This is a genomic window from Mesorhizobium sp. LNJC394B00 (genome assembly GCF_000502555.1).
Lineage (GTDB): Bacteria > Pseudomonadota > Alphaproteobacteria > Rhizobiales > Rhizobiaceae > Mesorhizobium.
On record NZ_AYWH01000004.1, the window covers coordinates 54254 to 110596 of the forward strand.

General features: G+C 62.3%; 57 protein-coding genes, 1 tRNA gene and 1 pseudogene (2 of these 59 only partly in view). 41 read left to right on the forward strand and 18 right to left on the reverse strand.

Translation table 11 applies throughout. The annotated features are described in order from the left end of the window. The 3 genes from kdsA to X751_RS147765 all read left to right on the forward strand — a co-directional run. Positions 1-748: the 3' portion of a 3-deoxy-8-phosphooctulonate synthase gene (gene kdsA, locus X751_RS147775; protein WP_027050832.1), read on the forward strand. Its footprint begins 131 nt before the window's first position; 748 of the gene's 879 nt are visible here — the last part of the coding sequence; the start codon falls outside the window, past its left edge; its stop codon occupies positions 746-748. A gap of 97 nt (positions 749-845) precedes the next feature. After that, the gene (locus tag X751_RS147770; protein WP_023668908.1) at positions 846-1049 is read left to right on the forward strand and encodes a dodecin family protein; all 204 of its coding nucleotides are present in this window, start codon (positions 846-848) and stop codon (positions 1047-1049) included. Between the two features lie 84 nt (positions 1050-1133). Further along, the gene (locus tag X751_RS147765) at positions 1134-1499 is read left to right on the forward strand and encodes a PRC-barrel domain-containing protein (protein WP_023668909.1); all 366 of its coding nucleotides are present in this window, start codon (positions 1134-1136) and stop codon (positions 1497-1499) included. 82 nt (positions 1500-1581) lie between these two features. Here the strand turns inward: X751_RS147765 and X751_RS1000000168485 are convergent, their stop codons facing one another. After that, positions 1582-1704 (reverse strand): hypothetical protein, encoded by a 123-nt coding sequence (locus X751_RS1000000168485; RefSeq protein WP_023696089.1) that lies wholly within the window; start codon positions 1702-1704, stop codon positions 1582-1584. 109 nt (positions 1705-1813) lie between these two features. Continuing rightward, a complete protein-coding gene (locus X751_RS1000000167515) occupies positions 1814-3304 on the reverse strand; it encodes a hypothetical protein (protein ID WP_196813626.1) in 1491 nt (496 codons plus the stop codon). 186 nt (positions 3305-3490) lie between these two features. On the opposite strand from X751_RS1000000167515, the gene eno reads away from it, so the two are divergent. The 11 genes from eno to X751_RS147710 all read left to right on the forward strand — a co-directional run bounded on the left by eno (position 3491) and on the right by X751_RS147710 (position 13813). After that, positions 3491-4765, forward strand: a complete 1275-nt coding sequence (gene eno, locus X751_RS147760) for a phosphopyruvate hydratase (protein ID WP_023701745.1) — start codon at positions 3491-3493, stop codon at positions 4763-4765. A 137-nt stretch (positions 4766-4902) separates the two neighbouring features. Continuing rightward, complete coding sequence (locus tag X751_RS147755; RefSeq protein WP_023682560.1) at positions 4903-5226, forward strand: septum formation initiator family protein; 324 nt, start codon at positions 4903-4905, stop codon at positions 5224-5226. A 195-nt stretch (positions 5227-5421) separates the two neighbouring features. Beyond that, the gene (gene pdhA / locus X751_RS147750) at positions 5422-6468 is read left to right on the forward strand and encodes a pyruvate dehydrogenase (acetyl-transferring) E1 component subunit alpha (protein WP_023668914.1); all 1047 of its coding nucleotides are present in this window, start codon (positions 5422-5424) and stop codon (positions 6466-6468) included. Between the two features lie 15 nt (positions 6469-6483). Continuing rightward, positions 6484-7905 carry a pyruvate dehydrogenase complex E1 component subunit beta gene (locus X751_RS147745; protein ID WP_023668915.1) on the forward strand — a complete coding sequence of 474 codons (1422 nt, stop codon included), beginning with the start codon at positions 6484-6486 and terminating at the stop codon, positions 7903-7905. A gap of 18 nt (positions 7906-7923) precedes the next feature. Then, complete coding sequence (locus X751_RS147740; protein ID WP_023668916.1) at positions 7924-9345, forward strand: pyruvate dehydrogenase complex dihydrolipoamide acetyltransferase; 1422 nt, start codon at positions 7924-7926, stop codon at positions 9343-9345. A gap of 14 nt (positions 9346-9359) precedes the next feature. After that, the gene (locus X751_RS147735; RefSeq protein ID WP_023745033.1) at positions 9360-9779 is read left to right on the forward strand and encodes a hypothetical protein; all 420 of its coding nucleotides are present in this window, start codon (positions 9360-9362) and stop codon (positions 9777-9779) included. Next, on the forward strand, positions 9776-10417 hold the full coding sequence (locus X751_RS147730) for an SGNH/GDSL hydrolase family protein (RefSeq protein ID WP_023682555.1): 642 nt from the start codon (positions 9776-9778) through the stop codon (positions 10415-10417). The genes X751_RS147735 and X751_RS147730 overlap by 4 nt, the downstream gene beginning before the upstream one ends. 21 nt (positions 10418-10438) lie before the next feature. Further along, positions 10439-11887: a dihydrolipoyl dehydrogenase gene (gene lpdA / locus X751_RS147725; RefSeq protein ID WP_023668919.1), complete on the forward strand. Its 1449-nt coding sequence runs from the start codon at positions 10439-10441 to the stop codon at positions 11885-11887. Between the two features lie 102 nt (positions 11888-11989). Continuing rightward, a complete protein-coding gene (locus X751_RS147720; RefSeq protein WP_023668920.1) occupies positions 11990-12247 on the forward strand; it encodes a GlsB/YeaQ/YmgE family stress response membrane protein in 258 nt (85 codons plus the stop codon). 127 nt (positions 12248-12374) lie between these two features. Beyond that, positions 12375-13340: a lipoyl synthase gene (lipA, locus tag X751_RS147715; protein WP_023745034.1), complete on the forward strand. Its 966-nt coding sequence runs from the start codon at positions 12375-12377 to the stop codon at positions 13338-13340. An 11-nt stretch (positions 13341-13351) separates the two neighbouring features. Then, on the forward strand, positions 13352-13813 hold the full coding sequence (locus X751_RS147710; protein WP_023682552.1) for a type II toxin-antitoxin system RatA family toxin: 462 nt from the start codon (positions 13352-13354) through the stop codon (positions 13811-13813). Here X751_RS147710 and X751_RS147705 read toward each other — a convergent pair. Both X751_RS147705 and X751_RS147700 read right to left on the reverse strand, forming a co-directional pair. Beyond that, the gene (locus X751_RS147705; RefSeq protein WP_023682551.1) at positions 13789-14298 is read right to left on the reverse strand and encodes a CinA family protein; all 510 of its coding nucleotides are present in this window, start codon (positions 14296-14298) and stop codon (positions 13789-13791) included. The genes X751_RS147710 and X751_RS147705 overlap by 25 nt on opposite strands. Continuing rightward, positions 14295-15518: a bifunctional 2-C-methyl-D-erythritol 4-phosphate cytidylyltransferase/2-C-methyl-D-erythritol 2,4-cyclodiphosphate synthase gene (locus X751_RS147700; RefSeq protein WP_023682550.1), complete on the reverse strand. Its 1224-nt coding sequence runs from the start codon at positions 15516-15518 to the stop codon at positions 14295-14297. The genes X751_RS147705 and X751_RS147700 overlap by 4 nt, the downstream gene beginning before the upstream one ends. 139 nt (positions 15519-15657) lie before the next feature. Between X751_RS147700 and dusB the strand changes: the two genes are divergently transcribed. The 5 genes from dusB (at position 15658) to X751_RS147675 (ending at position 23066) form a co-directional block, all read left to right on the forward strand. Beyond that, positions 15658-16686, forward strand: a complete 1029-nt coding sequence (dusB, locus tag X751_RS147695) for a tRNA dihydrouridine synthase DusB (RefSeq protein ID WP_023682549.1) — start codon at positions 15658-15660, stop codon at positions 16684-16686. Beyond that, positions 16683-17828: a nitrogen regulation protein NR(II) gene (locus X751_RS147690; RefSeq protein WP_023688458.1), complete on the forward strand. Its 1146-nt coding sequence runs from the start codon at positions 16683-16685 to the stop codon at positions 17826-17828. The genes dusB and X751_RS147690 overlap by 4 nt, the downstream gene beginning before the upstream one ends. Beyond that, positions 17825-19282: a nitrogen regulation protein NR(I) gene (gene ntrC / locus X751_RS147685; RefSeq protein ID WP_023745035.1), complete on the forward strand. Its 1458-nt coding sequence runs from the start codon at positions 17825-17827 to the stop codon at positions 19280-19282. The genes X751_RS147690 and ntrC overlap by 4 nt, the downstream gene beginning before the upstream one ends. 144 nt (positions 19283-19426) lie before the next feature. Then, positions 19427-21715, forward strand: a complete 2289-nt coding sequence (locus X751_RS147680) for a PAS domain-containing sensor histidine kinase (protein WP_023706551.1) — start codon at positions 19427-19429, stop codon at positions 21713-21715. Then, complete coding sequence (locus X751_RS147675; RefSeq protein WP_023668929.1) at positions 21705-23066, forward strand: sigma-54 dependent transcriptional regulator; 1362 nt, start codon at positions 21705-21707, stop codon at positions 23064-23066. Before X751_RS147680 ends, X751_RS147675 begins: the two co-directional genes overlap by 11 nt. Here the strand turns inward: X751_RS147675 and X751_RS147670 are convergent. Next, positions 23063-24916, reverse strand: a complete 1854-nt coding sequence (locus X751_RS147670) for an ABC transporter ATP-binding protein (protein ID WP_023745036.1) — start codon at positions 24914-24916, stop codon at positions 23063-23065. The two genes, X751_RS147675 and X751_RS147670, sit on opposite strands and share 4 nt — an antisense overlap. A gap of 240 nt (positions 24917-25156) precedes the next feature. On the opposite strand from X751_RS147670, the gene X751_RS147665 reads away from it, so the two are divergent. The 3 genes from X751_RS147665 to hflX all read left to right on the forward strand — a co-directional run bounded on the left by X751_RS147665 (position 25157) and on the right by hflX (position 27800). After that, positions 25157-26017, forward strand: a complete 861-nt coding sequence (locus X751_RS147665) for a D-amino-acid transaminase (RefSeq protein WP_023668930.1) — start codon at positions 25157-25159, stop codon at positions 26015-26017. A 145-nt stretch (positions 26018-26162) separates the two neighbouring features. Continuing rightward, complete coding sequence (gene hfq, locus X751_RS147660; RefSeq protein WP_006202172.1) at positions 26163-26408, forward strand: RNA chaperone Hfq; 246 nt, start codon at positions 26163-26165, stop codon at positions 26406-26408. Continuing rightward, positions 26409-27800: a GTPase HflX gene (hflX, locus tag X751_RS147655; RefSeq protein WP_023745037.1), complete on the forward strand. Its 1392-nt coding sequence runs from the start codon at positions 26409-26411 to the stop codon at positions 27798-27800. It abuts the gene before it with no gap. A 6-nt stretch (positions 27801-27806) separates the two neighbouring features. Here hflX and mazG read toward each other — a convergent pair whose 3' ends face one another. The 3 genes from mazG to X751_RS147640 form a co-directional block, all read right to left on the reverse strand. Continuing rightward, positions 27807-28631 carry a nucleoside triphosphate pyrophosphohydrolase gene (mazG, locus tag X751_RS147650; RefSeq protein WP_023688462.1) on the reverse strand — a complete coding sequence of 275 codons (825 nt, stop codon included), beginning with the start codon at positions 28629-28631 and terminating at the stop codon, positions 27807-27809. An 80-nt stretch (positions 28632-28711) separates the two neighbouring features. Further along, entirely contained in the window at positions 28712-29896 is a 1185-nt protein-coding gene (locus X751_RS147645; protein ID WP_023734026.1) for an amino acid aminotransferase, read from the reverse strand. 129 nt (positions 29897-30025) lie between these two features. Then, complete coding sequence (locus X751_RS147640; RefSeq protein WP_198022452.1) at positions 30026-30463, reverse strand: DUF3592 domain-containing protein; 438 nt, start codon at positions 30461-30463, stop codon at positions 30026-30028. A gap of 185 nt (positions 30464-30648) precedes the next feature. Between X751_RS147640 and X751_RS147635 the strand changes: the two genes are divergently transcribed. From X751_RS147635 to X751_RS147595, 10 genes and pseudogenes are all read left to right on the forward strand, one after another. Beyond that, positions 30649-31170 (forward strand): sigma-70 family RNA polymerase sigma factor, encoded by a 522-nt coding sequence (locus tag X751_RS147635; protein ID WP_198022453.1) that lies wholly within the window; start codon positions 30649-30651, stop codon positions 31168-31170. Further along, complete coding sequence (locus tag X751_RS147630) at positions 31167-31943, forward strand: anti-sigma factor (RefSeq protein WP_023696103.1); 777 nt, start codon at positions 31167-31169, stop codon at positions 31941-31943. Before X751_RS147635 ends, X751_RS147630 begins: the two co-directional genes overlap by 4 nt. Positions 31944-31982: 39 nt before the next feature. Continuing rightward, entirely contained in the window at positions 31983-32699 is a 717-nt protein-coding gene (locus X751_RS147625; protein ID WP_023745040.1) for a Bax inhibitor-1/YccA family protein, read from the forward strand. A 174-nt stretch (positions 32700-32873) separates the two neighbouring features. Next, positions 32874-33755 carry an aldose 1-epimerase family protein gene (locus X751_RS147620; RefSeq protein ID WP_023745041.1) on the forward strand — a complete coding sequence of 294 codons (882 nt, stop codon included), beginning with the start codon at positions 32874-32876 and terminating at the stop codon, positions 33753-33755. 23 nt (positions 33756-33778) lie between these two features. Continuing rightward, positions 33779-34555, forward strand: coding sequence for a pyrroline-5-carboxylate reductase (locus X751_RS147615; RefSeq protein WP_023745042.1), 777 nt, complete (start codon positions 33779-33781; stop codon positions 34553-34555). Positions 34556-34662: 107 nt separating this feature from the next. Further along, a complete protein-coding gene (locus X751_RS147610) occupies positions 34663-35442 on the forward strand; it encodes a DUF2066 domain-containing protein (RefSeq protein WP_245265789.1) in 780 nt (259 codons plus the stop codon). A 52-nt stretch (positions 35443-35494) separates the two neighbouring features. Then, entirely contained in the window at positions 35495-36415 is a 921-nt protein-coding gene (locus tag X751_RS147605; protein WP_245265790.1) for an alpha/beta hydrolase, read from the forward strand. Between the two features lie 23 nt (positions 36416-36438). Then, positions 36439-37355 (forward strand): annotated as a pseudogene (gene fusA, locus X751_RS1000000165715) (elongation factor G); the annotation flags it as partial. After that, the gene (locus tag X751_RS147600; RefSeq protein WP_023668943.1) at positions 37352-37681 is read left to right on the forward strand and encodes a hypothetical protein; all 330 of its coding nucleotides are present in this window, start codon (positions 37352-37354) and stop codon (positions 37679-37681) included. The pseudogene fusA and the gene X751_RS147600, both read left to right, overlap by 4 nt. A 340-nt stretch (positions 37682-38021) precedes the next feature. Next, positions 38022-38783 carry a GNAT family N-acetyltransferase gene (locus tag X751_RS147595; RefSeq protein WP_023745046.1) on the forward strand — a complete coding sequence of 254 codons (762 nt, stop codon included), beginning with the start codon at positions 38022-38024 and terminating at the stop codon, positions 38781-38783. A 22-nt stretch (positions 38784-38805) separates the two neighbouring features. On the opposite strand, the gene X751_RS147590 is transcribed toward X751_RS147595, so the two are convergent. From X751_RS147590 to X751_RS147560, 7 genes are all read right to left on the reverse strand, one after another. Further along, complete coding sequence (locus tag X751_RS147590; protein WP_023745047.1) at positions 38806-39615, reverse strand: MBL fold metallo-hydrolase; 810 nt, start codon at positions 39613-39615, stop codon at positions 38806-38808. Between the two features lie 3 nt (positions 39616-39618). Next, positions 39619-40407: a TatD family hydrolase gene (locus X751_RS147585; protein ID WP_023696113.1), complete on the reverse strand. Its 789-nt coding sequence runs from the start codon at positions 40405-40407 to the stop codon at positions 39619-39621. Then, positions 40407-41957 carry a methionine--tRNA ligase gene (gene metG / locus X751_RS147580; protein ID WP_023745048.1) on the reverse strand — a complete coding sequence of 517 codons (1551 nt, stop codon included), beginning with the start codon at positions 41955-41957 and terminating at the stop codon, positions 40407-40409. Before metG ends, X751_RS147585 begins: the two co-directional genes overlap by 1 nt. A 90-nt stretch (positions 41958-42047) precedes the next feature. After that, positions 42048-43103 carry a DNA polymerase III subunit delta' gene (locus tag X751_RS147575; RefSeq protein ID WP_023745049.1) on the reverse strand — a complete coding sequence of 352 codons (1056 nt, stop codon included), beginning with the start codon at positions 43101-43103 and terminating at the stop codon, positions 42048-42050. Then, on the reverse strand, positions 43100-43774 hold the full coding sequence (gene tmk, locus X751_RS147570; protein WP_023701723.1) for a dTMP kinase: 675 nt from the start codon (positions 43772-43774) through the stop codon (positions 43100-43102). Before tmk ends, X751_RS147575 begins: the two co-directional genes overlap by 4 nt. Positions 43775-43846: 72 nt before the next feature. Continuing rightward, entirely contained in the window at positions 43847-45013 is a 1167-nt protein-coding gene (locus X751_RS147565; protein ID WP_023688475.1) for a D-alanyl-D-alanine carboxypeptidase family protein, read from the reverse strand. A 102-nt stretch (positions 45014-45115) separates the two neighbouring features. Then, a complete protein-coding gene (locus X751_RS147560) occupies positions 45116-46321 on the reverse strand; it encodes a septal ring lytic transglycosylase RlpA family protein (RefSeq protein WP_023745050.1) in 1206 nt (401 codons plus the stop codon). Positions 46322-46614: 293 nt separating this feature from the next. On the opposite strand from X751_RS147560, the gene X751_RS0133515 reads away from it, so the two are divergent. Continuing rightward, entirely contained in the window at positions 46615-47094 is a 480-nt protein-coding gene (locus tag X751_RS0133515) for an MgtC/SapB family protein (protein WP_027050850.1), read from the forward strand. A gap of 210 nt (positions 47095-47304) precedes the next feature. Beyond that, a tRNA-Ser gene (locus tag X751_RS147555) sits at positions 47305-47394 on the forward strand. A 136-nt stretch (positions 47395-47530) separates the two neighbouring features. On the opposite strand, the gene X751_RS1000000167520 is transcribed toward X751_RS147555, so the two are convergent. After that, on the reverse strand, positions 47531-47692 hold the full coding sequence (locus X751_RS1000000167520) for a hypothetical protein (RefSeq protein ID WP_023691300.1): 162 nt from the start codon (positions 47690-47692) through the stop codon (positions 47531-47533). A 186-nt stretch (positions 47693-47878) separates the two neighbouring features. On the opposite strand from X751_RS1000000167520, the gene X751_RS147550 reads away from it, so the two are divergent. Next, positions 47879-48070, forward strand: a complete 192-nt coding sequence (locus X751_RS147550) for a DUF3606 domain-containing protein (protein ID WP_023668952.1) — start codon at positions 47879-47881, stop codon at positions 48068-48070. A 347-nt stretch (positions 48071-48417) separates the two neighbouring features. Here the strand turns inward: X751_RS147550 and X751_RS147545 are convergent, their stop codons facing one another. Further along, positions 48418-49143, reverse strand: coding sequence for a hypothetical protein (locus tag X751_RS147545; RefSeq protein WP_023745051.1), 726 nt, complete (start codon positions 49141-49143; stop codon positions 48418-48420). A gap of 429 nt (positions 49144-49572) precedes the next feature. On the opposite strand from X751_RS147545, the gene X751_RS1000000164785 reads away from it, so the two are divergent. The 6 genes from X751_RS1000000164785 (at position 49573) to rimO (ending at position 55143) form a co-directional block, all read left to right on the forward strand. Beyond that, positions 49573-49962, forward strand: a complete 390-nt coding sequence (locus tag X751_RS1000000164785) for an FdtA/QdtA family cupin domain-containing protein (RefSeq protein ID WP_023741231.1) — start codon at positions 49573-49575, stop codon at positions 49960-49962. A 64-nt stretch (positions 49963-50026) separates the two neighbouring features. Then, entirely contained in the window at positions 50027-51226 is a 1200-nt protein-coding gene (locus tag X751_RS147540; protein ID WP_023745052.1) for an FAD-dependent oxidoreductase, read from the forward strand. Beyond that, positions 51227-52102, forward strand: coding sequence for a glycosyltransferase family 2 protein (locus X751_RS147535; protein WP_023745053.1), 876 nt, complete (start codon positions 51227-51229; stop codon positions 52100-52102). Positions 52103-52259: 157 nt separating this feature from the next. Beyond that, on the forward strand, positions 52260-52667 hold the full coding sequence (locus tag X751_RS147530; RefSeq protein WP_032887044.1) for a DUF930 domain-containing protein: 408 nt from the start codon (positions 52260-52262) through the stop codon (positions 52665-52667). A gap of 360 nt (positions 52668-53027) precedes the next feature. Then, on the forward strand, positions 53028-53687 hold the full coding sequence (locus X751_RS147525; RefSeq protein WP_023745054.1) for a TerC family protein: 660 nt from the start codon (positions 53028-53030) through the stop codon (positions 53685-53687). 142 nt (positions 53688-53829) lie between these two features. Further along, positions 53830-55143: a 30S ribosomal protein S12 methylthiotransferase RimO gene (rimO, locus tag X751_RS147520; RefSeq protein ID WP_023745055.1), complete on the forward strand. Its 1314-nt coding sequence runs from the start codon at positions 53830-53832 to the stop codon at positions 55141-55143. 138 nt (positions 55144-55281) lie between these two features. Here rimO and X751_RS147515 read toward each other — a convergent pair whose 3' ends face one another. Beyond that, positions 55282-56343 carry the 3' portion of a BMP family ABC transporter substrate-binding protein gene (locus X751_RS147515; protein WP_023668961.1) on the reverse strand. The gene runs 6 nt beyond the window's last position, so the window shows 1062 of its 1068 coding nt (coding positions 7-1068); its start codon lies off the right edge, out of view; its stop codon occupies positions 55282-55284.

The window sequence follows — 56343 nt, forward strand, 5'->3', positions numbered from 1 at the left end:
TTTCGACATGGCCGGCGCGCTGAAGGAACTGACCGGCAAGCTCGGCATCGGCCTCGTCTACAAGACCAGCTACGACAAGGCCAACCGCACCTCGCTGTCGGCAACGCGCGGCGCCGGCATGGACGCGGCGCTTCCGGTGTTCGACGAGTTGCGCAAGGAATTTTCGGTTCCCATTCTGACCGATGTCCACACCGAGGAGCAGTGCGCGATCGTCGCACACCATGTCGATGTGCTGCAGATTCCGGCCTTCCTGTCGCGCCAGACCGACATGCTGGTCGCCGCCGCCAAGACCGGCAAGGTGATCAACGTCAAGAAGGGGCAGTTCCTGGCGCCCTGGGACATGAAGAACGTGGTGGCCAAGATCACCGGCTCCGGCAACCCCAATGTGCTGACCACCGAGCGCGGCGCTTCCTTCGGCTACAACACGCTGGTGTCGGACATGCGGGCTTTGCCCGTGATGGCCGAGATCGGCGCGCCGGTGATTTTCGACGCCACCCATTCGGTGCAGCAGCCGGGCGGGCAGGGCGGTTCCTCCGGTGGCGAGCGCCGCTTTGTCGAGACGCTGGCGCGGGCTGCCGTTGCCGTCGGCGTCGCCGGCGTGTTCATAGAGACCCACCAGGATCCCGACAATTCGACCTCCTCCGACGGGCCCAACATGCTGCCGCTGAAGGACATGCCGGCGCTGCTCGAAAGACTGATGGCATTCGACCGCATCGCCAAGAATGCTGCTGACCTGAACCGAGGCTGATGGTTTCGGCTATGGCGCGCGCGCTGCCCTGCTTGTGGAAGGCATAAGCCGGCTGTAGGCTCGCTGCTGCAAATGAGCGTCTTGGCAGGAGGAAGCCATGTCCGTCGCCCGCGTCACCGAAATCACGTCGTCGTCGAAAAAGAGCTTTCAGGACGCCATCGAGAAGGGGATTGAGCGCGCCTCAAAGACCCTGAAGAACGTCGAAGGCGCCTGGATCCAGGACCAGAAGATCGTCGTCGAGGACGGCAGGATCGCGGCCTATCGCGTCAACATGAAGGTGACGTTCATCCTCGCGGAGTAACCGCCCGCCGCTCGAAAAAACGGGAACTTTCGCCCGCGCCCCTCATTGTCAAAGTATCGATCAACGACATGAGGAGCAGCAGCCATGACCACCCAGACAGGCCACACCGAAGCCATCGCCGCTTCGCGCGTCATCGGCACGTCGGTCTACAACACCGAAGGCACGAGCATCGGCAGCATCGAGGACATCATGCTCGACAAGACGTCGAACGGCATCATGTTCGCGGTGATCGGGTTCGGTGGATTTCTCGGCATTGGCGAGAAGTATCACGCCATTCCGTGGGCGAGCCTCGACTATGACGAGGACAAGGGCGGCTATGTCGTGCCGTTCTCGAAGGAGCAGCTGAAGGCAGCACCCGCCTATTCGATCAATGAACTGGCCGGCGCCGATGGCGAGGCCGCGCGTGATGCTTCCTATGATTACTACAAGGTCACGCCGTATTGGCATTGATCAGCTGCGCTGACGCCTGACGTGAAAAGGCCCCCGAATTCCGAAACGGGGGCCTTTTCAGTGCAACCCGACAGTTTCTAAATTATTCTGCCGCATGAAACGTGGACAGCTGCGTCACCGCCCTTGGCGGCTGCTGCGTATCGCAGGACGTCAGGAACGCCGCCGCGATCAGGAACAAACTCACGATACCGCTCAACTCGGACATGGCGAAACTCCTCCTGTTTCGCCCCGCGCATCACCATCCTAGTCGACACAGAGATTGTTATCTCTGAATTATGATGACGTGGTGTTGTCGAACGTGATCCGAGGCATGCTCAGCCGAGGAGTCCGGCATTCTTCACCGCCTTGAAAACCTTTTCGTGCCAGGCGATCCGATCCGCTTCGCCATTGGCCTGCGTGGCGGAATTGGCGTTGCCGACGTTGATCGCGCGCGAGATCTTTTTGATCAGGCCGGCATCGGCAAAGGCATTGCAGCCTGACCCTTTCCATTCGGCGCAAGCTGCGAGCAGCGAAGTCTGCGGATCCTCGATCAGTTCAGGATGATTGGCGAGGTCAACCTTGGCGAGCTTGCCCTTGGCCGTGTACGCGTCGCGCCCGGTGGTCTGGAACGTGCCGCCGCCGCGGAAATTGAAGCCGTCCAACGTTCCTTTCACATTGCCCATGCGGCCGCCATAGGCCCAGTCGCCCAGGGCTTGCGGCTTGCGCAGCAGGTTGTCCCCGATCCACTGATCGGTCTTGCCCGCGGCTCGCGACCTCCATGCGTTCCGGATTGCCGCCACGGTCGTGTAGGTCAGGGATTCGCGAATGAGGGTGAAGCCACCGGTTTCCATCGCCGCTTGAGCGAAGAAATGCATCAGCCGATCATAATTGTTGCACACGCCATGATCGCCAAGTGTCTTGAGGCCCTTGTCGGAGGTAAAGGCGCCGATGTAACCGTCATAGATTGTTCGCTTGGAACCGCTTGCCGGTCTCGGCGCGAATTTCTGGAAGACCGCTGCCGGCAAACCCTTGTTCGGATCGCCCGCAACCGCTTCGAGCACGCTCTCGACACTCTCGGTCGACAGCACCGGTTCGCCTTCGACGACCACCGAAGCATTGGGAATTCGCTTGCCGTTGCTTTTCGGGAAGCCACCGCCGGCAAAGGTTTTCAGATCGTCGATGAGGGCGATTACGCGTGTCCGGCTCTCCGTGAAATCCATGTCGGAAAGCGGACCGCTCACCTTCTTCGTCGGGTTGATGCATCCGACGCTGGACAGGAAATTGACGCCCGGATGGATCAGGATTTCGGTGCGCTTGTTGGTCTTCAGCAGTTCGAGTCCAGGTTTGGGTGGCGTCTTGGCGCCAGTGTAGCCGATCGTCACATATTTGCCTCCGGCCTGTGTCGCCAGCGGATAGGTGCCGGGCTCGATGCGCCTGCCATTGTCTTCTTTGGAATTGTCGCCTGGGCCGCGAGATTCACACACGAACCCCGATAGACCCGTTACTGCCGTGCCGTTGTGAAAGACTTTATAGGTACCAACTGTCCTGCGTCTGGTGCCCCTCATATGCTCGACTTTGCGGCTAATAAGAAGTTCCCAGCCAGTACCTGAAATCGCTGCCATTGCCGCCTCCCCAAAGAGTTCAAGTTTGTTGATTTCACTGTGGTCGCCAAATAGTTCGCGTTGTAGATGTGACCCTAACATCTTCGAATTCTCTGCATTGTGAAGTTTGTCACGTTGGCGGTAGCCTCTTTTGAAGCATCGGGTGGAGTTTGTGTGCCGCCTGGTTTCGTGACAAAGGCATTGCCGCAGGGGCGGGGCACCCACCCCATGCCGCGCCAGACATATGACGTCAGGGCGGGCTGTTTGCGTTCAGATGGCGTCGCCCATGCCCCACGGCCTGAGCGCATGGGGCGACTGTCACCATTATTTCATGCCATTCCTGATTGCCTTTTGCGGCACTTTGGCTAAGAGGGGCGCGACGCTTTCAATCGATCAATCGGGGACATCGCAATGACCGCCATCATCGACATTGTCGGGCGTGAAATCCTGGACAGCCGTGGAAATCCGACCGTCGAGGTCGACGTCGTCCTCGAAGACGGCTCGATGGGCCGCGCCGCGGTGCCGTCGGGCGCGTCGACCGGCGCGCATGAGGCCGTCGAACTGCGCGACGGTGGCGCCCGCTATCTCGGCAAGGGCGTGCTCAAGGCGGTCGAGGCCGTCAATGGCGAGCTGTTCGAGGCGATCGGCGGCTTGGAAGCCGAAAACCAGATCCACATCGACCAGACCATGATCGAGCTCGACGGCACGCCCAACAAGAGCCGGCTCGGCGCCAACGCCATCCTCGGCGTCTCGCTGGCGGTCGCGAAGGCCGCGGCGGAAGCCGCCGGCCTGCCGCTCTACCGCTATGTCGGCGGCACCAAGGCGCATTTGCTGCCGGTGCCCATGATGAACATCATCAATGGCGGCGCGCATGCCGACAATCCGATCGATTTCCAGGAATTCATGATCCTGCCGGTCGGCGCGCCGACGCTGCGCGAAGGCGTGCGCTGGGGCTCGGAAATCTTCCACACGCTGCGCAAGAAGCTCAAGGATGCCGGCCACAACACCAATGTCGGCGACGAAGGCGGCTTCGCGCCCAATCTGAAGAGTGCGCCGGTGGCGCTCGATTTCATCATGGAATCGATCGAGAAGGCCGGCTTCAAGCCGGGCGAGGAGATCGCGCTTGGTCTCGACTGTGCGGCGACCGAATTCTTCAAGGACGGCAATTACGTCTATGAGGGCGAGAAGAGGACCCGCGATCCCAAGGCGCAGGCCAAGTACCTGGCCAAGCTTGCCGCCGACTATCCGATCATCTCGATCGAGGACGGCCTGGCCGAGGACGACTGGGAGGGCTGGAAGTACCTGACCGACCTGATCGGCAACAAGACGCAGCTGGTTGGCGACGACCTCTTCGTCACCAACACGGCGCGGCTGCGCGACGGCATCCGCATGGGTGTCGCCAATTCGATCCTGGTCAAGGTCAACCAGATCGGCTCGCTCACCGAAACGCTCGACGCTGTCGAGACCGCGCACAAGGCAGGCTACACAGCCGTCATGTCGCACCGTTCGGGCGAAACCGAGGATTCGACCATCGCCGACCTCGCCGTCGCCACCAATTGCGGGCAGATCAAGACCGGTTCGCTGTCGCGCTCGGATCGCATGGCCAAGTACAACCAGCTGATCCGCATCGAGGAAGAGCTCGGCAAGCAGGCGCGCTACGCCGGCAAGTCGGTGGTCAAAGCTTAAATTCTGCCGAACTGGCGAAAACGACGAAGGGCGGGATTTTCCCGCCCTTTTTCGTTGCGGCCGCTGGCTAATGCACCTGTCCGTAACCGTCCATTAAGCACAATCGAGCGACAAATGGCGGTCAAAGGATTGCGACCATGTGGACACGCCAGCACAAGCAGAGAAACACCGGCCGGCTGATCATCCCGTCGCTTTGCGTGGCGTTCCTGGCCTATTTCGGCTTCCATGCCTATCATGGCGAGTTCGGCATCAATTCCAAATATCAGCTCGAAGCGCAGACCATCGAATTGCAGGCCAAGTACGATGCCATCAAGGCGCGCCGGATCGATCTGGAGCGGCGCGTCCAGCTGATGCATGAGGGCACGCTTGAAAAGGATATGCTCGACGAGCAGGCACGCCGGGCGCTCAATCTGTCCCAGCCCGATGAAATCACCATCATGCTGCCGGCCAATTCGAAATAATCGAATTTCGGTTAATCGCTGTTATCTCTAACGATTCTGGGCGTTTAGGCGCATGCCAGCCATGCGTTTTTCTGCATGGCGAAACGCGGTCTCGCATGTTAGCTTCCTTCCAATCGGTGGGGAGGAGCTGATCCTCCCCGGAGCAGACATGGTCTGCTTTAGTGTCCGCGAAGAGACGCCAACAGGGAGTGATGCATGGCCACCGCCGCCAAAAAAGCGCCTGCCAAATCCGTTAAATCGACATCCGCCAAATCAACGGGGCTTTCCGCCCCCAAGCCGGCCGACTTCACCAAGGACGAGGAGCTTGCCGCCTACCGGCACATGCTGCTTATCCGTCGCTTCGAGGAAAAGGCCGGCCAGCTCTACGGCATGGGCTTTATCGGCGGCTTCTGCCACCTCTATATCGGCCAGGAAGCGGTCGTCACCGGCATGAAGATGTCGCTGATCAACGGCGACCAGATGATCACCGCCTATCGCGACCATGGCCACATGCTGGCGATGGAACTGTCACCGCGGGGCGTCATGGCAGAGCTGACCGGACGCCGTGGTGGCCTGTCGAGGGGCAAGGGCGGCTCCATGCACATGTTCTCCAAGGAGAAGCATTTTTACGGCGGCCACGGCATTGTCGGCGCGCAGGTCTCGCTCGGCACCGGTCTCGCCTTCGCCAACCGCTACCGCGACAACAACAATGTGTCGCTGACCTATTTCGGCGATGGCGCTGCCAATCAGGGTCAGGTCTATGAAAGCTTCAACATGGCCTCGCTGTGGAAGCTGCCGGTGATCTACATCATCGAGAACAACCGCTACGCCATGGGCACTTCGGTGTCGCGCTCGTCGGCCGAAACCAATTTTTCGCATCGCGGCGCCTCGTTCAAGATTCCCGGCATTCAGGTCGACGGCATGGATGTGCGTGCGGTCAAATCCGCCGGCGATCAGGCGACCGAATGGTGCCGTGCCGGCAACGGTCCGATCATCCTCGAGATGCAGACCTATCGCTATCGCGGTCACTCGATGTCGGATCCGGCAAAATACCGCTCCAAGGAAGAAGTGCAGAAGATGCGCTCGGATCATGATCCGATCGAGCAGGTCAAGGTGCGGCTGACGGCCAAGAAGTGGGCGACCGAGGACGAACTCAAGAACATCGACAAGGAAGTCCGCGACATCGTCGCCGACGCCGCCGAATTTGCCCAGCACGACGCAGAGCCGGATCCGTCCGAGCTCTGGACCGACATCGTATTGTAACGGGAGGGCAAGGACATGCCGATCGAAATTCTCATGCCCGCTCTCTCGCCGACCATGGAAGAGGGCAATCTTTCCAAGTGGTTGAAGAACGAGGGCGACAAGGTCGTCGCCGGTGATGTCATCGCCGAGATCGAAACCGACAAGGCGACCATGGAAGTCGAAGCCGTCGATGAAGGCACGATCGGCAAGATCGTGGTTCCCGCCGGCACCGAAGGCGTCAAGGTCAATGCGGTGATCGCCGTGTTGCTGCAGGACGGGGAAAGTGCAGGCGACGTCGAAAAGAGCGGCAAGCCTGCCTCCACCCAGGATGCCATTTCCGCTGGCGGTCAGCGGACCGATGCAGCCGAGGAAGGCTCAAAGGCGGCTCCCCAGGATGCCGGCGAGGCTCCGAAGGCAGTTCCCGCCGCTCCGGCAGCCAAACCTGCCGCCGATCCGGATATTCCCGCCGGCACCGAGATGATCTCGACTACGGTGCGCGAGGCCTTGCGCGATGCCATGGCCGAGGAAATGCGCCGCGACGGCGATGTCTTCGTCATGGGCGAGGAGGTCGCGGAATACCAGGGCGCCTACAAGATCACGCAAGGGCTGCTGCAGGAATTCGGGCCGCGCCGCGTCGTCGACACGCCGATCACCGAGCACGGCTTTGCCGGCGTCGGCGTCGGTGCGGCGATGGCCGGCCTGAAGCCGATCGTCGAGTTCATGACCTTCAACTTCGCCATGCAGGCGATCGACCAGATCATCAACTCCGCGGCCAAGACGCTCTATATGTCGGGCGGCCAGATGGGCGCACCGATCGTGTTCCGCGGACCGAACGGTGCGGCCGCCCGCGTCGGCGCCCAGCATTCGCAGTGCTATGCCGCCTGGTACAGCCATATTCCCGGGCTAAAGGTGGTGATGCCGTATACGGCGGCCGACGCCAAGGGCCTGCTCAAGGCGGCGATCCGCGATCCGAACCCGGTCATCTTCCTTGAAAACGAAATCCTCTACGGCCAGTCCTTCGACGTGCCGAAGCTCGATGATTTCGTGCTGCCGATCGGCAAGGCGCGCATTCACAAGCAGGGCAAGGACGTCACCATCGTCTCGTTCGGCATCGGCATGACCTACGCCATCAAGGCGGAAGCCGAACTGCGCGGCATGGGCATCGATGCCGAGATCATCGATCTCAGGACCATCCGTCCGCTCGACCTCGACACCGTCATTGCCTCGGTGAAGAAGACCAACCGCTTGATCGTGGTCGAAGAAGGTTTCCCGCAAAGTTCGGTCGGCGACCACATCGCCAACCAGGTTTCGCAGCGCGCCTTTGACTTCCTCGATGCGCCGGTCATCACCATCGCCGGCAAGGACGTGCCGATGCCTTATGCGGCGAACCTCGAAAAGCTGGCCTTGCCCAATGTCGGCGAGGTCATCGAGGCCGTCAAAGCCGTCACGTATCGCTGAGCCGGTCGGGAGGACATCATGCCAATCAACATCACCATGCCGGCGCTGTCGCCCACGATGGAAGAGGGCAATCTTTCCAAGTGGCTGGTCAAGGAAGGCGACAAGGTTTCGCCGGGCGACGTGATCGCCGAGATCGAGACCGACAAGGCGACGATGGAAGTCGAGGCCGTCGATGAGGGCACGGTCGCCAAGCTGGTCGTTCCGGCCGGCACCGAAGGCGTCAAGGTCAATGCGCTGATCGCCATTCTCGCCGGCGAAGGCGAGGATGCAGGGGCGGCGGCAAAGGGTGGTGGCGATGCCGCGCCCGCGAAAGCCGATGCCAAGCAGGATAAGGCGTCAATCTCCCCACCCGTGGGGGAGATGTCGACGAAGTCGACAGAGGGGGGCGCTGCCCCGCCGACCTCTCAGTCTGTCGCGCCCCCCTCTGGCCTGCCGGCCATCTCCCCCACAAGGGGGGAGATCAGCCAATCGTCAGGCGAGCGCACCTTCGCTTCGCCGCTGGCTCGTCGCATCGCCAAGGATGCCGGAGTCGACGTGTCCGCCGTAACCGGCACCGGCCCGCATGGCCGTGTCGTCAAGGCCGATGTCGAGGCGGCGATTGCCGGCGGTGGCGCCAAGGCTGCACCGGCCGCGAAAGCCGCACCTGCCGGCGCTCCGGCACCTGCGGCTCCGGCTGCGGCACCCAAGGCGATGTCGGACGAACAGGTGCTGAAGCTGTTTGCCGAAGGGTCCTATGAGCTCGTCCCGCACGACAATATGCGCAAGACCATTGCGCGCCGCCTGGTCGAGGCCAAGACAACCATCCCGCATTTCTACCTGACGCTCGACTGCGAGCTCGATGCGCTGCTGGCGCTGCGCACACAGATCAATGCGGCTGCTCCGACGAAGAAGACCGACAAGGGCGAGGCTCCCGTCTACAAACTCTCGGTCAACGACATGGTGATCAAGGCGATGGCGATGGCGCTGATGGCGGTGCCGGATGCCAATGCATCGTGGACCGAAAGCGCCATGGTCAAGCACAAGCACGCCGATGTCGGCGTTGCCGTGTCGATCCCCGGCGGCCTGATCACGCCGATCATCCGCCACGCCGACGAAAAGACGCTGTCCACTATCTCCAACGAGATGAAGGATCTGGCGAGCCGTGCCCGCAGCCGCAAGCTGAAGCCTGAGGAATATCAAGGCGGCACGACGGCTGTCTCCAATCTCGGCATGTTCGGCATCAAGGACTTTGCCGCCGTCATCAACCCGCCGCATGCGACGATCCTGGCGGTGGGTGCGGGCGAGCAGCGGCCGGTGGTCAAGAATGGCGAGATCAAAATCGCCAATATCATGTCGGTGACGCTGTCGACCGATCACCGCGCCGTCGACGGTGCGCTCGGCGCCGAACTTCTGGTCGCCTTCAAGCGCATGATCGAAAATCCGATGGGCATGCTGGTCTAGGAAGGAAAAAGGCTGTGCGGAAATTCGTCACCAGCCTTTTCGCCCTGATCCTTTCCGGCCTGGCCGGCGGGCTGGTGGCGCTGTGGCTGGCAATCGTCACCAATGCGAATTCCGAATACATCCTGGTCTTCATGGTTTCGGCGCTGGTCACCATCGTTGCGACGGTGGCGTTTTTCATCGCGCAGTTCGTGCCAAACCCGCAAAGGGCGATAAACCTGACGGGGCTTGTTGGGGTTTCGTTGTTCGTGCTGGCCGGGATCGGGCTGATTGCCTGGACCTTCTCTCAGCCGCCGGGCAAAGCCCAGTGGTCGGGCGATCTCCCCGTTGTCGCCGGTCTGATTTTGCCAAGCATCGCCACGGTCATCGTGCAGTGGCTGTTCGTGGGATGGCGCGTGCGGCGCGGGCTTAAGGCGGAGGCGGGTGCGGGTGCATGAAGACGATCCTCTGCTACGGCGATTCCCTGACCTGGGGCTATGACGCGGCGAGCCTCGGGCGTCATGCGCTGGAAGATCGCTGGCCGAGCGTGCTCAAGGCGGCGTTGGGCGACGATGATATCGAAGTCATTGCCGAAGGTCTGAACGGCCGCACCACGGCTTTCGACGATCACCTGGCTGGTGCCGACCGCAATGGCGCCAAGGTGCTGCCGACGATCCTGACCAGCCATGCGCCGCTCGACCTGATCATCATCATGCTCGGCGCCAACGACATGAAGCCCTGGATCCACGGCAATCCGGTCGCGGCCAAGCAGGGCGTGCAGCGGCTGATCGACATCGTGCGCGGCCACGATTATCCGTTCGACTGGGCCGCGCCGCAAATCCTGATCGTCGCGCCACCAGCGGTCAGCCGCACCGACAATGCCGAATTCAAGGAAATGTTTGCCGGCGGCGACGAGGCCTCGAAGCGGCTGGCGCCGCAATATTCCGCGCTCGCCGACGAGGCCGGCTGCGGCTTTTTCGATGCCGGCACGGTGGCCGAGACCACACCGATCGACGGGGTCCATCTCGATGCCGAAAACACGCGCAATATAGGTGACGCATTGGCGCCATTGGTGCGTGTGATGCTGGAACTCTAGAGAAAATCAGGGAGAAACCCCGTGGCTGAATCCTACGACGTCATAATCATCGGCTCAGGCCCCGGCGGCTATGTCACGGCGGTGCGCTCCGCCCAGCTCGGCTTCAAGACGGCGATCGTCGAGCGCGAGCATCTCGGCGGAATCTGCCTCAACTGGGGCTGCATCCCGACCAAGGCGCTGCTGCGCTCGGCCGAGATCATGCACTATTCCGATCATCTGAAGGACTACGGCCTGAAGCTCGAAGGCGGCAAGGTCAGCGCCGACACGGCCGCTGTCGTCGACCGCTCGCGCAAAGTGTCGTTGAGGCTCAATGGCGGCGTCGCCTTCCTGATGAAGAAGAACAAGGTCGACGTCATCTGGGGCGAGGCGAAGCTCTCCAAGCCCGGTGAGATCGTCGTTTCCAAGACGGCCAAGAAACCGATGGAGCCGCAGCCGCCGGTGCCCAAGGGCGTCAAGGGCGAGGGGACCTACACCGCCAAGCACATCATTCTCGCCACCGGCGCCCGGCCGCGCGCGCTGCCCGGCATCGAGCCGGACGGCAAGCTGATCTGGACCTATTTCGAGGCGATGGTGCCGAAGGAGATGCCGAAGTCGCTGCTGGTCATGGGTTCGGGCGCCATCGGCATCGAGTTCGCCTCCTTCTACCGCACCATGGGCGCCGAGGTGACGGTGGTCGAGCTGTTGCCGGCGGTGATGCCGGTCGAGGATGCCGAGGTCTCGAAATTCGCGCAGAAGCAGTTCGAGAAGCAGGGTATGAAAATCATCCTCGAGGCCAAGGTGACCAAGGTCGAGAAGGGTGCCAACTCGATCACCGCCCATGTCGAGATGAAGGACGGCAAGGTCGAGAAGATCACCGCCGACCGCATGATCTCGGCCGTCGGCGTGCAGGGCAACATCGATAATCTCGGCCTCGAGACGCTCGGCGTGAAGACCGATCGCGGCTGCGTCGTCATTGACGGCTATGGCAAGACCAACGTTCCCGGCATCTACGCTATCGGCGATGTCGCCGGACCGCCGATGCTCGCCCACAAGGCCGAGCATGAAGGCGTGGTCTGCATCGAGAAGATCGCCAATTTCCCCGGCGTGCATGCGACAGACAAGCTGAAGATCCCGGGCTGCACCTATTGCAACCCGCAGGTCGCCTCGGTCGGGCTCACCGAAGCCAAGGCGAAGGCCGAAGGCAAGGACATCCGCGTCGGCCGTTTCCAGTTCGGCGCCAACGGCAAGGCGATCGCGCTTGGCGAGGACCAGGGCTTCATCAAGACCATCTTCGACAAGAAGACCGGCCAGCTGCTCGGCGCGCATATGGTTGGCGCCGAGGTGACGGAGCTGATCCAGGGCTTTGTCGTGGCGATGAACCTGGAGACCACCGAGGAAGAACTGATGCACACCATCTTCCCGCATCCGACGCTGTCGGAGATGATGAAGGAAAGCGTGCTCGATGCCTATGGCCGTGCGCTCAACGCGTGATAAATTGCTGCCGCGAGACTCAGACGCATGCGCCGGAGGAACCTTACGGCAAGACAGTTCGTTTCCGGATGCATTTTCACCTGACACTGGAGGAGTTGGCATATGGACGTGAATGGCGTGGGCTGGATTGCGGCCATCATCATCGGCGGTTTGGCCGGGTGGCTGGCCGAGATGGTCATGAAGAGCAATACCGGCGTCTTGATGAACATCATTATGGGCATTGTCGGCGCGGTGGTGCTGAACGCAATTCTCAGGGCGCTCAACATCGAACCCTTCGGTGTCGGCTGGCTCGCCTACCTGATCACCGGCTTCATCGGAGCCTGCCTGCTGATCTTTGCCGGGCGGCTGATACGCCGCTAGACTACCGCTATGCGAAAAAGGCTGTGGCGGCATGCGCCGCCGCGGCCTTTTTCTTTGCACCGAAAAGTCCTAGATGACGTCAGGAGGGCGAATGCCGACGGGCAGACGCCAACAAGTCAGGTTTGAGATGGTCACCGTCCTCGACACGATCGCCAACGCGCCGCGCCTGCGGCATCCCGAAAAGGCGCACAAGCCCGACCAGGACGTGCTGCGCAAACCCGACTGGATCCGCGTCAAGGCGCCGATGTCCAAGGGCTATGCCGAAACCCGCGAGATCGTGAAGTCGCACAAGCTGGTCACGGTGTGCGAAGAGGCCGGCTGCCCCAATATCGGCGAGTGCTGGGAAAAGAAGCACGCCACCTTCATGATCATGGGCGAGATCTGCACGCGCGCCTGCGCCTTCTGCAATGTCGCCACCGGCATTCCGACCGCGCTCGATGCCGATGAGCCGGCGCGTGTCGCGCATGCCGTCAAGCAGATGGGGCTGACCCATGTCGTCATCACCTCGGTCGACCGCGACGATCTCGCCGATGGCGGCGCGCAGCATTTCGCCGAGGTTATCCGGGCGATCCGAGCAGCGACGCCCTTGACCACGATCGAAATCCTGACGCCCGATTTCCTGCGCAAGGAGGGCGCGCTGGAGATCGTCGTGGCGGCCAAGCCCGATGTCTTCAACCACAATCTCGAAACCGTGCCGTCGAACTACCTGACGGTGCGGCCGGGTGCTCGCTATTTCCACTCGATCCGGCTGTTGCAGCGGGTCAAGGAGCTCGATCCGTCGATCTTCACCAAGTCCGGCATCATGGTCGGCCTCGGCGAAGAGCGCAACGAGATCCTGCAGCTGATGGATGACCTGCGCTCGGCCAATGTCGACTTCATGACCATTGGCCAGTATCTGCAGCCGTCGAAGAAGCACCACCCGGTGATCCGCTTCGTCACGCCGGAGGAATTCAGCTCCTTCGCGACGATCGGCAAGACCAAGGGTTTCCTGCTGGTGGCGTCGAACCCGCTGACGCGCTCCTCGCACCACGCCGGCGACGATTTCGCCAGGCTGCGGGCCGCGCGTGAGGCGCAGCTCAAAAAAGCCAGTTAAATCCTGCTTCAATGCCGAAATTCGAAGCCACACGCCGCGTTGCCCACACGCCGGAGCAGATGTTTGCTCTGGTCGCCGATATCGAGACCTATCCGCAATTTCTGCCGCTTTGCGAGGCGCTGACGGTGCGCTCGCGCAAGGAGCGTGACGGCCGCACCATTCTCCTCGCCGATATGAGCATCGGCTACAAGGCGATCCGCGAGACCTTTACGACGCAGGTGCTTTTGAAGCCGGACGAGAACACAATCGATGTCAAATACATCGATGGACCGTTCAAATATCTCAGCAATATCTGGCGCTTCGAGCCGGCCGACGGCGGCGGCTGCAACGTCCGCTTCTTCATCGACTACGAGTTCAAGAGCCGCATCCTCGGCGTGGTGATGGGCACCATGTTCGATCGCGCCTTCCGCATGTTTTCCGAAGCCTTCGAAAAACGTGCGGACGTCATCTACGGAACGACGCCCATCTCATGAGTGTCGCCGAGCGCGCGCAGCCCGATCTCCAGCGCATGCTTGACCGTCTCGCGGCGGATGAAGTCGCGGCCATTGTCGGCAAACATATTGAGCTCGGCAGCCACCGGCCCACGTCTTAGGGCAACTCCGAACCAGACGAGGCCGACCGGTTTTTCCGGCGAACCGCCGCCTGGGCCGGCAATGCCGGTGACGGCAAGCGCCAGCCCGGCGCGCGAGCGCGCCAGAGCGCCCGCCGCCATCTCCAGAACCGTTTCGCGCGAGACGGCGCCATGCGCCTCGAGTGTGGCGGGCGAGACGCCGAGCATCTCCATCTTTGCTTCATCGGAATAGGTGATGAGGCCGCGATCGACGACAGCGGACGAGCCGGCAATGTCGGTCAGTGCCGAGATGATCATGCCGCCGGTGCAGCTCTCGGCCGTCGCCAGCATGATGCCGCGCTGCTGGCAGACCTGGAGCAGGGCGTTGGCAAGATCGCTGTTGTTCATGCGGGAACCTCCCCGGGGAAGACGACACTGGCTGTGGCGATGGCGGCGATGCCTTCCTCGCGGCCGACAAAGCCGAGTTTCTCGTTCGTCGTCGCCTTGATGGAGATGCGATCGCTGGAAATGCCCAGCATCGCCGACAACGCGTTGGTCATGGCCTCGCGATGCGGGCCGACGCGCGGAGCCTCGCAGATCAGCGTGATGTCGGCATTGGCGATGCGGCCGCCGCGTTCGCGCACCAACCTGGCCGCATGCTCGACGAAGATCTTCGACGCCGCGCCCTTCCATTGCGGATCGGAAGGCGGGAAATGCGTGCCGATGTCGCCGGCGCCGCAAGTGGCGAGCAGCGCATCGGTCAGCGCGTGCAGGCCGACATCGGCATCCGAATGTCCCGAAAGCTTCTTGCCGTGCGGAATGGCGACGCCGCACAGAGTGACATGGTCGCCTGCCTCGAAGGCGTGCACGTCATAGCCATTGCCGGTGCGAATGTCTGGAAAACGCTCGCCAGTAAGCCGCTGATCCGCCATCGCAATATCCCTTGCCCAGGTCAGTTTGACATTGTCCGGCGACCCCTGAACGATTTTCACCGGAATATGCGCCCATTCGGCGATCGCGGCATCGTCGGTGAAATCCGTCTTGCCGAGATGATGGGCTTTTTCGTGCGCGGCGAGCAACGGCCAGAACGGAAAGCCTTGCGGCGTCTGCGCGGCATGAAGGCCGGCCCTTGGCACCGTCTCCTCGATCATGCCGGTGGCCGACTCGCGCTTCAGCGTATCGGCGACGGGCAAAGCGGGCAGCGCGCCCTGGCGCTCGCCAATGGCGGCGATGATACGGTCGATCAGGGCCGTGTCGACAAACGGCCGCACCGCGTCATGGACAAGGACACGGCCGGGCGTACGTTCCCTCAGCGCCAGCAGGCCGAGCCGGACCGAGGCCTGGCGCGACTCGCCACCGACCACGGCGGTAACCCGCTCGGCATATACGCCGGCTGCCTTGTCGAAAAGCGCGTGGTCATCGGCATGGATCGCGACGACGACGGGACCAATTTCGGGATGCGCCAGGAAAGTCTCCAGCGTGCGCGCGATAACGGCACGGCCGCCGATGCGCTGATATTGCTTCGGCCCGTCGGCCTGTCCGGCACGCGCGCCGCGGCCGGCTGCAACGATGACCACGCCGACCTTGTCGGTCGTCGCCTCGGCCGGTTTTTCGCTTGCGTCTGTCATGCCGAGAGGCTTAGTCGCGGCTTATGGCGAAGGCCAGCATTTTCCCAAATGCGCCGCAATGTGACGTCATTGCGCGTTGCACAATGCCTTTCTTATGGCTAGAGAATGTGCAGCAATCCGATATGCTTGGTTTTTGTGCATGCCTGAAGTGACAAAATTGGCTTCGCCGCTCGACATTGGCGGCGTGACGATCCGCAACCGCGTCTTCCTCGCGCCCATGTCGGGAATAACGGACGAGCCGTTCCGGCAGCGCACCTACGCGCATGGCGCGGGCCTGGTCGTGTCGGAAATGGTGGCGAGCGGCGAGCTTGCCAAGGGCAGGGCCGGCTGCGACCTGCGCATCCGTCATTCCGGGCTGCCCGTCCATATGGTCCAGCTTGCCGGCCGCGAGGCCGAGCACATGGCCGAGGGCGCGCGCATCGCTGCCGGCGAGGGCGCCGACATCATCGACATCAATATGGGCTGCCCGGCCAAGAAGGTGACCGGCGGCTATGCCGGCTCGGCGCTGATGCGCGATCTCGACCACGCGCTGTCGCTGATCGAAGCGGTGATCGGCGCGGTCCAGGTGCCGGTCACGGTCAAGATGCGGCTCGGCTGGGACGACAATGCGCTCAATGCACCCGTCTTGGCGCGCCGCGCCGAAGAGGCCGGTGTTAAAATGGTGACCGTGCATGGGCGCACGCGCTGCCAGTTTTATCAAGGCAAGGCCGATTGGGGCGCCATCGCCCGCATCAAGGACGTCGTCTCGATCCCGGTCGTCGCCAATGGCGATGTGGGCTCGCCCGCGGAGGCCGCCGAAATCCTTGAACAGTCGGGCGCCGACGCGGTGATGATCGGCCGCGCGCATTATGGCGCGCCATGGACGGCGGGCCACATCGCGGCAACGGCTGCGGGCAACGCGCCCTCCGGCGTGCCGGAAAGCCCGCAAGCCATGGCGGACTACATCGTTTCCCACTACGAAGACATGCTGACGCTTTACGGCGTCGAAAGTGGCTTGCGCCAGGCGCGCAAGCATCTCGGCTGGTATCTCGATCGCCACGCTGTGGGCGTCACCAATGAAGGGCGCAAAGCCATCCTCACCTCGTTCGAGCCCGCCCGCGTCATGGCCGTGCTGCGTGAGGTGTTTTCCGGCGGGGGCGAGGCCGCATCCATGCGGAGCGCTGCATGAACGCGCCTGCTGCACCGGGCACCGAGATGGCAAATGCTGCCCATATCGTGCTCAACACCATCCGCCGTCCGGTGATCATGGTCGATCCCGATGGGTTCATCACCTACGCCAATGCCGACGCGGAAGACTTCTTCCGCTCCAGCGCCAACATGCTGGCACGCAACACACTGTCCAAGCTGATCCCGTTCGGCAGCCCGCTGTTGCAACTGGTCGACCAGGTGCGCGAGCGCCGTGCGCCGGTCAACGAATACCGTGTCGACGTGTCGTCGCCGCGTCTCGGCATCGAGAAGGTCGTCGATCTCTATGTCGCGCCGGTGCCGGAATTCCCAGGCTCGATCGTGGTGATGTTCCAGGAACGCTCGATGGCCGACAAGATCGACCGGCAGATGACACACAGGGGTGCCGCGCGTTCGGTCACCGGCCTTGCCGCCATGCTGGCACATGAGATCAAGAACCCGCTGTCCGGCATACGTGGCGCCGCACAGCTGCTCGAACTCTCGGCGTCCGACGAGGATCGCGCGCTGACCCGCCTCATCACCGACGAGACTGATCGCATAGTCTCCCTCGTCGACCGCATGGAAGTGTTTTCCGACGAGCGGCCGATTGACCGCTATCCTGTCAACATCCATGTCGTGCTGGATCATGTGAAGGCAATCGCGAAGAACGGTTTTGCCAAGAGAATCAGGATATTGGAGGACTATGATCCATCATTGCCTCCGGTTTTCGCCAACCGCGACCAACTGATCCAGGTGTTTCTCAACCTGGTCAAGAACGCTGCCGAGGCGATCGGCGGCGACCCGCAGGGCGAGATCGTGCTGTCGACCGCGTTCAGGCCGGGCATCCGCGTTTCCGTTCCCGGAACCCAGGACCGCGTGTCGCTACCGCTTGAATTCTGCGTGCGCGACAATGGGTCCGGCGTTTCGGAAGACATTCTGCCGATCCTGTTCGATCCGTTCATCACCACCAAGCCGAACGGCTCGGGGCTCGGCCTGGCGCTGGTGGCGAAAATCGTCGGCGAGCATGGCGGCATCATCGAATGCGATTCGACGCCGCGCGGCACCACCTTCCGAATCCTGATGCCGGCCTGGAAAGAAACACCCATCGACACTGCCGATGATGAAGGCGAAGGAGACCGCAAATGACGGTTCGCGGCAATATTCTCGTCGCCGACGACGATGCGGCCATCCGCACCGTGCTCAATCAGGCGCTGTCGCGCGTCGGCCATGAGGTGCGCGTGACCTCCAACGCCTCGACGCTGTGGCGCTGGGTGGTGGCGGGCGAGGGCGATCTGGTGATCACCGACGTTGTCATGCCGGACGAGAACGCCTTCGACATGCTGCCCCGCATCAAGAAGGCCCGGCCGGAGCTGCCGGTCATCGTGATGAGCGCGCAAAACACTTTCATGACGGCGATTCGTGCTTCCGAAACAGGTGCTTATGAATATCTGCCGAAGCCGTTCGACCTGACCGAGCTGCTCAACATCGTCAATCGTGCGCTGTCAGAGCCGCGCCGACCGAAGATCGATACGCGACGGGAAGAACAGCCTGACGCCATGCCGCTGGTCGGCCGCTCGGCCGCCATGCAGGACATCTACCGCATGCTGGCGCGCATGATGCAGACCGATCTGACGGTGATGATCTCGGGCGAGTCCGGCACCGGCAAGGAATTGGTGGCGCGCGCGCTGCACGAATATGGCCGCCGCCGAGGCGGTCCGTTCGTCGCCATCAACATGGCGGCAATCCCGCGCGACCTCATCGAATCGGAACTGTTCGGTCATGAGAAGGGTGCCTTCACCGGCGCACAGAACCGCTCGACAGGCCGCTTCGAGCAGGCCGAGGGCGGCACGCTGTTCCTCGACGAGATCGGCGACATGCCGATGGAGGCGCAGACGCGGCTGCTGCGCGTGCTGCAGCAGGGCGAATACACCACGGTCGGCGGGCGCACGCCGATCAAGACCGATGTGCGCATCGTCGCCGCCACCAACAAGGATCTGCGCACGCTGATCAACCAGGGGCTTTTCCGCGAGGATCTGTTCTATCGCCTGAACGTCGTGCCGCTTCGGCTGCCGGGTTTGCGTGAGAGGTCGGAAGACATTCCCGATCTGGTGCGGCATTTCTTCAAGATCGGCGCCAGCGAAGGCTTGCAGACCAAGCGCATTTCGACCGGCGGCATCGAATTGATGAAGCGCTATCCGTGGCCGGGAAACGTGCGCGAGCTGGAAAACCTGGTGCGCCGGCTTGCGGCGCTCTATTCGCAGGACGAAATATCAGCCGAAATCATCGAAGCCGAACTGAAGACAGGCGAAAGGCCGGTCGTTCCCGGCGGCGGCAATTTGATCCCGGACGATCTGTCCATCGGCCAGGCGGTGGAGCACTTCCTGCAGCGCTATTTCGCCTCTTTCGCCGGTGATTTGCCGCCGGCAGGTCTCTATCAACGCATCTTGTCGGAGGTCGAATATCCGCTGGTGCTCGCTTCCATGACGGCAACGCGCGGCAACCAGATCAAGGCGGCCGAATTGCTCGGCTTGAATCGCAACACGTTGCGCAAGAAGATTCGCGAGCTGGGCGTCAACGTCTACAAATCGTCGAGACCATGAGCGCCTGCTGCCCGAAGTGACGCGAGGTCATCCCCTTTTCAGGGGATCGGCGGCCGAAAGATTTCCGTCACGGCCACACTTGTTGCATAATCGCCACAATGCGTTGCATACATCCAACGCAATCACTGGCTCTTAGACGGCGACATGGCTTCGCAAGCTCTGACATCAAACGAACCGCTTTTCAGCAGATCCGGCCAGAGGGATGGACGGCGGCTGCTTGCGTTGCCTGGCGTTGTGGCAATTGCCGGCGCGCTGGTTACGGCGGCAATCTCGTTTGCGATTCTTGTCGGCGCCACGCCGATCACGCCAGACGCAAACACAACGCTGACGCTGATTGCGGCCAATGCCTTATTTGTGCTGGCGCTGATTGCCCTCGTCGGCCGCGAGGTGCATCGCATCACCATGGCGCGCCGGCACGGCAAGGCGGCGTCGCGGCTGCATGTGCGCATCGTGACGATGTTTGCGCTGGTCGCGGCCATCCCAGCCATCATGGTGGCCATCATCGCCTCGATCACGCTCGATATCGGCCTCGACCGCTGGTTCGAGATCCGCACCAAGGCGATCGTCAACTCGTCGCTGTCGATCGCCGACGCCTATGTGCAGGAAAACGCTCGCAATCTTCAGGGCACGACGCTGTCGATGGCCTACGATCTCGATGCGTCGCGCACGCTTTACGGCCTCGATCGAACCGGCTTTCTCGACCTGATGAACAAGGAAGCCGTCGGCAGAAGCCTGGTGCATGCGGCGCTGGTCAGGGAAGACGGCTCCTTTGTCGTGAGTGCCCAGACCGATGCGGACTTCGCCATGCCGGCACCGCCTGAGGGCGCGGTGGCAAGTGCGGCCGACGGCAAGCCGGTGCTGATCGAGCCGAAGACGCGCAACATCATGGGCGCCATCATCAAGCTGCGGGAGATCGAAGGCCTCTACCTCTACACCAATCGCCTGGTCGACCCCGAAGTGATCAAGGCGAGGGCGATCGTCCAGTCCAACACCGCCGAATATCGCGGCCTGGAAGACAACAGGCGGACGTCGCAGGTGGCGTTCGCGCTGCCCTATCTGTCGCTGACGCTGATCATCATCCTGTCGGCCATCTGGACCGGCATAGCGGTGGCCGACCGTCTGGTGCGGCCCATCCGTCAGCTCATCGGCGCGGCTGACGAGGTTGCGACCGGCAATCTCGATGTCGCCGTGCCGGTACGGCCTTCCGACGGCGATGTCGCCTCGCTTGGCGATACGTTCAACAAGATGCTGCTGGAGCTTAAATCGCAGCGCAACGAGATCCTGTCGGCCAAGGATTTGATCGACGAACGGCGTCGTTTCTCGGAAGCGGTGCTGGCCGGCGTCACCGCCGGCGTCATCGGCGTCGATCCCTACGGCATCGTCTCCATCGTCAACAAATCGGCCGAAACGATGCTGGCCATATCGGCCACGGCGGCGCTGGGGCAGAACCTGTCCGCCGTGCTACCGCATGTCGGCCGTGTCTTCGAGATCGGCCGCAAATCCGGCAAGCCGGTCTATCGCGAGCAGGTCACCTTCTATCGCACCGGCGCCGAGCGTACCTTCAACGTGCAGATCACCATCGAGGCCGGCGACGACGGCGAGGAGGAGAAATCCTACGTCGTGACTGTCGACGACATCACCGATCTGGTCCAGGCACAGCGCTCGTCGGCCTGGGCGGATGTGGCGCGGCGTATCGCACATGAAATCAAGAACCCGCTGACGCCGATCCAGCTCTCGGCCGAGCGCATCAAGCGACGCTTCGGCAAGGTCATCACCGAGGACCGCGAGATTTTCGACCAGTGCACCGACACGATCATCCGGCAGGTCGAGGATATCGGCCGCATGGTCGACGAGTTCTCGGCTTTCGCCCGCATGCCCAAGCCCGAGATGAAAGCCATCGATCTGCGTGAATCGCTGCGCGAGGCGTCGTTCCTGGTCGAAGTCAGCCGCGCCGACATTGCTTTCGAACGCGTGTTCGGCAACGAGCCGCTCAAGGGCACGTTCGATAGCCGATTGATGGCGCAGGCTTTCGGCAACGTCATCAAGAACGCGGCCGAGGCGATTGACGGGCTGGAACAAAAGGACGGTTCGCACGGCATAATCCGGATTCAAGCTGCCCGGCAGAATGGCGCGATCAGAATCGACGTCATCGACAATGGCAAAGGCTTGCCGCGCGAGAACCGCCAAAGGCTGCTCGAGCCCTACATGACGACGCGCGAGAAGGGCACCGGGCTCGGTCTCGCCATCGTCAAGAAGATCGTGGAGGACCATGGCGGGCGGCTCGAATTGCACGATGCGCCCGCGGATTTCCACGGTGGACGCGGCGCGATGATCTCGATCATCCTGCCGCCAGCTGCCGCAACCGCGCCGCCACGCGGTCAAGGCGAAACGGAACACGAACGAGAAACTGAAAAGGTCGGTAATGGCGTCTGATATTCTCATCGTCGATGACGAGGAAGACATCCGTGAACTCGTCGCGGGCATATTGAGCGACGAAGGGCATGAAACCCGCACGGCATTCGATGCCGACAGCGCGCTCGCGGCAATCGCCGACCGGGCGCCGCGGCTGATTTTCCTCGACATCTGGTTGCAGGGCTCGCGCCTCGACGGGCTGGCGCTGCTCGACGAGATCAAGACGATGCATCCGAGCCTGCCGGTGGTGATGATCTCCGGCCACGGCAATATCGAGACAGCGGTGTCGGCCATCCGCCGCGGCGCCTATGATTTCATCGAGAAGCCGTTCAAGGCCGACAGGCTGATCCTGATCGCCGAGCGGGCGCTCGAAACCTCGAAATTACGGCGCGAGGTCTCCGACCTCAAGCAGCGCAGCGGCGAAACTTTCGACTTGATCGGCATGTCGTCGGCGATGAGCCAGCTGCGCCAGACCATCGAGCGCGTTGCGCCGACCAACAGCCGCGTCATGATCATCGGTCCGTCCGGTTCGGGCAAGGAGCTCGCCGCGCGCGCCATCCACACGCTGTCGACGCGCAAGGGCGCGCCGTTCGTGACGCTGAGTGCGGCCAACATCACGCCCGAGCGCATGGAGATCGAGCTGTTCGGCACCGAATCGAACGGCACCGAGCGCAAGGTCGGCGCGCTTGAAGAGGCGCACCGCGGCATTCTCTACATCGACGAAGTGGCCGACATGCCGCGCGAGACGCAGAACAAGATTTTGCGCGTGCTGGTCGAACAGCAGTTCGAGCGGGTCGGCGGCACCAAGCGGGTCAAGGTCGACGTCCGCATCATCTCCTCGACCTCGCAGAACCTGGAGGCGATGATCGCCGACGGCCGTTTTCGCGAAGACCTCTATCACCGCCTGGCGGTGGTTCCGGTCATGGTGCCGGGACTGGCCGAGCGACGCGAGGACATTCCCTACCTCGTCGACAATTTCATGAAGCAGATCGCGCGCCAGGCCGGTATCAAGCCGCGCCGCATCGGCGACGATGCGCTTGCCGTGCTGCAGGCGCACAACTGGCCGGGCAATGTCCGCCAGCTGCGCAACAATGTCGAACGGCTGATGATCCTGGCGCGTGGCGACGATATCGATGCGCCGATCACCGCCGACCTGTTGCCGTCGGAGATCGGCGATGTCATGCCGCGCACGCCGAACCAGTCCGACCAGCACATCATGGCGCTGCCGCTGCGCGAGGCGCGCGAACAGTTCGAGAAGGACTATCTGATCGCCCAGATCAACCGTTTCGGCGGCAACATCTCGAAGACGGCGGAATTCATCGGCATGGAGCGCTCGGCGCTGCACCGGAAACTGAAGTCGCTGGGGGTCTAGCTGATCTCTTCAGGAAGAAAGCCCCCCGTCTGGCGTTTACACAGCCGTGCGAACAAGCCGTCCTGCTTGACCAGCTCGTCCGGCTTGCCTTCTTCGACGATACGGCCCTGATCGAGCACGACTATCCGGTCCATCATCCCAATTGTTGAGAGGCGATGGGCGATGGCGATCACCGTCTTTGCCTCCATCACGAGATTAAGTTTCTCTTGGATAGCAGCTTCGGACTCGCTGTCGAGGGCGGAGGTTGCCTCGTCCAGCACCAGGATCGGGGCGTTCTTCAACAGGACGCGGGCGATAGCGACACGCTGGCGCTGGCCGCCGGACAGCTTGATGCCGCGGTCACCGACGAAAGCATCATAGCCCTTGCGGCCTTCGGAGTCCGAGAGATCGGCGATGAAGGCATCGGCGGCTGCCATTTTCGCCACCTCTTCGATGTCCTGCTCTGCCGCCTCCGGCCGGCCATAGCGAATATTGTCGCCGACCGAGCGATGCAGCAGCGCGACATCCTGGGCGATGACACCGATGGCGCGCCGAAGGCTTGCCTGGCTGACGGTGCGGATGTCCTGCCCGTCGATGAGTATCGCGCCTTCCCTGATGTCGTAGAAGCGCAAGAGCAGGTTTGCGAGCGTGGTCTTGCCCGCACCCGAAAGGCCTACGAGGCCGACCTTCTCGCAGGGGCGGACCGTCAGCGACAGATTTTCGATGACAGGCTTGCCGGCCTTGTAGGCGAAGTGAACATTTTCGAAACGGATCTCGCCGGTCTCAATCTTGAGATCAGCGGCATCCGGGCGGTCGGTGATGGTGGGCGGGGTTGTCATGACCGGCATGGCATCCTTGATCGTGCCGATCGCCTGGAAGATCTGTTGGCCCATCTGCAGAAAGGTGAAGATCTGTGTCGACAGCCGCTGGAGGATGTACACGGCGCCGACAAACTGGCCGACGGAGAGAAACCCTTTGACGAGACCAGAAAATCCGATCGAAAGCATCGTCAGCCACAGCACCGTATTGAGGACGACGACCGTCAGTTCCGAAGTGCGGTAGATGCGCTGTTCGCTGTGTTGCGTCTGCACGGCCTTCTGGATGGTGCGGCGGATAGCGCCTGCCTCACTGTCTTCTGCGGCGAACTGCTTGATCATCTGCATGTTGGTGTAGAGATCGGTGATGGCGCCGGCCACCAGGCTGCGCTGCTTGGCGGTACGGCGCGAGCGTTCGGCAAAGGTGGGAACTATCCTAACGGTGAATGCCACGTTGAGCGCGATCCAGACGACGACCGGCAAGGCAAGCTGCCAGGACAGTGTGCTGAGCAGGACGACGGAGCCGACCAACTGCAGTAGAAAGCGTGGAATGGACTGGAACGCGGCAATGATCTGCTGCTGCACGGCAGATGCCACCTGCTGCAGGCGCGAGGCGACCTGACCGGCATAGAGATCATGGAAAAAGGCGAGATCCTGCCGCTCCACCGCCTTGTGGCCCTGCCACTGAATGGCGGCCGGCATGCCGACGCCGAGCGTGTGTGAGGTCAGAGTGTTGAGCAGGAACGAGGCGACCGGCATGGCCGGAAAGATCAGCAGGCCGAGGAAGGTCAAAAGCTTCCATTCGTTCCGCAGGAATGCTGAAGCGCCCTGTTGCGTGACGCCGTCGACGATCACCGAAAGCCCCCAGACGATGGTCAGATTGATGGCTTCCCTCGCCGTTGAGGAAAGTGCCAGCGCAATCAGCACGCCGCGAAACATCGAAATGAAGTGCAGGAGGACGGCTACAGGCCCCTTGGAGGGTAACGGCTGGTAAGGAATATCCAGTGGCCGGATCAAATTTTCGAAGGGACGGTAGATCGCATCTGATATTGACATTGGTGCGCTTGAGCTCTGATTGGGACCGAGGGCGAGGACTCAACTGCCGGGATAGGATCGCCTACCGGCCGCAACCTCAATTAGAGCAATTCCAGGAAAAGTGTGAAACGGTTTCCGTCCAGAATAGCGTCAACGCTCTGACAGGCGACCTCGGCTCACTCGCGCTGGGCCAAGCATTTGCCGGTTACGGCGGCAACGGAATCACATAAGAAAAACAGGAATTCTCTTTAGGGGTAACCCATGCCGCGCATTGCCTATGTGAACGGGCGCTATGTCGCCCATGCCGACGCTGCCGTGCATATCGAGGATCGCGGCTATCAATTCGCCGACGGCGTCTACGAGGTCTGCGAGGTGGCGCAGGGCTTTATCGTCGACATGCCGCGCCATCTTGCCCGGCTGAGCCGCTCCCTTAGCGAATTGTCGATCGACTGGCCGGTCACCAAGGGTGTGCTGCCGCTTCTTCTGCGCGAAATCGTCCGGCGCAACCACGTCGTCAACGGCCTGGTCTATGTCCAGGTTACGCGCGGTGTTGCCAGCCGCGACTTCGTTTTCCCCGCCGATACACCGTCATCGCTGGTGATTACGGCCAGAAAGGCCGACCCGGCGGCGGCCGCCAAGCGAGCCGAGGCGGGCATCAAGGTCATCACCGTGCCGGAAAACCGTTGGGACCGGGTCGACATCAAGAGCACCGGCCTGCTGCCCAACGTACTGGCCAAGCAGAAGGCCAAGGAGGCCGGCGCCCAGGAGGCCTGGTTCGTCGACACCGATGGCAACGTCAAGGAGGGCGGCTCGTCCAACGCCTGGATCGTTACAAGGGACGGCGTTCTGGTCACCCGGCCGGCGGAGCATGGCATCCTGCGCGGCATCACCCGCACGACCATGTTCGAAGTGGCGGCAAAGCTCGGGTTGACGATCGAGGAGCGCGGTTTTTCAGTCACTGAAGCCAAGGCTGCGCGAGAAGCTTTCATCAGTTCGGCAACGACAATCGCCATGCCGGTCGTGGCAATCGACGGTGCCGCGGTCGCCAATGGGCACCCCGGTTCGATAACACTTTCATTGCGGCAAGCCTTTTTTGACGTTGCGGAAAAAAGTCCAGCCTGATAACCGCACAGACGGACTGCACATCAATATATCTCGTTCTGCTTGTCGTTACTGACGGCAAGGGGGTGTTTGCAAGCTTGACATGTGCCCGCTAATTTGGCGCATTAGCCTGCAAACCGAAGGGGATCGGCGAAAGACAAGAACAATGGCGGAACGATCGCAAAACCTTCAGGACCTGTTCCTGAATTCTGTTCGCAAGAGCAAAAATCCACTCACCATCTTTCTCATCAACGGCGTCAAGCTGACCGGCGTGGTCACTTCCTTCGACAATTTTTGTGTTCTGCTGCGCCGTGACGGCCACTCCCAGCTCGTCTACAAGCATGCCATTTCCACGATCATGCCGAGCCAGCCGGTTCAGATGTTCGATGGCGAGGAAAGCCAGGGCGCCTGATTGGCACGTGAAAAAGACGCGGACCGCGGCGTCCGCGGGAAACCAGCACATAATTCCGGGACGGAAGCCACAGGTCCGACCCGGGCGGTTGTCATTGTGCCGGTGCTTACCCGGCATCAGCGCAACGACGACGAAACGAACCGTCCACGGCTGACGCGTTCGGCGGATGCGCGCCACGACGAAGCGGTCGGCCTTGCCCGCGCCATCAACCTGGATCTGATCCACACGGCGGTGGTCACCGTCAACGATCCACGCCCGGCAACCTTGCTCGGCAGCGGCAAGGTCGCGGAATTCGCCGAGATCGTCAAAGAGGGTCACGCGGAGGTGGTCATCGTCGACCATCCGCTGACGCCGGTGCAGCAGCGCAATCTCGAAAAAGAAATGAATGCCAAGGTGCTCGACCGCACCGGATTGATCCTGGAGATTTTTGGCGAGCGCGCGCGGACCAAGGAGGGCACGCTGCAGGTCGAACTTGCCCATCTCAACTACCAGAAGGGCCGCCTGGTGCGGAGCTGGACCCACCTTGAACGCCAGCGCGGCGGAGCCGGCTTCCTCGGCGGCCCCGGCGAAACCCAGATCGAGTCGGACCGGCGGCAGCTGCAGGAAAAAATCATCAAGCTCAAGCATGAGCTGGAAACGGTGCGCCGCACCCGCGACCTGCACCGGGCCAAGCGCAAGAAGGTGCCGTTCCCGGTGGTGGCGATTGTCGGCTACACCAATGCCGGAAAGTCGACGCTGTTCAACCGGCTGACCGGGGCCGACGTGCTGGCCGAAGACATGCTGTTTGCAACGCTCGACCCGACGCTGCGCCGCGTGCGCCTGCCGCACGGCACGCCGATCATCCTGTCGGACACAGTCGGCTTCATTTCGGACCTGCCGACGCATCTGGTCGCCGCCTTCCGCGCCACGCTGGAAGAGGTCGTCGAGGCCGATCTGGTCATCCACTTGCGTGATATCTCAGATCCGGATACGGCCGCCCAGGCCGAGGACGTCGAGCGCATCCTTGCCGATCTCGGTGTCGACGCTGGCGATGCGAACCGGGTCATCGGGGTGTGGAACAAGGTCGACCTTCTCGACGACGGCAACCGGGAGCGCCTGCTCGCCGACGGCACTGACGCCAACAAGGCGCCGCCGATCGCCATCTCGGCGGTCACCGGCGAAGGCATCGATGCGCTGAAGGCGCTGATCGAGACCAGGATGTCGGGCGAACTCGAGGAATTGACGGTGACGATCGAACCGGCGCAGTTCGGCCTTGTCGACTGGCTATACCGCAATGGCGACGTCGTTTCGCGGGTAGACAATGAGGATGGCAGCGCGACCATCGCACTCAAGGCCACGCACACCGCCCGGCAAGAGATCGAAAGCCGATTGCACCGCAAAAACAGGCAGTAAGCCTGATTATTTCACGCCCTTGGCCTGCTGCCAGAGCACTTCCATCTCGTCCAGCGTGGCTTTTTCGAGCGTGCTTCCCGATGCATCGATCGCGCGCTCGACATAGTGGAAGCGCGAGCGGAACTTTTCGTTGGTGCCGCTAAGCGCCGCTTCCGAATCGAGCTTGAGGTGACGCCCCAGATTGACGACGGCAAACAGCATGTCGCCGAATTCGTCCTTGATCTCAGCCGTTTCGCCCTTAGCCAGTGCCTCGCGCAGCTCGCCGATCTCTTCCTCGATCTTGTCGAGGATGGGTGCTGCCTCGCTCCAGTCGAAACCGACACGCGCTGCCTTTTCCTGCAGCTTCAGCGCACGAGTCAAAGCGGGCAGGGCGACGGGCACGCTGTCCAGGAAACCCTTGCCATGGTCTTCGGGGTCGAGGCCGCGGGCGAGGCGCGCACTTCGCTTTTCGGCTTTTTCCTCAGCCTTGATCTTTTCCCACATGCCCTTTGCCATGCCGGCGCTGCGCGCCTTCTCGTCGCCGAAGACATGCGGATGGCGCCGGATCATCTTGGTGGTGATGGCCTCGACCACATCACCGAAGGCAAAATCGCCGGCTTCCTCAGCCATCTGCGCGTGGTAGACGACCTGCAGCAGGAGATCGCCGAGTTCGTCGCGCAGATCGTCGAGATCGCCGCGCGCAATGGCGTCCGCCACCTCATAGGCTTCCTCGATCGTATAGGGCGCGATGGTCGAGAAATCCTGCTCGATGTCCCAGGGACAGCCGGTCTTCGGCGCCCTGAGCGCCGCCATGATCTCGATCAGCCGGGAAATGTCGCGCGAAGGTTTCATGCGGCGAATGCTATCCCGCTGCCTGTCGTGCGGCCAACGCTGTCAGCTGGCGGCCTGACCTTGTCCACAGCTCAGCCGTATCAGCCGAGTACCGACACAACCGCCTTGGCGAGGTCATCCATGCCGTCCTCGGGCAGGCCGGCGACGTTGATGCGGCTGTCGCCGACCATGTAGACGCCATACTCGGCACGCAGCCGCTCGACTTGCGCCTCGGTCAGGCCAAGCCTGGAAAACATGCCGCGATGGCTGGCGATGAAGTCGAAGCGGTCGGAGTTGGACTGCCGGCGCAGCGCGTCGGCGAACTGGACCCGCAGCCTCAGCATGCGCAGCCGCATCTCCTCCAGCTCCGCCTCCCAGTCGGCGCGAAGGCCATCATCTTCCAGCACCATGCGCACGGCGGCGGCGCCGTGGTCCGGCGGCATCGAATACATGGCGCGCGCCGCCGCCAGCATCTGGCTCATCGCGACATCGGCTTGCGCGCTATCCTTCGCCAGGATCATCGCCGCGCCGACGCGGTCGCGGTAGACGGCAAAGTTCTTCGAGCAGCTCGAGGCAACGACCATTTCAGGCACCTTGCCCGCGAGAAGGCGCAAGCCGGCCGCATCGGCGTCCAGGCCTTCGCCAAAGCCCTGATAGGCAATGTCGACAAAGGGCAACAGCCCGCGCTCGACGACAAGATCGGTGACGCTGGCCCATTGCGCGATATCGAGATTGGCGCCGGTCGGGTTATGGCAGCAGCCATGCAGCAGCACGATATCGCCGGGCTCGGCTGCGCCAAGCGTTGCCAGCATCTCGTGGAAGCGCACCGCGCCGGAAACGGCATCGAAATAGGGATAATCGCGCACCTTGAGGCCGGCCCCGCGCATCACCGGCGGGTGGTTCGGCCATGTCGGGTCCGACAGCCAGACGGTTGCGTCGGGGCGGGTCCGCTTCAACAGCTCCGCCACCAGCCGCAGCGCGCCGGAACCGCCAGGCGCTTGCGCGGCGCGGATGCGCGTCATGTCGGCAGCGGGGCCGAAGGCCAGCTTGACCATCGCCGTGTTGAAGCCGGTGTCGCCGGCAAGGCCGAGATAGGTCTTGGTGTCCTGGTCCTGCAGCAACCGCTTCTCGGCCTCGCGCAGGGCGCGCATGACCGGCGTCCTGCCGTCGCGGTCCTTGTAGACGCCGACGCCGAGATCGATCTTGCCGGGGCGCGGATCGGCGCGATAGAGGCCGATCAAGGCGATGATCTTGTCGGCCGGGGCAGGTTGCAGGGTCTCGAACATCAATACGGCTCCAATGGCGGCGGAGTAATACGCAAAGCGGCCGCGTTTCGCCAGTGCTTCCATCTGCGCCAGTCCGCTAGCGTACTGGACCGTTACGCCAAGCTTTGTCTGTACGGCAGGGGTCGGCGGCTATGGCGACGGGTTCATTCCAATCCGCCGGATAAGCACCCGTCCAATCACGGCGAGACCGATGCCGGTCAGCAGGGAGAAACCGCCGAGCATGCCGGCCAGCCCGGCAAGGAACCAGCGTCCGGCGAAGCTGTCGACGGAGGCATTTTGCGGATTGGTTGGGTCGTAAGCGACAGGGACGCTGTCGCCATCACCCCAGAACGAGCAGTGGACGGCATTGTTGAAGCGGATGACGGTGCCGTCGGCGGTCGAGAACTCGATGCGGGGATTGTATTCGGCGGCGACAATCCTGCCTGTCGCCGAAGCGGTACGAGGGCCGTACATCTCGACGATGGCCAGCACGCCGGAAGCGATCAGTCCGACAATGCCAAAGATGATGAACACCCTGCCGACGATCGGCAACGCTGCAAAACCCGTTACACGACTACCATTGGCCATCTTTTGCTCCTGGGACAGACGGATAAGGCTAGACTTCATCCATAAAGCAAACATCTGCCGCACGGGAGATGGGTAAGTGCGCAGCGGACTTCTGATTGCATGATGCCTATTGTGGCGACGCAAAAAGTTTAGTCGCGATGGATTAAGATCCCCGCCTGTTCCGTAAACAGGGCATGAAACGGTCGATGCCACGCTTCGATATTGTCGGCCAGCTGGGTTCGCTCAGGCGCTACGCACGCTCGCTGACGCGCGACAGCACTGACGCCGAGGATCTGGTGCACGATGCGCTGGTGCGCGCCTACGAGCGGCGCGACACATTCCGCTCGGGCGGCAATCTGCGGGCATGGCTGCTGTCGATCGTCCACAACGCTTTCATCGACAAGATGCGCTCGCGCCGGTCGGAAGCGGTGCGCGTCGAGCAGGCCGGCTATCTCACCGATGCCAGCACGCCGGCGCCGCAGGAACATTCCGTGCGCCTGGCGCAGGTGCGCGAGGCCTTTTTCAGTCTGCCGGAGGAGCAGCGTTCGGCGCTGCATCTGGTCGCCATCGAGGGCCTTTCCTACCAGCAGGCCGCCGACGCCAGCGGGGTGCCGCTGGGCACGCTGATGTCGCGCATCGGCAGGGCGCGCGCAGCACTGCGCGAGATGGAAAACGCTGCACCTTCGCCGGCCAAAAGCCATCTGAGGATCGTGGGAGACCCGTCATGACCGACCTGTTGCGGGACCCGGTGACCGATACCGATCTCGATTCTTATGTCGACGACCAGCTGGATGTCGCGCGCCGCATCGAGGTCGAGGCGTTCCTCTCGGTTCGTCCGGAGGCTGCGGCGCGGGTGATGTCCGACTTGAGGACGCGCGACGAACTGCGCCTGGCGCTGGCTGCTTCCACAGGCATGGCGCGGCCGGCGACGACTGAAGTCGCGCGCCGGCTGGGCAGGGGACTGGCCAGTCGCCGCGTCTTCGCCGTGCTGCAGCGGGCGGCCGCGGTCGCCGTCTTTGTCGCTGCCGGCTGGCTGGCGAACGGCCTCTTCGGGCCGCTGCTGGTGACCAAGGTCGTGGCTTCGCCGCCGCCGCCCGCCTATGTCGAAGAAGCGATCCGGGCGCACAAGACGACGCTCATGCGCGAGGCGATGCCCTCGCAGCTGGAGGCGCCCAACTACAATGGCGACGAAATCCGCGCCGCCACCGCAATCGTCATGCCATCGCTGCCCAAGGACTGGAAGGTTCGCGACGTGCAGATCTATCCGTCGCGCTTCGGGCCGAGCGTCGAAGTGGCGCTGGAGACGAAGGATATGGGGCTGGTCTCGCTGTTTGCGATCCGGCCTGGAACCTTCGACGTCGTCAAGCCTGCCATCGCGCCATCGGGCGACATCTCCTCTGCCTATTTCCAGATCGGCGAGGTCGCGTACGCGGTCGTCGCGCGCAGCGATGTCCACGACCTCGACCGCGCCGCCGAGACGCTTGCCAAGACACTTTACTGATCAGGACACTTTACTGAGACCACATAAGGAGAACCCGCAATGAATACCCCTGACCTCGGATACCGCATGGGCACTGGCGCACGCGCCGGCGCCATCTATGACGAGGGCCTGCGCAGCCACATGCTGCGTGTCTATAACTACATGGGCATCGGCCTCGTCGTCACCGGCATCGTCGCCATGGTGGTCGCTTCGACGCCGGCCCTCTACGTGCCGATCTTTTCCAGCCCGCTGAAATGGGTGGTGATGCTGGCGCCGCTCGCCTTCGTGCTGCTGTTCTCGTTCAAGATGCAGACGATGTCGGCGGCGAGCGCCCAGTTGATGTTCTGGGCCTTCTGCGCGGTGATGGGGCTGTCGCTGGCTTCGGTGTTCCTGGTCTTCACCGGCACCAGCATCGCGCGCACCTTCTTCATCACCGCCACCATGTTCGGCGCCACCAGCCTCTACGGCTACACGACCAAGCGCGACCTGACCCAGTTCTCGTCCTTCCTGATCATGGGCCTGATCGGCGTGGTGATCGCCAGCGTCGTCAACATCTTCCTTGGCTCGACCGCGCTGCAGTTCGCCATCTCGGTGATCGGCATTGCCGTCTTTGTCGGCCTGACCGCCTGGGACACGCAGACGATCAAGGAACAGTATGCGGAGAATTTCGACGCGGAATCGCAGCAGAAGCTCGCCGTCTTCGGCGCGCTGTCGCTGTACCTGAACTTCGTCAACATCTTCCAGCTGTTGCTGAATTTCACCGGCGAGCGCGAATAGTCGAACCGTAGCAGGGCAACAATTTCGATCTCGCAGTGGCCGGAGGAGAATCTCCGGCCACTGTCGTTTTGCCGTGGAGACATCGCTCCTCTATCAGCGCGATGTCGCTGCGCCCTTGAGTCCATGCGGGCTTTTGCTAACCTGCCGCTCGCACGCAGCTTTCCGCGAGAACGCATGGAACAAGTGACGCTTCACGGCGACGGCATCTCGGCAACCATTGTCGGGCAGGGGGCCGAGCTCGTCTCCTTGCGCAATGCCGAGGGTCTGGAGTTTTTGTGGCAGGCCGGGCCGGAATGGCGGCGGCATTCGCCGGTGCTGTTTCCGATCGTCGGCCGGCTGAAGGGCGACCAGCTCCGCCATGGGGGCCAGGTCTATCCCCTGACGCAGCACGGATTTGCGCGCGACAAGCCATTTGTGTGGGCTGCTGAGACGAGTCCCCGATCTTGCACGCTGGTGTTGACCGACGATGCCGATACACGCACGCGCTATCCGTTCGCCTTTCGCCTTGCCATCACCTATACGCTCGAGCGTCGCGAACTTGGTGTGAGCTTCGAGATTGCCAACACCGGCGACGAGACGCTGCCAGCCTCCATCGGTGCACATCCGGCTTTCAATTGGCCATTGCAGCCGGGGCTCGCCAAGACCGACTACCACCTGACCTTTGCCCAGGACGAGCCGGCGCCGATCCGCCGGCTGAAGGATGGCCTGGTGCTGGCTGCACCGCGGCCGACGCCCATTGAAGGCAAAACGCTGGCGCTTTCCGAACAGCTGTTCGAGGCAGACGCCGTGATCCTCGACCGGCCGGCCAGCACCAGCGTGCGCTATGCCGCCGCGAACGGTGCGGCGATCGAGATGTCGTGGCAGGGTTTTAAGGAATTGGGCATCTGGTCGAAGCCGAGCGGCGCTCCGTTCCTGTGCATCGAACCCTGGCACGGGCTTGCCAGCCCCGTGGATTTCGATGGCGAGTTCGCGGACAAGCCGGGCGTGATGCTGATTGCGCCCGGTGAAAGGCGCGTGCTGAGCTATCAGGTACGGCTCTACCATGCGCCACTGTGACCGATGAACCAGAGATAGGCGCGATGAAACTTGGCTTCATCGGCACGGGTGCCCTTACAGCGGCCATCGTCAGCGGGCTCAAATCCGTCGCGGATAACTCCGTCTCCGTGCTGCTGTCGCCGCGCAATGAAGAGATCGCCGCAGAGCTGGCAGCCCGTTATCCGGATGTGCGTATTGCTGATGACAATCAGGCGGTTCTCGATCAATGCGACCTGGTCATGCTGGCTGTCCGGCCGCAAATTGCGCATGACGTCCTGCCGGGTTTGCGGTTTCGGCGCGAGCATCACCTCATCAGCTTGATCGCCACGCTGCCGCGCGAGGAGATTGCCCGCTTGACCGCACCCGCGCACCAGGTGACGAAAGCGCTGCCCATGCCGATGATCGCCCACCGGCTGGGGGCAACGATCATCTGCCCGCCGGATGCCACTGTCGCTGCCTTGTTCGGCAGTCTGGGGAAAGTGATCGAGGTCGAGAACCCAGCCGAATTCAATGCGCTGAGCGTGGCCACCGCAACCTATGCCAGCTACTTCAGATATCTCGATACGATTAACAGCTGGCTCAAGAGGAATGGCGTGGAGGAAGGGAAGGGGCGCGATTACATCGCCTCGCTTTTCAAAGCCTTGGGAAGCGCTCCTGATATGTCGCCGGATGCCGACTTCATGCATCTGGCGCAGGACTATGCGACGCGCGGCGGCATCAACGAACAGGTTCTTCGCGAACTCACGGCGCGAAACGTGTTCGAGGCGCTCACCGAGAGCCTGGACGGCGTACACCGGCGCATCGTCGGCGATACGCCTTGATGGGCGGCACCTTGAAATTCCCTGATGATCAGGAGTATGGCTCCAACGGATGTTCCGGACCGTTTCGGGAGGGTCGGCGGGTGCCTGGATGCTTGAAATTGGGCTTTGTGGCAGCGGCGCTGGCTGTGCTGATTGTCTTTCCGGTCGCTGCCGCCGACATCGACCGCGCCGCCAGCCTCTACCGCGCGCAATCGGTGACCAGCGGCACTGGCGAGGAGAACCGGGCGTGGGGCCTGGCGCCGTGCCTTGAAGAGGTGCTGGTCAAGGTTTCCGGCGACCCGCGGCTGATCGGCGACCCGCGTGTTGCGGACATGAGCCGGCACGCGGCCGACTATGTCACTGGTGTCGGCTACCGCGACCTGCTCAACAACCGCCCACCGCATGACGAGCAGGGCACCCACGACCGGCCGCATTACATCACCGCCGATTTCGACCCGGACAAGATCGATGCCTTGCTGGCGTCGCTCGGGCGCAAACCGTGGGCGGTGCCGCGGCCAAAAATCGTCGCACTGCTGGATGTAAGGCCGATGAAAGGCGACGGCTTCACGCTGGTGCGCGATGGCGGCGGCGAGCTTGCGGCGGATATGCGCGTTGCGCTGGCGGACGCGGCGCACCGGACCGGCTTGCCGCTGGAGTTGCCTCGGCCGTCCGACGTCGCGCTCGCCGACGTGGCCAACACGCTGGATGGCGATGCCCTGCTTGCCGGCACTTTGGCATGGCGCCAGGAAGCGCTGGGTTGGGTCGGCGACTGGCGGCTCAGCTTCAAGGATAAGGACTATCGCTGGCAGGTACGTGGCGTCAGTTTCGACGATGCGTTCCGCAACGCCACGCGCGGAACGCTGCAGATCCTGTCGGGCAATGGAGAGCCGGAAGCCGTCACGCCCTGACTTCAAGGGAACCTTCTTGCCGGAGCGCCGTAAACAAAGTGGCGGGCAAGCTTTGAGCAAGGAGGTAGAATTGCAACATCGCCGGATCGACGTTGACGGAAACAGCATCTTCTATCGCGAAGACGGCCCGCCTGATGCTCCCGTCCTCCTGCTGCCGCACGGCTATCCGTGCTCGTCCTATCAATTCCGAAGGTTGATGCCGGCACTTGCCGATCGCTGGCATACATTCGCGCCGGACTTTCCCGGCTTTGGCTACAGCGGCACGCCCGAAACGTCGGACTTTGGCTATGATTTCGATGCCTATGCCGGGTTTCTGACAGCTTTCGCCGATGCGCTCGGCACGTCGCGCTATGCGCTCTGGCTGCACGATTATGGCTCTCAGATCGGACTGCGCCACGCCATCGCACATCCCGAGCGCATCGCCGCACTCATTATCCAGAACGGTGACATCTACGAGGACGTTCTCGGGCCGAAATACGCCGCCATAAAAGCCTATTGGAATGAGAAGACGCCCGAAAAGCATCGGCCGTTGGAAGAGGCGGTAAGCGAGGAGGGCTTCCGGCACGAGTTTGTCGGAGAGGTGGATGACGCTGTAGCCGAGCGCGTGCCTCCCGATCTTTGGAAACTCCACTGGCCTTTGATGGACACGCCGATCCGCCGGCGGCTCGCGGTCGGCCTGATGGAGAAGCTGGAGGCGAACCTCGGCTGGTTCCCGCGCTATCAGAGCTATCTGCGCGAGCACCAACCGCAAACGCTCATCGTCTGGGGCCCCGAGGATGGTTACATGCCGGCACAATCGGCGCATGCCTACCAGCGCGATTTGCGGGAAGCGGAGCTTCATCTGATCGATAGCGCCGGCCACTGGTTGCTCGAAACCCATTTCGATGAGGCGCTTCCGCTGGTGCGCGATTTTCTGGCGCGCGTCCACAGTCAGGAAGCGAAAGGGACGGGCAGGGCGGCCGGCCGGGCGTAGACCCCTCCGTTGCGGTCATCGGATCGATCTGCAACCATGGCGTCATGATGGAAAAGTCTGCCGCGCCCTGGCCTCTGCTGCAAATCGCGATCGAGCCGAAGTCGCGGGCCGATCAGGAGAAGCTAGCTACTGCCTTGTCGAAGCTGGCGGACGAGGATCCCTGGTTGCACGTCAAGCAGGATGCGGAATCGGGCCAGACGATCGTCGCCGGCAGGGACGAACTCCACCTCGACATAGTCATCGACCACCTGCGCCGCGAGTCTCGCATTGAGGTGAATGTCGGCGCGCCCAAGGTAGCGTATCGCGAGACGATCACCCGTAAGCACGAGCAGGACTACACGCACAATAAGCAGTCCGGTGGTACGGGTCAGTTCGCCCGCGTCAAGATTGCGTTCGAGCCGAATGGCGGTAGCTGGGACTTCGTCTTCGGGTCCAAGTCGCCGACGGTGCGCTTCCGAACGAATATGTTGCGGGCGTCGAAAAGGGGCTGCGGAACATTCTGTCTTCAGGCCCGTTTGCTGGCTTCCCGATGCTTGGCGTGAAGGCAACGCTGATCGACGGCGCGTATCACGATACTGATTCCTCGCCCCTGACTTTCGAGATCGCCGGCCGAGCCTGCTTCCGTGAAGCCGCTCCCAAGCTGGGCGTGCAGCTCTTCGAGCCGATCATGCAAGTCGAGGTGAACACGTCGGCGGCCTATGTCGACAAAATCATCGCCGAACTGCACAGCCGCCGGGGCCTGATCCGGAGTCGGGAAATCAGCGGCGTGGTCGTCGTTGTCAAAGCGACAATGCCGCTCGCGAACATGTTCATGCTGGAGGATGCGCTCCGGTCCTGTTCGAACGGACTGGCACGCCTGCGCGCCGACTATTCCGGATACGCTCCCGTACCACTGCCACCCGGCGGCGACCCACCGGCCGCCATGGCCATGGCCAGATGACGTCGCCAAAATTCTCCTCGCGGGCAGGGTTCCTTGTCGGCCTCGGCGTCACGCCGGTCGCCTTTTTCCTGGCGCTCTATTCGGCCGGGGCCGGGCATGGCGACTATGTGCTGGCGCGACTTCTCTATCCGGTCCCCATGCTGGCAACGCTTTTGACCAACACAACGATCACCAGCCTTTCCATCGGATTGGCTGCGCTGCAGTTTCCTGCCTATGGGGCATTTGTTGCGGGCGCCGGCGGCTCCAGATGGCTGGCCCTTGGCGTCTTCCATCTTGTTGCAATCGCAGCAGCCTTCAGCGGCCTCCTGGAAAGCTTTTCGGGATGACGCTCCTGTTCGTTATCCCGGCGCGGGCCGGTCGAGCAGGAAGTCGAGGCCTTTGCGAAAGGCGCCATCCCTTGAGAAATGAAGACCACGCCAACTCATTTCGCCACTGCTTCGTCAACGTTCCTCCCGCCAAGCAATCAGAGCCGCCGGCCCGCATCTCAGTCAGCAGGGCGTATATTGGCACGTCCGTAATGGAAGCAGCAGCCACATATGAAAGTCGCATAAGATAGATTATGGAACTTGTGCATTAGACTGAAGCTGGAAATTGCTGCGATTTTCACGGGCTTGGCATGATCGACGCGTGTTGCCTTGAGCCGATGGCCAACGCTACGCTGTGTCGATGACGACAGGAAAGCGTGACATCGAAGCGGCGATCGAAGTGTTCGTGCACGGCTTCAGCACCGACAAGAGCCGTTCCTTTCCCTACGAGGCCAGCCGCGTCGGACCCTTGTGGCTGATGCGCGATGCCGAGCGCAAGAATGCACGCGACTACCGTGGCGAAGAATGGATCGTCCATGACGTCGCCGCCGAGGAAGCCGATGCCATCGTGCGGCAGCATGCGCGGCCAAGCTTTGCCGTTTCGGTCGTGATCGCGAATGACGGCCCGGACGAACCGACGCGAACTGCCTACAAGGCGCTCGGCTACCGGCTGCTGCGGACGGAAGGCTTTTTCGTCCAGTCGCTGCGCCAAATTCCAGACCCGCCAGCAATCGTCTCTATCGAACGCGTGAGGACGGCTGAACGCGCTGCACAACTGGGAAAGGTCATACGCAGGCGGCCACTTCCAGACGATCAACTCGGCGACGATGCGCCGTTTCGCCAGTATGTGGCGCTCGATGGCGACGCCATCGTCGGGCGTGTGCGCAGCATAGACGCCATCGGCGCCACATGGTGCTCGGCAATGTTTGTCGAGCCTTCGCACCGGCGTCGAGGCATCGGCCAGGCGCTGATGGCCAAAATGCTGCATGACGACAAAGCGCATGGGTCGCGGTGCTCGATGCTGTTGGCGACGCGTGCCGGAGCGCTGCTTTATCCCCGCATGCGCTATGAGCGGATTGGAACGCTGCTGATCTTCGCGCCGAAGAACCGAACGTCCTTATAAGATCTGCTCGTATCATGCTGTCTCATAAAGGAATTTCGATCACCATGCCGTCATAGGCCGGAGTGACGTTGGCCGGCACCTCGGCCTTCACCGTGGCATAGTCGAGCGGCACATGCATATGCGTCAGCACGGCCTGTTTCGGCGCCAGTTTTTCAATCCAGCCAAGCGCCTGACCGAGCGACAGATGACTGGGATGGGTATGGTACTGCAAGGCATCGATGACCAGCATTTCCAGGCCGAGCAGCCGCTCGGCGGTGGTATCCGGGAAGTCGCTTATATCGGGGCAGTAGGCCAGCCCGCCGATGCGGAAGCCGAGCGAAATGATGTCGCCATGGATCTGCGGCAGCGGCTCGAGGGTGAGGGCACCGCCCTCGCCTTCGATCGTCACCGCCCTTGCGTGATCGATGATGTGCGGCCTGACGATCGGCGGATAGGAACTGCCAAGCGGCGTCTCGAAGCAATAGCCGAACGCTTCGCGCAGCCTGAGCATGGTCGGCTGGTCGGCGTGGACATCGATCAAATGGCGCTGCTCCAGCACGTAGCCGCGCAGATCGTCGATGCCGTGGATGTGGTCGGCGTGCGGATGCGTATAGACGACGGCGTCGATGCGCCGGACCGCCGCCATCAGCATCTGCTCACGGAAATCAGGCCCGGTGTCGATGACGACCGTGGTTCTGGCGCCGTTGGCTGCTATCCGCTCGACGAGCGCGGCTGAGCGTGTACGCCGGTTTTTCGGATTGGCCGGGTCGCAATTGCCCCAATCGCCGGTGATGCGCGGCGTGCCAGGTGACGAGCCGCAGCCGAGGATGGTGAGGCGCAGCCGGTCGCTCATGCGTCAGAGCCCGGCGGGCCGCGGCATCTTGCCGAACAGCCGGAAGAAGTTTGCCGTCGTCAGCGTCGCGATCTCGGCTTCGCCAACGCCGACCGTCTCCGCCAGCACCTTGGCTGTATGCGCGATATAGGCCGGCTCGTTGCGTTTGCCGCGGAACGGCACCGGCGCCAGATACGGTGCGTCGGTCTCGACCAGCAGCCGGTCATGCGGCACATCGGCTGCGATGGCGCGTAAATCGGCGGAGTTCTTGAAGGTCAGTATGCCCGAGAAGGACACATAGCCACCAAGCGCCACGCCGACCTCTGCCAGCCGTCGCCCCGACGAAAAACAATGCAGGATGAAGGGGAAGGCGCCCTTCCCTGTTTCGTCTTCGAGGATGGCAGCCATGTCGTCATCGGCATCGCGCGAATGGATCACCAGCGGCAAGCCGGTCTCGCGCGCGGCCGCTATGTGAGTGCGAAAGCCCTGCGCCTGCGCATCGCGTGGCGCCTTGTCGTAAAAATAGTCGAGCCCGGCCTCGCCGATCGCCACCACCTTCGGGTGCGCGGACAGGCGCACAAGGTCCTCAGCCGTCACATCCAGCTCTTCGCCGGCATTGTGAGGATGAGTGCCGACCGAGCAATAGATTTCGTCGAAACTCTCGGCAATCTCAAGCACTTGCGCAAACCGCTTCACGCGTGTCGAGATGGTCACCATGTGACCTATACCGGCAGCCTTGGCGCGGGCGACGATGGCCGCCCGCTCCTCGGTGAAATCCGGAAAGTCGAGATGGCAATGGCTGTCGACGAGCATCAGGCGCTCGCCTCAGGGTTTTCGACATAACGCGGAAACACACCCTCCGGCGCGGGCAGCGCCGTGCCGGGCACCAGCGCATAGTCGGCATGGACATGCGCGAAGTCACGCTTGTCCGCCGGCACCGCCAGCAGGTCCAGCAGCTTGCCGGCCGACCCCGGAATGTAGGGCTGGCACAGCAATGCCACGCGCCGCACCAGTTCGGCGGTCGTCCACAGCACTGTTTCCATGCGCGCCGGATCGGTCTTCTTCAGCGCCCAGGGCGCCTGCGAGGCGAAGTAGCGATCCGCTTCCGCCACAACGCCGAAGATCGCCGCCAACGCGAGATGGATGCCCTGTTCCGCCATCGCGTGGCGCGCGGTACCCAGCGCTTCCACCGCCTGGTCGAGGATCGCGCTGTCGGCTTCGGTCAGCTCGCCGCGATGCGGCACCACGCCGCCGCAGTTCTTGGCGATCATCGACAGCGAGCGCTGCGCCAGATTGCCGAGACCGTTGGCGAGATCGGCATTTGTGCGGTTGACGATCGCGTCATGGCTGTAGCTGCCGTCCTGGCCGAATGGCACCTCACGCAAGAAGAAATAGCGCACCTGGTCGAGGCCGTAATGCTCGACCATGGTGAAGGGGTCTACGACATTGCCGACCGACTTCGACATTTTCTCGCCGCGGTTGAACAGGAAGCCATGCGCGAAGACGCGCTTCGGCAGTTCGATGCCGGCCGACATCAGGAAAGCCGGCCAGTAGACAGCATGGAAGCGGACGATGTCCTTGCCGATAATGTGCGTGGCCGGCCAGTAGCGCCATTGCTCGGCCTTGGTGTCGGGATAGCCGGCAGCGGTGATGTAGTTGGTCAAGGCATCGACCCAGACATACATCACATGCTTGTCGTCGCCGGGCACCGGCACGCCCCAATTGAAGGTCGTGCGCGAGACCGAGATATCCTTGAGGCCGGATCTGACGAAGCTCATCACCTCATTTCGGCGCTCGGCCGGACCGACGAAATCGGGCTGGCTTTCGTACAGCGCAAGCAATTTGTCCTGATAGGCGGAAAGCCTGAAGAAGTAGCTTTCCTCCTCGTTCCACTCGACCGGCGAGCCAAGCGGCTCGCGCCGCACGCCGTCGTCGCCGAGCGTGGTTTCGCTCTCTTCGAAATAGGCTTCCTGGCGGACCGAATACCAGCCGCTATAGCGGTCGAGATAGATGTCGCCATTGGCCGCCATAGCCTTCCAGATCGCCTGACACGACTCGTAGTGGCGTGGTTCCGTCGTGCGGATGTAATCATCATTCGAGCCGCCCAGGACCTCTGTCATCGAACGGAAGATCGCCGAGTTGCGGTCGGCAAGCGCGAGTGGCGTTATGCCTTCCTTCTCGGCCGTCTGCTGCATCTTGAGGCCGTGTTCGTCAGTGCCGGTGAGGAAGAGCACGTCCTTGCCGTCCAGGCGCTGGAAGCGGGCCAGCGCGTCGGTCGCAATGACCGTATAGGCGTGGCCGATATGCGGCTTGCCGTTCGGATAGAAAATTGGTGTCGTGATGTAGAATGTGTCGCGTGACATGAATGAACCGTCATGAATGGCCGAATGAATGTGAGCGGTGGATATCGCATCGAGACGGCGATTGCCATCCCGCCCCAATGCCGAAACCGGTCACATTCGCATTGCGGAATTCAGGCGGTCGATCATGGTCAAGGCGTGCTGCTTCTTGTCAAGATTGTAGGTATCGGTCTCAGATATGGCGTTCAGCGCCTCGTGCCAAGTGTCGGACAGCGTTTTCGCCCGCGCGAGATCCCCAGCCAGCGCGGCTTCACTGGCGCCGGTGGAGAGCAGATCGAGCGCGCGGCGGTTGAAGATGTCGAACTGGATCGCCTGGTCGCGGCCGGCGACGGCCTCGGCAAGGCGATAGGCGCCGGCGATGTCGCTCCTGCCCGACGTGACCAGGGCGTCGAGCGTGCCGGCAATCTCCAGCCCGCCATATTGGGTCAGAAGGATCGCATTGCGGGCGCTGCCCCCTGCCCGTTCCGCCAGTGCCGCGCGCGCGGCAGGATCGGAAGGTGGCGGCGGCTCGACGGTTTCCAGAACGCTCATCAGGCTGCCGGCATCGAGCGGCGTCAGCCGCACCATCTGGCAGCGCGAGCGGATGGTCGGCAAAAGGCTGCCCGGCGCATGCACGATGAGGATGAACAGCGTGCGGCTCGGCGGCTCCTCGAGGTTCTTCAGCAAGGCATTGGCGGCGTTGGTGTTCATGTCGTCGGCCGGATCGACGATCACCACCCGGTAGCTGCCGTCATGCGAGGTCAGCGACAGGAAGCGGTTGACCTTGCGGATCTCGTCGACGGTGACGACCGTCTTGAAGCTCTTGGTCTTGTCGTTCAGCGGCCTGGTCAGATGCAGCACGCCGGGATGCGCCCCGGTGGCGATCTGGCGAAACAGCGATGAGGCCGGATCGGGAACGGCAAACACATCCGGCGCCTGGTCGAAGGCCGGATGCTTCAACAGATGGTGCGCCAGGTGAAAGGCAAGCGTCGCCTTGCCGATGCCGATCGGCCCGGCAAAGATCACCGCATGCGGCAGTTTTCCCGAGCGATAGGCGGCAGCGAGCATCGCGGCCGCCTGCTCATGGCCGACCAGGCGCAGCGTCTCGGACGGCTCCGGTACACCGTCCAGCGTGTCGTGCTGCTCGGGAGCGATGCGTTCGAAGATCATGCGGGCGCCGCCTGTCGGTTGCGCGCGGGCGCCCTCGCCTCAAGTGCGGCGAACACCACCGCGGTGATGACATCCTCCACCGTAGCGGGAGGCGCCGACGCGTCGATCACGATGCAGCGGTCCGGCTCGGCGGTTGCGATCGCCAGGAAGGCGTCACGGCGGCGCTGGTGGATGTCCAGCGTCTCCTTTTCGAAGCGGTCCGGACCGTCCTCGGCGCCACGCCGCGCGGCGGCGCGCCGCAAGCCCTCGGCGGGGTCAATGTCAAGGATCAGCGTCATGTCCGGCATCATGCCGTTGATGGCGACCTCCTCCAGAGCTTCCATGAAAGCCGGATCGAGGCCGCCGGTGACGCCCTGATAGACGCGCGACGAATCCAGGAAACGGTCGCAAAGCACGATGGAGCCGCGCTCCACCGCCGGCCGGATGACCTGCTCGACATGGTCGGAGCGCGCGGCGGCAAACAGCAGCGCCTCCATCTTCGGCCCGAAAGGCTCGGCGGCGCCGGACAGGAGCACGTGCCTGACCGCCTCGGCGCCGGGTGACCCCCCGGGTTCGCGGGTGAGGAGGACATCGTATTTCTTGGCGCGCATCTTCTGGGCCAGCCGTTCGATCTGCGTCGACTTGCCGGCGCCCTCGCCGCCTTCGAAGGTGATGAAAAATCCGCTTGCCAATCGAAAGGCCTTTGTCCTGCTTTGCGCTGGTGTCTTAGTCCGCGCCCGAGAAAAGGTCCACGCCGCAGGAACTCAACGCAGCCAGCCTACGGCCAGTTCCCTGGCGGCATCAAACGCGCGTTGCGGCAGTGTGCCGACGCCGACCGATTCGGCGGCGAAAAGCGGCGTTTCCTGGCTCAGCGTATCGCCGATCCAGACGCGCAGCGCGCCGACGGGTTGCCCCTCCTCCACCGGCGCCGATACCGGCCCCTGATAGACGATCCTGGCGGTCAGCTTGTCGCGGTTGGCGATCGGCAGCAGGACGTCGATCGGCGCCTTTGCCTTCAGCGCTACGCTGGATTTGGCGCCGCCGAACACCTGGGCCTCGCCGACCACTTCGTTGCCAGCGAAAATCTCGGTCTTCTCGAAGGAGCGGACGCCCCATTCGAGCAGCTTGCGCGCTTCCTCGGCGCGCTCGCGATCATTGGCCAATCCGCTCATCGCCGCGAACACCCTGGTTCCGTCATGGCTGACCGAGCCGACAATGCCGAAACCGCCCGCCTCGCTCGACCCGACCGCCAGCCCATCGGCGCCGATGCCCATGGCCAGCAACGGGTTGCGATTCTTTTGCGAGATCTTGTTCCAGGTGAAATCGGCCCGGCCGTAATAGAGATAGAGATCCGGATATTCGCGCCATATATGCAGGCCAAGCTGCGCCAGTTCGCGCACTGTCGTCTGCTGGCCGTCGGCCGGCAGGCCGGTGGAATTGACAAATGTCGATTTCGGCAGCCCGATCTGGCGCGCGCGATCGTTCATCTGCGCCGCGAAATTCTCTTCCGAACCGGCCATGCCTTCGGCCAGCACCATGCAGCCGTCATTGGCGGCCTGTATGGTGACCCCCTGGATCAGATCCTCGACCCGGATCGCCGATTTGAGCTTGGCAAACATGGTCGACGTTCCCGAAGGCGCACCGCCCTTGCGCCAGGCATTTTCCGAAACCACGAAGGTGTCGTCGAGGCTCATGCGCTTCGACTTGATGGCGTTGAAGACCATCTCCATCGTCATCAGCTTGGCCATCGAGGCCGGCGGGATCGGTTGGTCGGCATCCTTGGAAAACAGCACCGTGCCGGTTTCGGCATCGATCATGAAAGCCTGCGTCGCCTTGGTCTCGAAAAGCTGCGCGTTGGCCGGAACCAGCGCGGCAAGCAAGAAGCCAAGGCCAAAAAGCCCGGCAAAAGGGTGGAAAAGGCGAAATCGCATGAAGAGGCTCGACTGTTAGCCGGCAGAAACTTGCCGCAACGCTATCAGGCTTCTTCCCGGCGGATCAACCGCGCAATGACAAAACCGGCGTGCCTTTGTTGGTCAGTTGCGCACAGCCAGCGCGTCCGGCGCGCCATGCGGCCATGCCGCGCGCAAGAGGTCGTCGACATTGCCATGGCCATCCGGATAGAGATTGACCGCGTACCAGTCATTGCCGTCGAGTTCGGTGCTCTGGATTTCGGTCCTGCCGAACGGTTCGAGAGCCGCAGCCACCCGCTTTGCCTCGGCGGCATCGTCGAAGGATCCGGCGGCGACATAGTCGGAAACGGCAGGCGATGCCTGCGGGTTGGATTTCTTCCACGATTGCAGGATGTCGGCTGGCGACATGCCCTGGTCGTCAAGCGCTGCAAAGACGTCGGCGCGCTGTACGCGCTCATCCGCATAGGAGAGCGAAGCCACGGCAAAGGGCGATTCCGGGCGCTGAGGCACGATCGGCCCGAATTCAGGCAGCGTCACATCGCTTGAGGCCGGTGCCTGCATCGACATCACTGGCTGTGTGTCGGAATTCGTCAACTGACCAGGAAACGGCACTACGGCAGGGGGTGCGCCAACAGATAGGCTCGGCGAAGGTCCGTTCATCGCCACCATGACGCCGGTCGGCAAGCCATCGGACGGGTCCGGGCGGTTGCCCGGGCGGTAGGAGGCGACCAGATATTGGTCGTCGTCGCCGTCGAGCGGTGCGCGGCCAATATATTCCACCTTGACCCTGGCCGTGCCGACCTTGGCATAGTCGAGCATTTGCGCGGCGCGTTCCGAGACATCGATGATGCGTCCCTCGTGATAGGGGCCGCGGTCGTTGACGCGCACGATGACCGAGCTTCCGGTCTCGGTGTTGGTGACACGGGCGTAGCTTGGCAGCGGCATGGTCGGATGCGCCGCCGTCAGATGGGTCATGTCGTAGACTTCGCCATTGGCTGTGAGGCGACCGTGGAAGGCATCGCCATACCAGGAGGCGAGACCGACCTTGGCGTAGCGCTTGTCTTCCTTGGGGTAATACCACTTGCCGCGCACCTGATAGGGCTTGCCCAACTGGTCGCGGCCGCCGCCGCGCCGCATGTACTGAACGCGCGGGCTGGCCTTCACGCCGTACTCGGTCTCGGCAAAATATTCCTTCGAGCGAGGCTTCTTGTAGACCATGGCTTTCGGCTCGGACTGCGGCGACGCGCACGCGGCCAGCAACGCAGCCGAAAGAGCGCACAACACCAAAGCAGGAGCGCGACGAAGACGCCGATGCGTCGTGGTCTGCATGTTTTCCGATGTCCCCTACCGTCTCGACACAGGCGCCGCTTCTAGAATTTCGGCGGAGCCAGATGAGCAATGCCTGCGACGCGCCAATCCCCATCCCTTGTGCGCAGGAATTGTTTATCAGCGTATTAATCGATTGTGTCCGGAACCGGGCAGGAATGTGGCGGCCAGGTCCCGGGCTGGCCGGGCGCCTGAGGAGGCATCCGAGACCTCTGTCCTTTGGAGTCTGGAAGTGAACCTGTGGCATGAAGCGCGGCTGCCTGGAACCGACCGACCCGAGATACGTTCTGCGCCTCATGGATGAATTCATTGAACGTTTCGGGCAACAGACGTGGCTGCCCTTTTCCGTAATTTCAGCCAGGCTTTTGCTCGCGGCCGTCCTTGGCTCCATCGTTGGGATCGAACGCGAATGGCGTAACCGACCGGCCGGATTGAGGACACACATCCTAGTCTGTGTTGCGACGGCTCTAATTGCCATCCTCACGATCGAGATTACTCATCTTCACGTCTTCGATGGTCAGGAAATCGCCATTGATCCTATCCGCTTGATCGAAGCCACGACTGCCGGCGTGGCATTTCTGGCCGCGGGCTTGATCTTCTTCTCCAAGGGCGAGGTTCAAGGGCTTACCACTGGGGCGGGCATGTGGCTGGCAGGCGCCATAGGCCTGGCGGTTGGGCTCGGGTTCTGGCAGATCGCGGCTTTGGCTACCTTGCTCGCACTTGTCGTGCTGGGTCTTCTGCAACTTGTGCAGGTCGGCAGCAAGGATCGCAATTAGATCCCGGCTCCTTCGAAAACGGGTTCGCAGCTCCGTTCGGGTAACGAACGCCACCCCCTATTATCCATGGCAGCGCCGATGGTTGACTTGGCGATGGGCAACGCTCTAGAGAAATGAACCGCAAGCTGGTCCGGAAGGATAGGTATCATTCGATACCAACTGTCGTTCACTGGGTCGGTTGATGTTCCTAGATGATTGAAAAGTCACGTTGGAGGGATGGCCGAGCGGTTTAAGGCACCGGTCTTGAAAACCGGCGTGGGTGCAAGCCCACCGTGGGTTCGAATCCCACTCCCTCCGCCAGATATTTGGCTACCGTGTCTGTATTTTCAAAGAGGGCCAAATCTTTCCTAAGTTATTCCAACTTCCTAAAACGAAGAAGCCTGCCACCGCGAGGCAGCGGACCAGCGTGAGCGCAAACGTTGCGCCAGCCTCAGGATCAACGTTCGTCCTGGCGATAGAGCCGTTTGGTCGCGCGGTCGCTTTCCATGCGTTCTGCAGGACCACGGTGGCGTCGGGTCATAAGAACGTATGCCATCAATAGGGCCAGCAACAGTGGCCCACCAGCAACGACGATCAACCACATCACACTTTCAAACATGAGGCATCTCCTTCACGTCACAACCGTCAAGGAGAAGAACCGTTCCGTTCAAAGTTACAGCAACACCAGCACCTCCTGCGACTGAGGGCCGTTTTCCCATGTGACCGTTTCGGAAATCCGGGCTCCGCTGCAACAAAAGGCTGCGGCTGCACGTTGCGGTTGATCATTCAACCAGGAGCAAAGCAAATGGCCGACGACAAAACGAAGACGGACTTCCGCGATCGGGACCGCGTCTCTGCCGATGAGGATTATGAAGTCGAGTATTTCGCCACCAAGGCCGGCATCACCCCGCAGCAGGTCAAGGAATTGATCGCGAAGCACGGCAACCGACGCGAGACGCTGGAGCGGGAAGCGAAGGCTCTGGGGAGCGGTAGGTAGGCCGGCATGCCAGAGTACCAGGTGGAAGAGTGGCATGGAGAGGAGTGTGTCTCAACTCAGGCCACGAGCGCCGATGATCCGCTATCTGCGGTAGAGAAGGTCACGGGCCAAAGGGTGTCGCCTAGAGCGCTTCAGGAGCATTGGTTTCGTGTGGTCGATGAAGATGCGCGAAGCACGCATGAATTCAGCCTTGAGGACGGCGGCCCGGCTGGAGATTTCGCAAAATAGCCATGACCAGAATCTCGGACCTGCATTGGGACCAACGCTGCAGATAGGCGAGAAAGGTGCAGCCGCCGGGCGGACCCGACGGCTTATCGTCGATTGGATCGCTGCCGCCGCATAGGGCCTTAAGGCGCGGCCGGCGCCAGCTTGGCGGCTACTTGGTCGATCTTGTCGGCAAGTACGCTATTGGCCCAATCTGTCACCTCAGGGTCAACGGGCTTGTTGGCCATTTGGGCAAGGGCTGCATCGATCGATGGGACGTTGGCAGCGGCAGCTGTGGCGGCGGTCTGAGCAGCGGCCGCATCCTGGGTGGCGTCATCGAGCGCTGCCTGTGCTGCATCGAGGTCGGCCTGCGTCGGGACATCTTCGGGCAGGGTATTCGGGTCAGCCGCTTTCGCATTCAGCGCGTCGAGCGCCGCTTTGGCGTCGGTAACCGCCTGATTAGCAGCATCGAGCTCCGATTGAGCGTTCTTGGCTATTGCCGACTGTGTCACAAAAGCCTGCACGCCAGCGAAGTTCTTGCTCTTGGAGTGCATAAAGGCGTTGGCGTTGCGCTGCAGCGAGTTCAACCGGCCGAGCTTGGCATGGATATTCTTTTCCTTGGACACAGAAGGGGTAGCGGCCTTGGCGACCTGGCCCTTAGGGGCCTGGCCCTTGGCGGATGCCGACTTGCCGACCGAACCGCCGCCTCCGCCATTGCCGCCAGCATTACCGTTTCCTCCGCTATTGCCATTGCCGTTACCATTGCCATGGCCGTTACCATGGCCGTTGCCACCAGCAGCAGCCAGGGCCGGCGACACCAGAAGCGAGAACACCGCAAATGCAGCAAAAAGGGTCTTTCGGGATGTCATAACTACCTCCGAGATTGCCACCGCCACTAACCGCTATAGCGGGCAACATGAGGAATCGCTAACACAAAGGGTAAACTTAGATATAGATGTGTTTTCATTGCGAGAACGAAGCGGCCGGCCGGCGAAACGCCAACCAGCATAACTCTTTGAAATTGCTGAAGTAGATCACCCTCCTTGGAACCGGCCGGCCTTCCGAACTCAAAGGTCCTAGACCGCTCGGACCAAGGTCTTAAGCCGTGGTTTCGGCCGCGACTCAGAAGTCGTGACGGCGCGGCGACCTTCGGTAGTCGGCACCTATCGGCCTGAGGCCGAGCTCGACATCGATCCGCTGCAGTGTTCCCAAACACCGCCTAAGTGGTTGTATCCCTGTCTTTTGATATAAGCGCTAGTCTGAGGTAAAATTTCGACCGGCATCTGGCGGGCTACGTTATGCAGCATCGAACGTTCTTTGGCGGCAAGGTCACCGAGATCCCCACTTCGTTACATAGCGATCCCAGGGGAATGCTGACCGCTATCGAGTTCAGCGGTTACAATTTCCAAGCCGTGCGGGCGTTCATCGTCACCGCGCCGCGCGGCACGTCGCGGGGCGGACATGCACACGGCTCGGGCCGGCAATTGATGATGCAGCTGTCGGGCGAGATCGGCATCGAATTTCGCTACCAGGAACAGGTCGAACGGCTGACGCTCACCGCATCGAACCGCGCGGTGCTGGTCGATGCCGCGGTGTGGGCGCTGCAGACCTATGAAGGCGAGAACCCGGCTTTGCTGGTTTTCTGCGATACCGAATACGACCCTGAAGACTACGTATCGAACCCCTGATGACACTCATCGCGAAAGGAGAGGCCGCGATGCGCGCCAGGACATGACAGCGCCTCGCGGCAGAATGGCTATTCTCGGCGCCGGCATCATGGGCGCCAGCCTCGCTCTCATGATGGCCCGCAGAGGCTACGCGGTGTCCCTCTTCGACAAGGAGAGCGAGCCGATGGCCTGCGCCAGCCGTTGGAACGAGGGCAAGATTCATCTCGGCTATCTCTACGGGAACGATCCCTCGCTGCTGACCGCCCGGCATCTGCTTTCGGGAGGACTGTGTTTCGGCAGGCTTGTTTCCGAGCTGATCGGAAGCAATCTGGAAGCGCACACGACCTTTTCGGAAGACCTTTATCTGGTCCATCGCAACTCGGTCGTCGCTGTCGAGGCGCTGGGGGCGATCTTTGAACGTGTGGATGTATTGGTGCGCAGCCACGCTGACGCCACCAGCTACCTTGCCGACGTATCGGCGGCGCGATCGAATCGGCTTTCCAAAACTGAATTGGCCGATGTCACCAACTCGGACCAGATCGTCGGGGGCTTCCAGGTGCCGGAGCGATCCGTCAACACGCGATGGGTTGCCGACCGGCTTTGCGCGGCGCTTCGGGGTGAACCCAATATCAGCTTGCGGATGGCGTCCGAAGTCCTGTCGGCACAGCCGGTGGACGGAATTGACGGGAAATGGCGCGTGGCGGTCGCAAGCGAAAAAAGTGAGGCGTTCGACATCGTCGTCAATTGCCTTTGGGAGGGGCGGCTGGCTGTCGACCGCACGGCCGGCATCGAGCCGGTTCCCGGATGGTCGCACCGCTACAGGCTTTGCCTGTTCGGCCGCACCAGCCAGCCTGTCGATGTGCCGTGCGCGGTCGTCGCCCTTGGCCCGTTCGGCGACATAAAAAACTATGACGGGCGCAACTTCTATCTCTCCTGGTACCCGAGCGGGTTGCTTGCGGAGAGTGGCGAATTGTCGATCGAAACGCCACAAGCGCTCGATGCCGACGCACGACAGCGGTTCATCGGCGACGTTCGCGCCACGCTCACTCGGTTTGTGCCCGTTGTTTCCAGCATGTTCGACGATGCCGAGGAGCTTGAGGTACGCGGCGGCTTCGTGTTTGCGCAAGGGCGTGGTTCGCTCAGCGACCCGAAAGCCACGATCCATCGCCGCGACCAATTCGGGGTCAACCGCCTGGGCAACTACATCTCGGTCGACACAGGTAAATATTCGACGGCGCCGTGGCTTGCCGACAGGCTGGCGCGGCAAATCTGCGGGATCGACTGAATGGGTGAGACAGAACAGGGCGGCGCGAAGCAGGTAGCGCAGAAACAAGTCGAGCTTCGATCCGGCTGGCGGCCGAAGGTCACGGCGCTGGTGCCATGCTACAATTCGGCGGCATTCATTTCGCGTACGCTGGACAGCCTCGCCGCGCAGACCTGGGACAATATCGAGATCCTGGTCGGCGAGGACAATTCGACCGACGCGACATTCGAGATCGTTTCGGCCTTCGCCGGCGGCCGCGACGATGTCCGCATCCTGCGTCGGGACAAAAACCTGGGATGGCTGAAGAATTCCAACGATCTGATGGCCAATGCCAACGGCGAATTGATGTTCTTTGCCTTCCATGACGACGTCATCGATCCAAACTATATCGAGGCGCTGGTGCGGGCGCTCGATGCCAATCCCGAGGCCGTACTGTCGTTCAGCGATGTCGAAGTGATCGAAGTCAGAGGCGAAAGTGCCACGTGGAAGTTCGACCTGCTGGAGGGCTTGCAGGACGGTTTTGCGCGTGGCCGGGTGATGGCGCGCCAGCCGCATGGATGGTGGGTCCCCAACCGTGGGGTATTCAGGGCCTGGGCGTTCCACCGCAGCGGCGGGATCAAGCCCAACAGCCAAGGCGAATTCAGCGCCGACTGGACCTGGCTTCTGCATCTGTCGCTGCTCGGCGGCTTTGTCCGCGTGCCGCAAGTGCTCTGCCACAAATACTATCGGGCGGGCAGCATCAGCCGGCGCTGGGACCGCAACAGCACCCAGCGAAGGGCCTTGCGGGCGGCGGGGATAAGGGAGGTCTGGCACAGCGAGGCCGGCCTTGCACAAAGAGCCTTCCTCGCTGTCTATATCGCCTTGCGGCCGTGGCGGTGGGTGCCGCGATCGCGATAAGCGCAAAGACGGCGAAACAGGCAATCGGTGCATGGCAGCCCGGACAAATAAGAATGGCGCCGGCGACGTATCAAAGCGGCTGCGCCTGCCCGGCTAACGATTCCAGGCATATCCGGCTGCCCCAAAACGGCACTCCGGTTGATTTTTCACGCGAGTTATGGTCGTTCTCCCGTCCATGAAAAAACTATTCCTTGCGGCGCTGGCCTCGGTGACGCTGGCTTTACCCGCCCACGCGATGGACGCCGCCCTGCGCGCCGGCCTGCTGAAACTCGACCCGGAGACCCGGCTGGAGCAGAGATGCGACGCCGAAGTGCTCGACCGCATCAGCCATGACGACCACAAGTACAAGGCAGACCGCGTCGTCGCCTACGCCTTCGCTACGCCGGAAATGAAGGCCGATGCAATCCGCAGCCCGGGTGCTGCGTTCCGCAGCAAGGGGCAGTGGTACCGGCTGAAGTTCAAATGCGAGACGGCGCCGGACCATATGGAGGTCCTGCAGTTCCGTTACCGCATCGGCGACGAGATTCCGGAAGCCGACTGGGCGAAGTACAATCTCTACGACTGAATTGCGACCAGAATTCTCTCTGGCAGAACGGCCTTCCCTATTCCCGTGGCTTTCAGCGTCGGCCGTTGGAGCGGTTCAGCTTTTTATAGAGCAGCTGACCCACCTAAAGCGCGTCGCGTTTGAACGGACTCAGGCGACGCGCTTTAGGTCTTTGTTTTTATGCATGTCGTTGTCTCAAAACCGGGGCCACTTTTGAGCGACATGCACTAACTCTTTGTTTTTGCATAATTCCGGACGGAAAGCCGCTACGCACTTTTCCTGGAATTGCGCCGGCAGTCTCTTGACGCGCGGGAACCATACACGTTAGGGCGTCGGCATATCCGACGACGAACACGCCGATACAGCAAGGGGCTCCGGTCGATGGACATTTTCAGCGCTGCAAGCATGACGGCCCTCCTCCAGGTCATCGCCATCGATCTGGTGCTTGCCGGCGACAATGCCATCGTCATCGGCCTTGCCGCCGCCGGCCTGCCGCTCGAGCAGCGCAAGAAAGCCATCCTGATCGGCGTGTTGGCGGCGACTGTGCTGCGCATCCTGTTTGCCGCCGTCACCGTCAAGCTTCTTGCCATTGTCGGCCTGCTGCTGGCCGGCGGCATCCTTTTGTTGTGGGTGTGCTGGAAGATGTGGCGCGAGCTGCGGACGTCGCATGCCGACGAGTTCGAGGCGACCGAGGCGCTGTCCGATTCCGACCTCAACAGCGACAGAACGGTGGGGGGCAAGGCGCCGCGCAAGACGCTCGGCCAGGCGGCCCTGCAGATCGTCGTCGCCGATGTTTCGATGTCGCTGGACAATGTGCTGGCGGTCGCCGGTGCGGCGCGCGATCATTTTCCGGTGCTTGTCATAGGCCTGGTGCTGTCGATCGCCTTGATGGGCTTGGCCGCGAGCTTCATTGCCAAGCTGCTGCACCGCCACCGCTGGATCGCTTATGTCGGCTTGCTGATCATTCTCTACGTCGCGATCGATATGGTCTATCGCGGCGTTGTCGAGGTCTGGCCGCATGTCAGTCCTGTGGTGAGCTGACGCTGCCGGTCCCACAGCTTCTGTAGCAGCATGGGTATCTGCCGGAGGCAGTGGTCGCGTTCGCCGCAGCCGCTGCCCATACCAATGCCGCAATAAGTGTGGTACTGGCCGCCGATCCCGAAAAAACCCGGAATGGTTTCTCATGTCTGCGCCTCGCGTCAGTTTCGTCAGCCTTGGGTGCCCGAAGGCGCTTGTGGATTCCGAGCGCATCATCACGCGCCTGCGCGCCGAAGGCTATGAGATCGCGCGCAAGCATGACGGCGCCGACCTGGTCGTCGTCAACACCTGCGGCTTTCTCGATTCGGCCCGCGACGAATCGCTCAACGCCATTGGTTCGGCGCTTTCGGAAAACGGCCGGGTGATCGTCACCGGCTGCCTCGGCGCCGAGCCGGACGTCATCCGAGAGAAGCACCCCAACGTCCTCGCCATCACCGGCCCGCAGGCCTATGAGAGCGTGATGGCCGCGGTGCATGAGGCGGCGCCGCCCAGCCACGATCCCTACATCGACCTTCTGCCGCCGCAAGGCGTCAAGCTGACGCCGCGCCACTACGCCTATCTCAAGATTTCCGAAGGCTGCAACAACCGCTGCACCTTCTGCATCATTCCGGCACTGCGCGGCGACCTCGTCTCGCGCCCGGCGGCCGATGTGCTGCGCGAGGCCGAGAAGCTGGCCAAGGCCGGCGTCAAGGAATTGCTGGTCATCTCGCAGGACACCAGCGCCTACGGCATCGACATCAAGTACCAGACGTCGATGTTCGGCGACCGCGAAGTGCGGGCGAAGTTCCTCGACCTGTCGGAGGAGCTGGGCAAGCTCGGCATCTGGGTACGCATGCACTATGTCTACCCCTACCCGCATGTCGCCGATGTCATCCCGCTGATGGCGGATGGAAAAATCCTTCCCTATCTGGACATCCCCTTCCAGCACGCCTCGCCGCAGGTGCTGAAGAACATGCGCCGTCCAGCCCATGGCGAAAAGACGCTGGAGCGCATTCGCGGCTGGCGCGAGGTGTGCCCGGATCTGGCGATACGCTCGACCTTCATCGTCGGTTTCCCCGGCGAGACCGACGCGGATTTCGAGATGCTGCTCGACTGGCTGGACGAGGCCAGGATCGATCGCGCCGGCTGCTTCAAATACGAGCCGGTCCGGGGCGCCCGCTCCAACGATCTCGGCCTCGAACAGGTGCCGCAGGAGATCAAGGAAGCGCGCTGGCATCGCTTCATGCAGCGCCAGCAGAAAATCTCGGCGACGCAGCTGGCCAAGAAGGTCGGCAAGCGCCTGCCGGTGCTGATCGACGAGGCGCATGGCACGTCTGCCAAGGGCCGGACAAAATACGACGCGCCCGAGATCGACGGTTCGGTGCATATCCAGTCGCGCCGCCCGCTGCGCCAAGGCGACATCGTCACGGTCAAGATCGACCGCGCCGACGCCTACGACCTTTACGGCTCGGCGGTTTAGAAAATTACCAAAAAGGGCGCCTCCCGGGGCCTTCGGATTTTTGGCACGGCCCTCGGCGCGGTTTCGCTGTCGAAGCGTGCAGTCCGCGAAATGAAAAGGGGCGCCGCGCGGCGCCCCTTCTCTTTTGCGTTCCGATACTTACTGCGGCAACTTGTCGTCGACGCCCTTCACATAGAAGTTCATGCCGAGCAGCGTGCCGTCGTCGGCGACTTCGCCGTCCTTGAGCCACGGCGTGCCGTCCTGCTTGGCGACCGGTCCGGTGAAGGGGTTCCAGCCATCTGCGATTTTCTTCGCGGTTGCCTCGGCCATCGCCTTCACATCGTCCGGCATGTTGGTGAAGGGCGCCAGCTTGACGGCGCCGTCCTTGATGCCGAGCCAGACATTGTCCGGCTTCCAGGTGCCGTCGAGCGCTGCCTGGACGCGGCTGATGTAGTACGGCCCCCATTCGTCTGTCAGCGAGGTCAGCTGCGCGTTCGGCGCGAACTTGATCATGTCGGAGGACTGGCCGAAGCCGTGCAGCTTGCGCTCTTCCGCCACCTGCAGTGCCGCAGTGGAATCCGTGTGCTGGACGATGATGTCGGCGCCCTGGTCGAACAGCGCCTTGGCCGCGTCGGCTTCCTTGCCCGGATCGAACCAGGAGTTCACCCAGACGATCTTGGCCTTGAAGTTCGGGTTGACCGATTGCGCGCCGAGCATGAAGGAGTTGATGCCCATCACCACTTCGGGGATCGGGAAAGAAACGATATAGCCGGCGACCCCTGCCTTCGATTCCTTGGCGGCGATCTGGCCGAGCACGTAGCGGCCTTCATAGAAGCGCGCATTGTAGATGCCGAGATTGTCAGCGGTCTTGTAGCCGGTGGCGTGCTCGAACATCACTTTGGGGAACTTCTTGGCGACCTTCACTTCCGGGTCCATGAAGCCGAAAGAGGTGCCGAAGATGATCTTGCAGCCTTCGCGCGCCAGACGCTCGAAAGCGCGGTCGGCATCGGGACCTTCCGAGACGTTCTCGAGATAGGCGGTTTCGACCTTGTCGCCGAGCGCCTTCTCCACCTCGAGGCGGCCTTGGTCGTGCTGGTAGGAATAGCCGAAATCGCCGATCGGGCCGGTGTAGACCCAGCATGCCTTCAACTTGTCGGCGGCCTGCGCCGACGCCGCCAGTGACATGGCGGCGGTCGTGGTCATCAACGCGATAAACAGTTT

Bases quoted from the DNA above. Each gene is read 5' to 3' on its own strand.
- X751_RS147625 (WP_023745040.1), top strand. From the start codon at position 31,983: ATGAATACCCCTGACCTCGGATACCGCATGGGCACTGGCGCACGCGCC.
- X751_RS1000000168485 (WP_023696089.1), bottom strand. From the start codon at position 1,704: ATGTCCGAGTTGAGCGGTATCGTGAGTTTGTTCCTGATCGCGGCGGCG.
- X751_RS147585 (WP_023696113.1), bottom strand. From the start codon at position 40,407: ATGCTCGTCGACAGCCATTGCCATCTCGACTTTCCGGATTTCACCGAG.
- mazG (WP_023688462.1), bottom strand. From the start codon at position 28,631: ATGAAACCTTCGCGCGACATTTCCCGGCTGATCGAGATCATGGCGGCG.
- hfq (WP_006202172.1), top strand. From the start codon at position 26,163: ATGGCGGAACGATCGCAAAACCTTCAGGACCTGTTCCTGAATTCTGTT.
- X751_RS147730 (WP_023682555.1), top strand. From the start codon at position 9,776: ATGAAGACGATCCTCTGCTACGGCGATTCCCTGACCTGGGGCTATGAC.
- metG (WP_023745048.1), bottom strand. From the start codon at position 41,957: ATGTCACGCGACACATTCTACATCACGACACCAATTTTCTATCCGAAC.
- X751_RS147630 (WP_023696103.1), top strand. From the start codon at position 31,167: ATGACCGACCTGTTGCGGGACCCGGTGACCGATACCGATCTCGATTCT.
- X751_RS147590 (WP_023745047.1), bottom strand. From the start codon at position 39,615: ATGAGCGACCGGCTGCGCCTCACCATCCTCGGCTGCGGCTCGTCACCT.
- X751_RS147690 (WP_023688458.1), top strand. From the start codon at position 16,683: ATGAACGCGCCTGCTGCACCGGGCACCGAGATGGCAAATGCTGCCCAT.
- eno (WP_023701745.1), top strand. From the start codon at position 3,491: ATGACCGCCATCATCGACATTGTCGGGCGTGAAATCCTGGACAGCCGT.
- X751_RS147550 (WP_023668952.1), top strand. From the start codon at position 47,879: ATGGCCGACGACAAAACGAAGACGGACTTCCGCGATCGGGACCGCGTC.
- dusB (WP_023682549.1), top strand. From the start codon at position 15,658: ATGCCTGAAGTGACAAAATTGGCTTCGCCGCTCGACATTGGCGGCGTG.
- X751_RS147560 (WP_023745050.1), bottom strand. From the start codon at position 46,321: ATGCAGACCACGACGCATCGGCGTCTTCGTCGCGCTCCTGCTTTGGTG.
- X751_RS147600 (WP_023668943.1), top strand. From the start codon at position 37,352: ATGACGTCGCCAAAATTCTCCTCGCGGGCAGGGTTCCTTGTCGGCCTC.
- X751_RS1000000167520 (WP_023691300.1), bottom strand. From the start codon at position 47,692: ATGTTTGAAAGTGTGATGTGGTTGATCGTCGTTGCTGGTGGGCCACTG.
- pdhA (WP_023668914.1), top strand. From the start codon at position 5,422: ATGGCCACCGCCGCCAAAAAAGCGCCTGCCAAATCCGTTAAATCGACA.
- X751_RS147530 (WP_032887044.1), top strand. From the start codon at position 52,260: ATGGTCGTTCTCCCGTCCATGAAAAAACTATTCCTTGCGGCGCTGGCC.
- X751_RS147525 (WP_023745054.1), top strand. From the start codon at position 53,028: ATGGACATTTTCAGCGCTGCAAGCATGACGGCCCTCCTCCAGGTCATC.
- rimO (WP_023745055.1), top strand. From the start codon at position 53,830: ATGTCTGCGCCTCGCGTCAGTTTCGTCAGCCTTGGGTGCCCGAAGGCG.
- X751_RS147710 (WP_023682552.1), top strand. From the start codon at position 13,352: ATGCCGAAATTCGAAGCCACACGCCGCGTTGCCCACACGCCGGAGCAG.
- X751_RS147745 (WP_023668915.1), top strand. From the start codon at position 6,484: ATGCCGATCGAAATTCTCATGCCCGCTCTCTCGCCGACCATGGAAGAG.
- X751_RS147665 (WP_023668930.1), top strand. From the start codon at position 25,157: ATGCCGCGCATTGCCTATGTGAACGGGCGCTATGTCGCCCATGCCGAC.
- ntrC (WP_023745035.1), top strand. From the start codon at position 17,825: ATGACGGTTCGCGGCAATATTCTCGTCGCCGACGACGATGCGGCCATC.
- X751_RS147635 (WP_198022453.1), top strand. From the start codon at position 30,649: ATGCCACGCTTCGATATTGTCGGCCAGCTGGGTTCGCTCAGGCGCTAC.
- X751_RS147535 (WP_023745053.1), top strand. From the start codon at position 51,227: ATGGGTGAGACAGAACAGGGCGGCGCGAAGCAGGTAGCGCAGAAACAA.
- X751_RS147675 (WP_023668929.1), top strand. From the start codon at position 21,705: ATGGCGTCTGATATTCTCATCGTCGATGACGAGGAAGACATCCGTGAA.
- X751_RS147565 (WP_023688475.1), bottom strand. From the start codon at position 45,013: ATGCGATTTCGCCTTTTCCACCCTTTTGCCGGGCTTTTTGGCCTTGGC.
- X751_RS147540 (WP_023745052.1), top strand. From the start codon at position 50,027: ATGGCTATTCTCGGCGCCGGCATCATGGGCGCCAGCCTCGCTCTCATG.
- X751_RS147595 (WP_023745046.1), top strand. From the start codon at position 38,022: ATGACGACAGGAAAGCGTGACATCGAAGCGGCGATCGAAGTGTTCGTG.
- X751_RS147700 (WP_023682550.1), bottom strand. From the start codon at position 15,518: ATGACAGACGCAAGCGAAAAACCGGCCGAGGCGACGACCGACAAGGTC.
- X751_RS147645 (WP_023734026.1), bottom strand. From the start codon at position 29,896: ATGTTCGAGACCCTGCAACCTGCCCCGGCCGACAAGATCATCGCCTTG.
- X751_RS147705 (WP_023682551.1), bottom strand. From the start codon at position 14,298: ATGAACAACAGCGATCTTGCCAACGCCCTGCTCCAGGTCTGCCAGCAG.
- X751_RS0133515 (WP_027050850.1), top strand. From the start codon at position 46,615: ATGGATGAATTCATTGAACGTTTCGGGCAACAGACGTGGCTGCCCTTT.
- X751_RS147755 (WP_023682560.1), top strand. From the start codon at position 4,903: ATGTGGACACGCCAGCACAAGCAGAGAAACACCGGCCGGCTGATCATC.
- X751_RS147720 (WP_023668920.1), top strand. From the start codon at position 11,990: ATGGACGTGAATGGCGTGGGCTGGATTGCGGCCATCATCATCGGCGGT.
- X751_RS147765 (WP_023668909.1), top strand. From the start codon at position 1,134: ATGACCACCCAGACAGGCCACACCGAAGCCATCGCCGCTTCGCGCGTC.
- X751_RS147620 (WP_023745041.1), top strand. From the start codon at position 32,874: ATGGAACAAGTGACGCTTCACGGCGACGGCATCTCGGCAACCATTGTC.
- X751_RS147670 (WP_023745036.1), bottom strand. From the start codon at position 24,916: ATGTCAATATCAGATGCGATCTACCGTCCCTTCGAAAATTTGATCCGG.
- X751_RS147740 (WP_023668916.1), top strand. From the start codon at position 7,924: ATGCCAATCAACATCACCATGCCGGCGCTGTCGCCCACGATGGAAGAG.
- X751_RS147770 (WP_023668908.1), top strand. From the start codon at position 846: ATGTCCGTCGCCCGCGTCACCGAAATCACGTCGTCGTCGAAAAAGAGC.
- X751_RS147575 (WP_023745049.1), bottom strand. From the start codon at position 43,103: ATGATCTTCGAACGCATCGCTCCCGAGCAGCACGACACGCTGGACGGT.
- lipA (WP_023745034.1), top strand. From the start codon at position 12,375: ATGGTCACCGTCCTCGACACGATCGCCAACGCGCCGCGCCTGCGGCAT.
- X751_RS147545 (WP_023745051.1), bottom strand. From the start codon at position 49,143: ATGACATCCCGAAAGACCCTTTTTGCTGCATTTGCGGTGTTCTCGCTT.
- X751_RS1000000164785 (WP_023741231.1), top strand. From the start codon at position 49,573: ATGCAGCATCGAACGTTCTTTGGCGGCAAGGTCACCGAGATCCCCACT.
- X751_RS147680 (WP_023706551.1), top strand. From the start codon at position 19,427: ATGGCTTCGCAAGCTCTGACATCAAACGAACCGCTTTTCAGCAGATCC.
- X751_RS147615 (WP_023745042.1), top strand. From the start codon at position 33,779: ATGAAACTTGGCTTCATCGGCACGGGTGCCCTTACAGCGGCCATCGTC.
- X751_RS147640 (WP_198022452.1), bottom strand. From the start codon at position 30,463: ATGGCCAATGGTAGTCGTGTAACGGGTTTTGCAGCGTTGCCGATCGTC.